General features: G+C 38.3%; 54 protein-coding genes and 1 tRNA gene (2 of these 55 running past the window's edge). 44 read left to right on the top strand and 11 right to left on the bottom strand.

What is annotated here, in order from left to right:
• A protein-coding gene (locus LKF16_RS11250) for a collagen-binding domain-containing protein (protein ID WP_291471415.1) crosses the window boundary here: on the top strand, window positions 1-161 show its 3' end. Its footprint begins 1,840 nt before the window's first position; only the last 161 of its 2,001 coding nucleotides appear in the window; its start codon lies beyond the left edge, outside the window; it ends in the stop codon at window positions 159-161.
• 346 nt (window positions 162-507) lie between these two features.
• Here the strand turns inward: LKF16_RS11250 and LKF16_RS11255 are convergent, their stop codons facing one another.
• A complete protein-coding gene (locus LKF16_RS11255; protein WP_291471414.1) occupies window positions 508-1,590 on the bottom strand; it encodes an acyltransferase in 1,083 nt (360 codons plus the stop codon).
• A gap of 110 nt (window positions 1,591-1,700) precedes the next feature.
• On the opposite strand from LKF16_RS11255, the gene LKF16_RS11260 reads away from it, so the two are divergent.
• The 5 genes from LKF16_RS11260 to LKF16_RS11280 all read left to right on the top strand — a co-directional run bounded on the left by LKF16_RS11260 (window position 1,701) and on the right by LKF16_RS11280 (window position 7,028).
• On the top strand, window positions 1,701-2,366 hold the full coding sequence (locus LKF16_RS11260; protein WP_291471412.1) for a CPBP family glutamic-type intramembrane protease: 666 nt from the start codon (window positions 1,701-1,703) through the stop codon (window positions 2,364-2,366).
• Window positions 2,367-2,502: 136 nt separating this feature from the next.
• Window positions 2,503-2,826, top strand: coding sequence for a hypothetical protein (locus tag LKF16_RS11265; protein WP_291471411.1), 324 nt, complete (start codon window positions 2,503-2,505; stop codon window positions 2,824-2,826).
• Window positions 2,827-3,248: 422 nt separating this feature from the next.
• Window positions 3,249-5,489: a hypothetical protein gene (locus LKF16_RS11270; RefSeq protein WP_291471410.1), complete on the top strand. Its 2,241-nt coding sequence runs from the start codon at window positions 3,249-3,251 to the stop codon at window positions 5,487-5,489.
• Window positions 5,490-5,690: 201 nt separating this feature from the next.
• Window positions 5,691-6,689 carry a GTP 3',8-cyclase MoaA gene (gene moaA, locus LKF16_RS11275; RefSeq protein WP_291471409.1) on the top strand — a complete coding sequence of 333 codons (999 nt, stop codon included), beginning with the start codon at window positions 5,691-5,693 and terminating at the stop codon, window positions 6,687-6,689.
• A 3-nt stretch (window positions 6,690-6,692) separates the two neighbouring features.
• Window positions 6,693-7,028 carry a metal-sulfur cluster assembly factor gene (locus LKF16_RS11280; RefSeq protein WP_291471408.1) on the top strand — a complete coding sequence of 112 codons (336 nt, stop codon included), beginning with the start codon at window positions 6,693-6,695 and terminating at the stop codon, window positions 7,026-7,028.
• Here the strand turns inward: LKF16_RS11280 and moaC are convergent.
• Window positions 7,025-7,513, bottom strand: coding sequence for a cyclic pyranopterin monophosphate synthase MoaC (moaC, locus tag LKF16_RS11285; protein WP_291471407.1), 489 nt, complete (start codon window positions 7,511-7,513; stop codon window positions 7,025-7,027). The two genes, LKF16_RS11280 and moaC, sit on opposite strands and share 4 nt — an antisense overlap.
• Before the next feature lie 70 nt (window positions 7,514-7,583).
• On the opposite strand from moaC, the gene LKF16_RS11290 reads away from it, so the two are divergent.
• Window positions 7,584-8,807, top strand: coding sequence for a SufD family Fe-S cluster assembly protein (locus tag LKF16_RS11290; RefSeq protein ID WP_291471404.1), 1,224 nt, complete (start codon window positions 7,584-7,586; stop codon window positions 8,805-8,807).
• 12 nt (window positions 8,808-8,819) lie between these two features.
• Here LKF16_RS11290 and helD read toward each other — a convergent pair whose 3' ends face one another.
• Window positions 8,820-11,105, bottom strand: coding sequence for an RNA polymerase recycling motor HelD (gene helD, locus LKF16_RS11295; protein ID WP_291471402.1), 2,286 nt, complete (start codon window positions 11,103-11,105; stop codon window positions 8,820-8,822).
• 483 nt (window positions 11,106-11,588) lie between these two features.
• Between helD and trpS the strand changes: the two genes are divergently transcribed.
• The 4 genes from trpS (at window position 11,589) to LKF16_RS11315 (ending at window position 15,975) form a co-directional block, all read left to right on the top strand.
• Window positions 11,589-12,602 carry a tryptophan--tRNA ligase gene (trpS, locus tag LKF16_RS11300; RefSeq protein ID WP_291471400.1) on the top strand — a complete coding sequence of 338 codons (1,014 nt, stop codon included), beginning with the start codon at window positions 11,589-11,591 and terminating at the stop codon, window positions 12,600-12,602.
• Between the two features lie 657 nt (window positions 12,603-13,259).
• Complete coding sequence (locus LKF16_RS11305) at window positions 13,260-13,694, top strand: MarR family winged helix-turn-helix transcriptional regulator (RefSeq protein WP_291471398.1); 435 nt, start codon at window positions 13,260-13,262, stop codon at window positions 13,692-13,694.
• A 101-nt stretch (window positions 13,695-13,795) separates the two neighbouring features.
• Window positions 13,796-15,253 carry an MDR family MFS transporter gene (locus tag LKF16_RS11310; RefSeq protein WP_291471726.1) on the top strand — a complete coding sequence of 486 codons (1,458 nt, stop codon included), beginning with the start codon at window positions 13,796-13,798 and terminating at the stop codon, window positions 15,251-15,253.
• Window positions 15,253-15,975 carry a DUF4811 domain-containing protein gene (locus LKF16_RS11315; protein WP_291471397.1) on the top strand — a complete coding sequence of 241 codons (723 nt, stop codon included), beginning with the start codon at window positions 15,253-15,255 and terminating at the stop codon, window positions 15,973-15,975. The genes LKF16_RS11310 and LKF16_RS11315 overlap by 1 nt, the downstream gene beginning before the upstream one ends.
• 99 nt (window positions 15,976-16,074) lie before the next feature.
• Here LKF16_RS11315 and LKF16_RS11320 read toward each other — a convergent pair whose 3' ends face one another.
• The gene (locus LKF16_RS11320) at window positions 16,075-16,896 is read right to left on the bottom strand and encodes a 2-keto-4-pentenoate hydratase (protein ID WP_291471395.1); all 822 of its coding nucleotides are present in this window, start codon (window positions 16,894-16,896) and stop codon (window positions 16,075-16,077) included.
• An 896-nt stretch (window positions 16,897-17,792) separates the two neighbouring features.
• On the opposite strand from LKF16_RS11320, the gene LKF16_RS11325 reads away from it, so the two are divergent.
• The 3 genes from LKF16_RS11325 to LKF16_RS11335 all read left to right on the top strand — a co-directional run bounded on the left by LKF16_RS11325 (window position 17,793) and on the right by LKF16_RS11335 (window position 20,204).
• A complete protein-coding gene (locus tag LKF16_RS11325) occupies window positions 17,793-18,440 on the top strand; it encodes an ABC transporter ATP-binding protein (protein ID WP_291471393.1) in 648 nt (215 codons plus the stop codon).
• Window positions 18,433-19,206, top strand: coding sequence for an ABC transporter permease (locus LKF16_RS11330; RefSeq protein WP_291471392.1), 774 nt, complete (start codon window positions 18,433-18,435; stop codon window positions 19,204-19,206). The genes LKF16_RS11325 and LKF16_RS11330 overlap by 8 nt, the downstream gene beginning before the upstream one ends.
• A 71-nt stretch (window positions 19,207-19,277) precedes the next feature.
• Window positions 19,278-20,204 carry a Ppx/GppA phosphatase family protein gene (locus tag LKF16_RS11335; protein ID WP_291471390.1) on the top strand — a complete coding sequence of 309 codons (927 nt, stop codon included), beginning with the start codon at window positions 19,278-19,280 and terminating at the stop codon, window positions 20,202-20,204.
• On the opposite strand, the gene LKF16_RS11340 is transcribed toward LKF16_RS11335, so the two are convergent.
• Window positions 20,201-20,710, bottom strand: a complete 510-nt coding sequence (locus tag LKF16_RS11340; RefSeq protein WP_291471389.1) for a YbhB/YbcL family Raf kinase inhibitor-like protein — start codon at window positions 20,708-20,710, stop codon at window positions 20,201-20,203. The two genes, LKF16_RS11335 and LKF16_RS11340, sit on opposite strands and share 4 nt — an antisense overlap.
• Before the next feature lie 46 nt (window positions 20,711-20,756).
• Here LKF16_RS11340 and LKF16_RS11345 point away from each other — a divergent pair, with 46 nt between their 5' ends.
• The 11 genes from LKF16_RS11345 (at window position 20,757) to LKF16_RS11395 (ending at window position 31,839) form a co-directional block, all read left to right on the top strand.
• Window positions 20,757-21,713 (top strand): hypothetical protein, encoded by a 957-nt coding sequence (locus LKF16_RS11345; RefSeq protein ID WP_291471387.1) that lies wholly within the window; start codon window positions 20,757-20,759, stop codon window positions 21,711-21,713.
• 24 nt (window positions 21,714-21,737) lie between these two features.
• Window positions 21,738-22,439, top strand: coding sequence for an NAD-dependent protein deacylase (locus LKF16_RS11350; protein ID WP_291471724.1), 702 nt, complete (start codon window positions 21,738-21,740; stop codon window positions 22,437-22,439).
• Between the two features lie 56 nt (window positions 22,440-22,495).
• Window positions 22,496-24,517, top strand: a complete 2,022-nt coding sequence (metG, locus tag LKF16_RS11355; RefSeq protein WP_291471385.1) for a methionine--tRNA ligase — start codon at window positions 22,496-22,498, stop codon at window positions 24,515-24,517.
• On the top strand, window positions 24,517-25,281 hold the full coding sequence (locus LKF16_RS11360; protein WP_291471383.1) for a TatD family hydrolase: 765 nt from the start codon (window positions 24,517-24,519) through the stop codon (window positions 25,279-25,281). Before metG ends, LKF16_RS11360 begins: the two co-directional genes overlap by 1 nt.
• 1 nt (window position 25,282) lies before the next feature.
• The gene (gene rnmV / locus LKF16_RS11365) at window positions 25,283-25,858 is read left to right on the top strand and encodes a ribonuclease M5 (protein WP_291471380.1); all 576 of its coding nucleotides are present in this window, start codon (window positions 25,283-25,285) and stop codon (window positions 25,856-25,858) included.
• Window positions 25,845-26,735, top strand: coding sequence for a 16S rRNA (adenine(1518)-N(6)/adenine(1519)-N(6))-dimethyltransferase RsmA (rsmA, locus tag LKF16_RS11370; protein ID WP_291471379.1), 891 nt, complete (start codon window positions 25,845-25,847; stop codon window positions 26,733-26,735). The genes rnmV and rsmA overlap by 14 nt, the downstream gene beginning before the upstream one ends.
• Before the next feature lie 81 nt (window positions 26,736-26,816).
• A complete protein-coding gene (locus LKF16_RS11375) occupies window positions 26,817-27,089 on the top strand; it encodes a Veg family protein (protein WP_291471377.1) in 273 nt (90 codons plus the stop codon).
• A gap of 255 nt (window positions 27,090-27,344) precedes the next feature.
• On the top strand, window positions 27,345-28,187 hold the full coding sequence (gene purR, locus LKF16_RS11380) for a pur operon repressor (protein ID WP_291471375.1): 843 nt from the start codon (window positions 27,345-27,347) through the stop codon (window positions 28,185-28,187).
• 72 nt (window positions 28,188-28,259) lie between these two features.
• A complete protein-coding gene (gene glmU, locus LKF16_RS11385; protein ID WP_291471373.1) occupies window positions 28,260-29,648 on the top strand; it encodes a bifunctional UDP-N-acetylglucosamine diphosphorylase/glucosamine-1-phosphate N-acetyltransferase GlmU in 1,389 nt (462 codons plus the stop codon).
• A 14-nt stretch (window positions 29,649-29,662) separates the two neighbouring features.
• The gene (locus LKF16_RS11390) at window positions 29,663-30,643 is read left to right on the top strand and encodes a ribose-phosphate diphosphokinase (RefSeq protein WP_291471371.1); all 981 of its coding nucleotides are present in this window, start codon (window positions 29,663-29,665) and stop codon (window positions 30,641-30,643) included.
• A gap of 164 nt (window positions 30,644-30,807) precedes the next feature.
• Complete coding sequence (locus LKF16_RS11395) at window positions 30,808-31,839, top strand: hypothetical protein (protein WP_291471370.1); 1,032 nt, start codon at window positions 30,808-30,810, stop codon at window positions 31,837-31,839.
• Between the two features lie 109 nt (window positions 31,840-31,948).
• Here the strand turns inward: LKF16_RS11395 and mscL are convergent, their stop codons facing one another.
• Window positions 31,949-32,356: a large conductance mechanosensitive channel protein MscL gene (gene mscL / locus LKF16_RS11400; RefSeq protein WP_291471369.1), complete on the bottom strand. Its 408-nt coding sequence runs from the start codon at window positions 32,354-32,356 to the stop codon at window positions 31,949-31,951.
• Window positions 32,357-32,522: 166 nt separating this feature from the next.
• Here mscL and LKF16_RS11405 point away from each other — a divergent pair, with 166 nt between their 5' ends.
• Together LKF16_RS11405 and LKF16_RS11410 are read left to right on the top strand one after the other, a co-directional pair.
• Window positions 32,523-33,056: an SLAP domain-containing protein gene (locus tag LKF16_RS11405; RefSeq protein ID WP_291471367.1), complete on the top strand. Its 534-nt coding sequence runs from the start codon at window positions 32,523-32,525 to the stop codon at window positions 33,054-33,056.
• A 68-nt stretch (window positions 33,057-33,124) separates the two neighbouring features.
• Entirely contained in the window at window positions 33,125-33,880 is a 756-nt protein-coding gene (locus tag LKF16_RS11410; protein WP_291471365.1) for a class I SAM-dependent methyltransferase, read from the top strand.
• 53 nt (window positions 33,881-33,933) lie between these two features.
• Here LKF16_RS11410 and LKF16_RS11415 read toward each other — a convergent pair whose 3' ends face one another.
• From LKF16_RS11415 to LKF16_RS11425, 3 genes are all read right to left on the bottom strand, one after another.
• Window positions 33,934-35,622, bottom strand: a complete 1,689-nt coding sequence (locus LKF16_RS11415; RefSeq protein ID WP_291471364.1) for a glycerol-3-phosphate dehydrogenase/oxidase — start codon at window positions 35,620-35,622, stop codon at window positions 33,934-33,936.
• A 111-nt stretch (window positions 35,623-35,733) separates the two neighbouring features.
• Complete coding sequence (locus LKF16_RS11420) at window positions 35,734-37,074, bottom strand: HD domain-containing protein (RefSeq protein WP_291471362.1); 1,341 nt, start codon at window positions 37,072-37,074, stop codon at window positions 35,734-35,736.
• A complete protein-coding gene (locus tag LKF16_RS11425) occupies window positions 37,064-37,885 on the bottom strand; it encodes a lipoate--protein ligase family protein (protein ID WP_291471360.1) in 822 nt (273 codons plus the stop codon). Before LKF16_RS11425 ends, LKF16_RS11420 begins: the two co-directional genes overlap by 11 nt.
• Before the next feature lie 56 nt (window positions 37,886-37,941).
• Between LKF16_RS11425 and LKF16_RS11430 the strand changes: the two genes are divergently transcribed.
• From LKF16_RS11430 to LKF16_RS11455, 6 genes are all read left to right on the top strand, one after another.
• Complete coding sequence (locus LKF16_RS11430; protein ID WP_291471358.1) at window positions 37,942-38,382, top strand: DUF1934 domain-containing protein; 441 nt, start codon at window positions 37,942-37,944, stop codon at window positions 38,380-38,382.
• A 46-nt stretch (window positions 38,383-38,428) separates the two neighbouring features.
• Entirely contained in the window at window positions 38,429-39,097 is a 669-nt protein-coding gene (gene rpoE, locus LKF16_RS11435; RefSeq protein WP_291471356.1) for a DNA-directed RNA polymerase subunit delta, read from the top strand.
• A gap of 165 nt (window positions 39,098-39,262) precedes the next feature.
• Window positions 39,263-40,876, top strand: a complete 1,614-nt coding sequence (locus tag LKF16_RS11440; RefSeq protein ID WP_291471354.1) for a CTP synthase — start codon at window positions 39,263-39,265, stop codon at window positions 40,874-40,876.
• Window positions 40,877-40,926: 50 nt separating this feature from the next.
• Window positions 40,927-42,201: a UDP-N-acetylglucosamine 1-carboxyvinyltransferase gene (locus LKF16_RS11445; RefSeq protein ID WP_291471352.1), complete on the top strand. Its 1,275-nt coding sequence runs from the start codon at window positions 40,927-40,929 to the stop codon at window positions 42,199-42,201.
• A 302-nt stretch (window positions 42,202-42,503) separates the two neighbouring features.
• Window positions 42,504-44,003 carry a ribosomal protection-like ABC-F family protein gene (gene abc-f / locus LKF16_RS11450; protein WP_291471350.1) on the top strand — a complete coding sequence of 500 codons (1,500 nt, stop codon included), beginning with the start codon at window positions 42,504-42,506 and terminating at the stop codon, window positions 44,001-44,003.
• Window positions 44,004-44,103: 100 nt separating this feature from the next.
• Window positions 44,104-44,352 carry a type B 50S ribosomal protein L31 gene (locus LKF16_RS11455; RefSeq protein WP_291471349.1) on the top strand — a complete coding sequence of 83 codons (249 nt, stop codon included), beginning with the start codon at window positions 44,104-44,106 and terminating at the stop codon, window positions 44,350-44,352.
• Window positions 44,353-44,375: 23 nt separating this feature from the next.
• Here LKF16_RS11455 and LKF16_RS11460 read toward each other — a convergent pair whose 3' ends face one another.
• Complete coding sequence (locus tag LKF16_RS11460) at window positions 44,376-45,602, bottom strand: multidrug efflux MFS transporter (protein ID WP_291471347.1); 1,227 nt, start codon at window positions 45,600-45,602, stop codon at window positions 44,376-44,378.
• 92 nt (window positions 45,603-45,694) lie between these two features.
• On the opposite strand from LKF16_RS11460, the gene LKF16_RS11465 reads away from it, so the two are divergent.
• From LKF16_RS11465 to alr, 4 genes are all read left to right on the top strand, one after another.
• Window positions 45,695-47,056, top strand: a complete 1,362-nt coding sequence (locus LKF16_RS11465; protein ID WP_291471345.1) for a UDP-N-acetylmuramoyl-tripeptide--D-alanyl-D-alanine ligase — start codon at window positions 45,695-45,697, stop codon at window positions 47,054-47,056.
• Between the two features lie 77 nt (window positions 47,057-47,133).
• A complete protein-coding gene (locus LKF16_RS11470) occupies window positions 47,134-48,681 on the top strand; it encodes a DEAD/DEAH box helicase (RefSeq protein WP_291471343.1) in 1,548 nt (515 codons plus the stop codon).
• 115 nt (window positions 48,682-48,796) lie between these two features.
• The gene (gene acpS / locus LKF16_RS11475; RefSeq protein ID WP_291471341.1) at window positions 48,797-49,153 is read left to right on the top strand and encodes a holo-ACP synthase; all 357 of its coding nucleotides are present in this window, start codon (window positions 48,797-48,799) and stop codon (window positions 49,151-49,153) included.
• Window positions 49,154-49,155: 2 nt separating this feature from the next.
• Complete coding sequence (gene alr, locus LKF16_RS11480) at window positions 49,156-50,268, top strand: alanine racemase (protein ID WP_291471339.1); 1,113 nt, start codon at window positions 49,156-49,158, stop codon at window positions 50,266-50,268.
• Window positions 50,269-50,707: 439 nt separating this feature from the next.
• Here the strand turns inward: alr and LKF16_RS11485 are convergent.
• A tRNA-Sec gene (locus LKF16_RS11485) sits at window positions 50,708-50,804 on the bottom strand.
• A gap of 272 nt (window positions 50,805-51,076) precedes the next feature.
• On the opposite strand from LKF16_RS11485, the gene prdC reads away from it, so the two are divergent.
• The 7 genes from prdC to LKF16_RS11520 form a co-directional block, all read left to right on the top strand.
• On the top strand, window positions 51,077-52,378 hold the full coding sequence (prdC, locus tag LKF16_RS11490; protein WP_291471338.1) for a proline reductase-associated electron transfer protein PrdC: 1,302 nt from the start codon (window positions 51,077-51,079) through the stop codon (window positions 52,376-52,378).
• A 45-nt stretch (window positions 52,379-52,423) separates the two neighbouring features.
• A complete protein-coding gene (gene prdA, locus LKF16_RS11495) occupies window positions 52,424-54,382 on the top strand; it encodes a D-proline reductase (dithiol) proprotein PrdA (RefSeq protein WP_291471335.1) in 1,959 nt (652 codons plus the stop codon).
• Window positions 54,383-54,401: 19 nt separating this feature from the next.
• Window positions 54,402-54,707, top strand: a complete 306-nt coding sequence (locus tag LKF16_RS11500; protein ID WP_291471334.1) for a CBO2463/CBO2479 domain-containing protein — start codon at window positions 54,402-54,404, stop codon at window positions 54,705-54,707.
• Window positions 54,704-55,429 carry a D-proline reductase (dithiol) protein PrdB gene (prdB, locus tag LKF16_RS11505; RefSeq protein ID WP_291471333.1) on the top strand — a complete coding sequence of 242 codons (726 nt, stop codon included), beginning with the start codon at window positions 54,704-54,706 and terminating at the stop codon, window positions 55,427-55,429. The genes LKF16_RS11500 and prdB overlap by 4 nt, the downstream gene beginning before the upstream one ends.
• Window positions 55,430-55,495: 66 nt before the next feature.
• Complete coding sequence (prdD, locus tag LKF16_RS11510; RefSeq protein WP_291471332.1) at window positions 55,496-56,236, top strand: proline reductase cluster protein PrdD; 741 nt, start codon at window positions 55,496-55,498, stop codon at window positions 56,234-56,236.
• Window positions 56,237-56,248: 12 nt separating this feature from the next.
• Window positions 56,249-56,728: a glycine/sarcosine/betaine reductase component B subunit gene (locus LKF16_RS11515; protein ID WP_291471330.1), complete on the top strand. Its 480-nt coding sequence runs from the start codon at window positions 56,249-56,251 to the stop codon at window positions 56,726-56,728.
• A 75-nt stretch (window positions 56,729-56,803) separates the two neighbouring features.
• Window positions 56,804-57,671: the 5' portion of a proline racemase family protein gene (locus LKF16_RS11520; RefSeq protein WP_291471329.1), read on the top strand. The gene runs 146 nt beyond the window's last position; the window shows 868 of its 1,014 coding nt (coding positions 1-868); it begins with the start codon at window positions 56,804-56,806; the stop codon falls past the right edge of the window.

The raw sequence follows: 57,671 nt of genomic DNA on the forward strand, positions 1-57,671 counted from the left end.
AATCAGCAACTACTGATAACGGATTTGTTCCAAACGTACCTTACGAAAACAAGAAGGGAACTTTGCCACAAACCGGTTCAGAAAGTTCATTGATTTTAACTGCTGTGGGAATTGCGTTAGCAGCAGGATTAGCATTTGTAATTAGACGTAAGAGAGCTTAATTGTATTCTAAAAGCGCCATGACTCGGTCATGACGCTTTTTTAGTGGGATTATTTTGATTAAAGAATTTTACTAGTTGCTTCTATTTTTATAGTGGAAACGCGTAAGAAAGGTCCTGAGGTCGGACACACAAGTCAATCCAACACTGCGAGCGCGTGACGCGCGCCACTCCGTATTGGCTTGCCTTGTGCTCTGACCTCACCCGGACTTTCTTACGCTCTTTTTTTTAGTGGAAACGCGCAAAAAAACAATGAGGCAGGACACATAAGATAATCCAACACTCCTTCGGTCTTACGGACCGACTCCGTATTGGCTTATCTTATGCTCTTGCCTCAAATCTTGTTTTTTTACGCTCTTTTTTTCGCTCTTGTTTTTCCTGTCAGCACGTAATTTACTCCTGGTATATAACTTAGTATCCAGATTACTAGTGTTGATAGGGCTGCTACTGCTAGGTATCTTGTGAATGTTGCTGCTAGGCCTGTGTATGGTAGGTTGGCCATGAACCATGGTTCTAAGAATAGGATGAAGATGTTGTGCACTAGATAGATTCCAAATACTAATGGCGACAAGAATGAGAAGGTTGATTTTACCTTTCCCGATTTAATTCTTTCTCCCCATTTTTGCAATAGGACGTAGGCGCAGACTGACATGATCAAGATGAAGAATGATGTCACGTATGATTCGTTCCAAGGGTCTGCTGTCTTTGGAAATTTAACTTGATAAGCATTTCCTAAGTACATTGCGACTAGCATTAAGATTGCTAAAAGCCAGCCGTTGATTTTTTTGACATCCAATTTCGTGATCAAATATCCAAGGATGAAGTAGCCGACGTATCCACCAACTAGATAAAATTGAGCTCCTGGATAGAAGTCCAAAGCGTGTGAAATATCTTTTGGTAAAAAGACGGATAATGTTGGCATCAATGAATTGGTGATCATCCAAATTGCGATTGCATACCAAAGTACTTTAGTCTTGGCTCCCTCAACTAATCCGCGTAGGACTGGCGATAGGACGTACAATCCAATCAACGGGTACATGAACCAAAGCGTTGGCGATACTGGTTGGTATAAGAATACTGCATACATTTTTAAAGCGTTTGGCAATGAAAATGTATGAGCGTAAATTGCGATGAAAAAAGTCGAAAGCAGCGACCAGGCGATAAATGGTATCACCACGTGCGGAATTCGTTTTTTCCAAGTGTAAGATAATGAACTAGTTTTTTTACTATTTAATAAAAGTGCACCCGAGATCATGAAAAATAATGGGACACTGACGTGTGCTAAAAAGTTGATCAATTTAACAATGTGCCATTGAGTACTGCCGATGTGTAAAGTGGTATCAATAGCAGTAACATGAATTAAAATCACTAAAAAAATTGCTAGGACACGAATAAAATCCAAATAAAATATTCTTCCCTTGTTTGATTCCATATTAATCCTCCATATATACCTAACAATAATAGATGAAATGACAATGAAAATGAAGTATCTGTCTATGATATAATATTCAAAGTTAAAATTATTGAATGGAAGAAAGATATATGCGAGTAGGAGAAGCACCTGGTGTAGATCTAGTAAGGTATTTGATCTGGATTACTTTTTCATTGATCACACTTGGTATTAAGAATTACAGTGCTAACGCTAAGGGACTAAATGACGTCATGGTCATTATCTTTTTCATCGTTGGTGCCATAACATTGGGATTAATGACCAGGACTTACTTACGTGAGAGAAATTCGTTCGCCGAGCCACGTAAAAAGTTTTTTGATACGTTAGTTCATAATATTGGATTTATTACATTGATGTTCGTTTTGATCGTGGTTCTGCGAATGATGATCAGCTATCTGCAAGTTAACGGAAAACTACCTAAATTTACCAATGATGATGTAGTTGGATCAGATCAACGAGTTTTCATTTTTAACTTGTTGGCAAATGTGTTTATTATTTCGGTTCAACAACAGCTGGTCCAAACAGGATTCTTCTTTAATTACTTTTTCAGAAGAAGCTCACCCGCCAGTGCAGTTGGCGGAATCATTATCAGTGGTTTGATCGCTGGTGCAATCACGTTGCCAGGTTCAATGCTTCAGTTCTTTATGAACAGTTTCTTTGGATTCTGTTTTGCATTGACTTACTTATATACGCAAGACGAAAAGATGCCGATTTTCTTAGGGATGCTAAGTGCACTGATCGGTACCATAATGATATAGAAATTATTTAAACAGCTAATAAATTTAGCTGTTTTTTTTATCGGTTAAAACATGTTTTTACATATTCAATTCGAATAGTTATTGGCTTGTGATTATGCTAACTTAAAAGAAATGGGAAAAATGGGGATAACCAATAATGAAAAAGAGCCTTGCCGTGATGGCAGCAATGGTGATGAGTACCAGTTTTTTTGGAGCAGTACACGAGGCCAAAGCATATACCGCTGATGAAAAAATTATGCTGTCTTTAACTGATAAAGAAGACCTGACTTATGTCGATATTTACCGTTTAAATAATCAGAAGAAAATGATCAATACTAATAAACATTATTCGATCTTGAATGATGCCAAGACTCGCGTTCGTGTTAGCGTGGCACGTCGCATTAAGTTATCAGGCAAGACTTGGTGGAAAGTCGGCAAAAATTCATATTTGAAAAATGAACGAATAAAAATTGTGAGATAAAATCATTTTTGGGGGACTGTGACACAATTTCCTAATGAACAAAATATTTGGCTAAAACGCGTACGGCAACTCAACCTTTTATATCTAACTTCAAGAAAAAAGCGATATTCCTCATGAGAATACCGCTTTTTTTGTTTTCGATTAGAAATTAATCGAGTTTTATTTCATTTTTTAAACATTGGGAATATTTTGATTTGATAAATATAAATTAGTATTGAACTCAAATATTTAAAAAAAATTTTTGCACAAGATTGAAGGTAATTTCATATATGAAATTAAATCGTTATTGGTGAATGAAAAATTGTTCTTGAAAAAAATATATTTCTAATAAAAATTATTTTTTGACATAGGCCGATATTAGCTAAATTCCCGTTAATTTTACTGTTACTATCGAAGCGAGCGATATTTAGAAGGAGGTTTTTATGAAGGTCAAATTAATAATTTTGTTCACGGCTATTGCATTAAGTTTGAGTTTTACTATAACGACGACAGTTCATGCCGTGACTCCAACCGGTAACGAATTAATGCCCAATCTCGACTTGAATGTTTGTAATCAACTTTATTATTCCGTTACTAGAAAGTTACCTATTACGAGTAATTTGGGTACTACGACGATTGATTATACATTTAAAGATATTGCATCATCAGGTATAGACAGTGAAGGATATCAATCTCATACGGTTGACGTTCCTAGGGTGGAAGGATATACGCCCAATCGTCCCAATCTTCAAGTTGATTTGATAGACAATAAAACAAGCGAGGTATTAGGTAAATACAATGAACAACACCACACAAATTATGAAGCATGGGATGATGAAGAGAATCCTTTACCATCAGATCTGAAAGAACTAATCTTTAACTGCAAATTACATTGTGAAAACCTGGGGGTTGAGGTGGTCCAAGATGGCTCTCAGAATTTGTATTACACCCCCAATAAAGTTGATGCAAAACATCCAATTGTCAATTCTCAACCAAGCGGTAATGATAAGATTTCCACGGGACTATTAATCTACAGCAATATCCCTGCAGATACTGATGGGGTTGCAACTACAGTTACGGGAAAACCAGGGGAAACTGTCACGGTTAAGGTGGACAATCCAAGGACTGACCTATTGGATAAAGGATTGACATTAGATACTCCGACTGTCACAGCGACGTTACCAAATAGCTCTGACGTTGAAATGATTTATGCTAATCAGTTGGCTCATTATAGTTATAAAGGGCCAGACTTTGACGGAATTCAAATTAAAAATAATTTGGGATTAAAATTGATTGTCAATGGTATTAAAGGAACGGTTTCAGGTGATGTTAATATCCCCACACCTTATGTTAAGGGGTATTATCCTGATAAAAGCTATGTTCGCGCTTTAATCGTTCCGTCACAAACAGGCGATAAAAGGACCTTATACTTGGAAGATGAAAAAGTTATTTATACCAAGAACAATATACAATCATCTAATCAAATGTCTTTACAACATTACGATCCAACTAAGCCGTTCGGGCAGATGATCCTAATCCCCGCAGAACAACCTGATAGCTTTGAAGATCAGGATACAAATAATCCTGTAAATTCTCCGAGTTTTGGAGAAATCAATGATAGTGATCAGCGTAAATTTTGGCCGTTTGAACCCGGAGATCCGTACAAGTATGGCGATTTGGTTTCAACGGACCTAAGTATTAATTTCAAAGGCAAGGAATATAAGGTGCCAGTGAATAATTTGAAGGCGGGACAGTTTTATTATGCATTAACACCCAATCCAGTTGGCTATGAACCAGTTAACCGCTTCATGGTATTTCGAGCTAATGGTAAAGGTAATATCGAGGGAATAGACAGTAATCCGCCGGCTGTAATAGGACTAGTCAAGGAGTATCCCATTCAAGGGAAATACGTTCCATTAAAAGTGACGGTTGATTCAGCCACCATACCAAGTAACCTTGGAACAATCGAAGTTGGCCCACTGACAGGAGAGTTTGATTCAACGGTTTCAGTAAAAATTCCGAAGAAAAACGGCTATTCTTCTAATCTTGATCATGTGAATTTTCTGATAACCAATGAGGGGAATAAATATGTTGCCCAGACCGAAGATAAGGTTATTTACAGTGAAAATTCTTCGAATGCTGGTGGTTCGGGTACGGATACTTCCACCAATGCGACTGATGAAGGTAATAACCCTGATAAATCAGAAGATAATAACACAGGTAAACCAACGGTTAATAACGAATGTAAAATCAACGTTTATTTTGAATATGATGATGTCGCCACCTTTGACAAACAAACACCGTTGTATACATTGGATAACGGTAAAGTAACCAAAGAGAGCAATCGGGCTTTAGCTGCAAATTCCGATTGGTATTCCGATCAATTCTTCATTCTCGACAATACTATTTATTATCGGGTCTCGACTAATGAGTGGGTCAAAAGCTCAGAAGTCTATCGGTTCATTTATCAAAAAGGTATTTTAACAACTACACCGACAGAAAACTCTTTATTGAAAAAAAGTGATTACACAACTAGTCCCAATCGTTCTTTGAGTAAATACTCTTCTTGGAAGTATGATCGAATTGCCTATATAGCACGTGATGAGAAGATGTTTTACCGTGTTTCCTCAAATGAATTTGTGAGTGAAAAGAATGTTATGAAGTTAAAATTAGATCAAAGCTGACTCTTAATTAAATAGAAAGAGAACGCAACTATCCATAAATAACTGAAAGACAACAATATTCTAAACACGAATATTGTTGTCTTTGTCGTTATGCAAAGAAACTATGGTTGTTTTTCATTTCTTCAGGTGTTTCCCTAATTAAAATCGCTGACATGATATGACATAATTATTTTAACTTAATCAATAGTTGGGGGTCTTCCTATGGAAAAGCTATATGACCAATATCATCGTGAACATGATTATCTGCGACTTTCGATCACCGATCGTTGTAACTTACGTTGCGTTTATTGCATGCCTAAAGAAGGTTTGCCATTTTTCCCAACAGACGAAGTATTGTCTCAAGACGAGATCGTTCAACTAGTCGAGAATTTTGCTGAAATGGGTATTAGTAAGGTCAGAATCACTGGGGGAGAGCCACTGCTTCGGACTGACGTAGTTGATATCGTTAGAAGAATCAAAAATGTCGATGGCGTCGAGGATGTCTCGATCACGACCAACGGCTTGTTTTTAACGAAAAAAGCCGCTGCACTCAAAGAGGCAGGGCTTGATCGCTTAAACATTAGTTTGGATACGTTCAATCCAGAACGTTATAAAGAGATCACTCGTGGTGGCAATATCCAACAAGTGCTTGATGGTATTAGTGCTGCAGCAAAGTTAAACTTCAAAAAAATCAAACTCAATACAGTTTTGATCAAGGGTCAAAATGATGACGAGATACTGGAATTTTTGAATTACACCAAAGATAATAACGTCAACGTTCGTTTTATCGAGTTTATGCCAATTGGCAATTCCTTGAAAACTTGGAAACGTGAGTTTGTTGGCCTGCAAAACGTCTTTGATATTTGTGAAGCCAACGATTTGAAATACACGCCAATTGAGCTCAAAGGAAATGGACCTTCAGACAATTATCAAATTGAAGGCTATGAAGGTAGTTTTGGCTTGATTCATCCGATTACTGCCAAATTCTGTGAGAATTGCAATCGGCTCAGGATTACGGCAGATGGCTATATCAAGGCTTGTTTGTATTGGAATGAAGAGATCAATATCCGTGAAGCAATACCTGACAAAGTTAAGTTCCGTAGCTTGATTCAACGTGCTTTAGACAATAAGCCTTTGAATCACGAAATGGCGATGTCAGAAACTGACCGGATCGTTGATGAAGCACCAACTTGGAGACACATGAGTCAAATCGGAGGTTAAACCATGGAAGAGGTTTTAGGACAAGGTGATGTTTTTTCACCAATTGAAAATGATGTTATGAATTCGCTTGAGTCAGTGATCGACCCAGAACTCGGAATCGACATTGTTAATTTAGGTTTGATCTATGACGTTGTGGTCAAAGAAAAAGACTGCACGATCACGATGACCTTGACGACAATGGGATGTCCTATCAGCAATCTTTTGGAGCAACAAATTCTTGATGCCGCAAAGGAAGTGGAGGGTATCTCAAAGTGTCAGATCAATCTGGTCTGGCAGCCTGCTTGGAATGTTTCGATGATCAGTCGTTTTGGAAAAATTAGTCTCGGAATTCATGGCTAGTTATCTTTTTGTTCATCAAAGATAAAATGACCACTTTTACCGCCCATTTTTTCAACTAAATGCACGTTATTAATGATCATACCGCGGTCGATAGCTTTACACATATCATAAATGGTCAAGAGTGCTGTTTGAACAGCTAGCAATCCTTCGATTTCCACACCAGTGACATGTTTAGTTTTGACCTGGGCTGAACAAGTGATGATAGAATCATTATCATCTTCAAAGTGAATATCAACACCAGTTAAAGGTATTAAATGACACATCGGTATCAGAGAGCTAGTTTGTTTAGCTGCCATGATGCCAGCAACTTGGGCGACAGCTAAAACGTCGCCTTTTTTAATCTTGCCGTCGTGGATTCTTTGCAAGGTTTCAGGATGCATTTTGATCTGTCCCGTGGCAATGGCGGTACGAGAGGTAACTTGTTTATTGGTCACATCGACCATTTTTGAACGATTTTGGTCATTAAAATGAGTTAAATTATCCATATCTAAACGCTTTCTAAGATGTAATATAATAATTATAGCAAAACTATCACATGAGAATTCAGGGGATAATATGACAAACGAAATAACAACCAAATTAGAAACTTTTGGAAATAAACACGGTGAACCGCATTGGTTCGTGCAACGCCGTCTGGATGCATTAGCTAAAATAGCAAAAGCACCAGTAACATCGATACCTAATTATCCTTTTGAAAAAAATAAAATCGCGGTCGATCAAGCTCCTGAAAAAATTAAATTGACCAAAGAATTATTGGCAATGGCAAGTGTTGATGAGTCGGAGATCGGTCTGACTCAGATTGGCCAATCGAGTTTGGAAAATACTTTGGATGAAGACGATGAGGATGAGGGTGTTATTTTGACCGATATTTTTACTGCCTTCCGTCAACATCCTCAGTTGATTCAAAAATACTTTGCCAGTAAAGTTGTCGATGAAAGTACCAGTCAAGATACTGCCGCTAACACCGCTTTTTTAAACAACGGGATCTTCTTGTATCTTCCTAAAAATTATCAGTTGAACGATTCAGTGATTTTAAATATCATTCAAGATAACGTGAACCAGCAACCGTTGTACTCGCACGTCTTTATTTATGCTGATGAAGGCAGCAGCGTGAATACTACTTTAGATATTAGATCTATTGGGGATGTCAAAAACCATGGCAATGTTGTCGTTGAAGTATTGGCACGTCCCAACAGTATAGTTGATATCAGCGTGCTTTCAGAAATCAGTACTGAAGAGCATGTTGTCTTAAACACTGGTGCACAAATTTCTCGTGATGCCCAGGTCAACTGGAACATTGCTGAAGTTAATCAAGGACCTACGGATGCAAATTTCCATACGACGCTAGGTCATAAAACTGCTAAAACTCAGCTCCAAGTGCTAACTTGGCAACACGAGGATTATCCAGTGGCAATTAATTCTCAAATTAATGCTAAGGTCGAGCAGCCGACAGATATTGTCGAACAGTTTGGTTTTTGCGAGAATTCTGAAAAATTCTTTATGTCATCATTGATCAATTATGGCAAGGATAAACCGACTGGAGAGCAAAGTTTGACGCACAATCACGATGCCTTCATGAAACACACTAAGATAATTTCGAAAAGATCACATTCGACTTCTCTACAATTAAACCCAGATATGATCTATTCATTGGTTGTTAGCAGTCTGATTGGTTTTAATAGAACAGATTTGTTACGTCAGTATTCCAAGAGTTTGATCAGACGCCACGGTGCGATCTCAAAATCAAAATTGGTAATAAAAAAATCATCACTCGAATAAGTGATGATTTTTTTAGTTTAGTTGCAATGTTGCATCTTCACTGTCAGCGGATTCTTTCAGTAGTGGAGATAATTCTTTTTCCGCACAAAGCGTTAGATGATGCATTGCTCTAGTACAAATAGTATAAAGCGTGTCGCGACTACGGTCGTCTGGATAATTTTGAGCCGATACATTATGAGCAATCACCGCATCAAACTCTAATCCTTTTGCCAGATAAATCGGTAGGATGATGATACCCTTTGGTACAGATCTGAAGTTAGCATCTACTAAGGTTACTAGAGCTTCGTCCCCGTAATGCGTATAAACTTGTTCAGCTTGAGCTTCATTTCTAGTCAAGATAGCCACAGTTTCGTATTGTTTATTCAATTCACGGGCACAAGATTTCAAACCTTGATAATATCCCATTTCATCGTCATAGACGTGGATCTCAGGTTTGTCGCCTTTTCTTGAAAAAGCTTTGATCTTCTCAGTATCAGGTAAAAGTTGGCTAGCAAAGTTAGTGATCTCTGCTGTTGAACGATAACTCTGGTTGAGATTGATTGTCGTCATATGCTTCTTATTAAATAACTCGCTGATCGAGGTGATCAAATCTTTGCTACGATATGAACTAGTCAGGACATCTTGTGAACGGTCACCTAGAAGAGTCATCTTAGCAGCAGGAAAGGCATGCTCGATATATTTCAGCTGAGCCATTGTGTAATCTTGAACCTCATCGATGAAGATGTGTTGGATACCAGAATTGATACCAGAATCAGTCACATAATCACGTAAGTAGAGGACAGCCACGGCATCGCTCAAACTTAATTTATGAGCTTCCACGTTGTGATCGATAGCTTCGATCATCGTATCCCAAATTTTAGTGGAAACGATTTTTTGATCAAGGTGACTTAACAAGTACAAGTACTCTTGATAAGGATTGAAGAAGTAATTGTTGACCAAAGCATTGTAAATTGGTGCATAGCGGTCTTTCAAAAATTCTTCGGCAATAATGGAACGCTGATTGGTTGATTCTTCAATTTTGTGATCAGTGATGATCTGTTGGAAATCCTCATCAGATAAATTATCGATCTCAGCTTGGACCCAATCATCGTCACGGTCACGATGAATACGTTTTTGAAGACGTTTGATCAGAGTGTTTTTAGTCTTCAAAAAACGATCAGGGATGCTGTAGGCAGTATTTTGAGATTCATAAATTTTTGAAATCTCGTCTTTAGTGAAGAAGGGACGTCCTTCAAAGATAATATCTTCAAAATGGAGTAGATGTTCTTTGTTTTGATTTTCTAGAACTTCCAAGTCATTCAAAAATTCAGCGCTTTCTTTGTATAGTCGAATATCGACCATATCTTGAGGTAAGTTGCGTTCATCTTTTTCATAGCGTTCAAACAAAGTTTCAACTTGAATACCAGTTAGTCGCAGTGAGATGAACTCATTTAGAGTTACCTGACGCATGTTTCTTTCACCTAAACTTGGCAAAACCTCTGAAATATAATTGCTGAATAGACGGTTGGGTGAGAACAAGATGATCTGATCAGCATTCAAGCTGGCACGACTGTGATACAAAAGAAAGGCCACTCTTTGTAAAATGGCAGAAGTCTTACCACTACCGGCTACACCTTGAACTAACAGAACATCAGAATGCGTATCACGGATGATCGTATTTTGTTCGTGTTGGATAGTTGCCACGATACTTTTCAAATATTCATCGCTATATTCTGATAAAACTGATTGTAGAATTTCATCGCCAACAGTTTCGTTAGTATCGAACATATTTTTTATCTTATTATTAATGATCTGGAATTGACGTTTCCGTTTTAAATCCACCTCGGCAGTTCCAGTAGGAGTTGGGTAGTTAACTTTGCCAAGCGTACCATTGTAATAAATACCAGAAATTGGTGCACGCCAATCATAGATGAGAAAATCGCCGTCGTCATCTTGCAGCGTCGAAGTTCCGATATACAAAGTATCTTTTTCGCCATCTTCGACAATGTCGATCCGACCAAAATAAGGAGAACCTTGCAGGTTTTGGAGCTTTTGTTTATTGGAAGATAAGATGTTTTCGTTCTCAACAGCCAAATAAACTAATTGTTTCTGTTGCTGAACAGAGGCGTTGGTTTCCATTTGGTCATCGACTTCAAACGTGTTGACCTTGGTGTTTTCGCCGTAGTTACGTTCAATCTTGCTAGTTTCTGAATGGGCTTTATCTAAATCATTTGTCACTTTTTCAATCTTGTCATCGATAATGTCAGCGACTTTATCGACTCTTTGTTGTTCTAATTCTTTACTGTCATTTATGGCCATATAGTTACCTCGCGTTGACAATCTTCTATAAATTACTTATTATTAAACCTAATTAAAGTATATTAAATCATAGTCATTTTTAAGTACTAATTCAAGTAAGTTGTATCAGAGAATAGTTTCTAGTCTGGAAAAACTATCGACCTTGAACTGGGAAATGGGAATGGGCAGTTACCTTATAACTGAGAGTGGTAGAAGATATTCTACAAAACAGGTGGTACCACGCAAGAGCGTCCTATTAATTTAGGCGCTCTTTTTTTAGTTGGAGTAGCGCAAAAGGCGCATACTCCAACTTAACGCGACGCTCCGCAGGTCGTCGCGATTCCGATTGAAAGAAAAGCGGCAGTTCACTTGAATAAAATATATCAGTTCACTTCAATCAAACATAGCGAGTGACCTATCTACATAAAATGTGGAAATCATTCCGCCTCACTCACCACAGTAACCACCGATTTAATATACTAAAAATCAAATGGAGGAATTACCATGGCAACGAATACAATTTTAACTGGTGACAGACCAACCGGAAAATTACATATTGGGCATTATTTAGGTTCATTAAAGAACCGTGTTGAACTTCAAAATGAAGGCAAATATAAGATGTTTATTATGATTGCCGACATGCAAGCTCTGACTGATAATGCTAGAAATCCCGAAAAAATCCGTAATAGTTTGATCCAAGTGGCTTTAGACTACCTATCTGTAGGAATCGATCCTGCAAAAACTAATATCTTAGTTCAATCACAAATCCCTGCATTGAATGAATTAACAATGTATTATTTGGATCTGGTCAGTGTAGCACGTTTGGAAAGAAATCCAACCGTTAAATCAGAAATTAAACAAAAAGATTTTGGCCAAAGTATTCCAGCTGGATTTTTAACATATCCAGTTAGCCAAGCTGCTGATATTACGGCATTTAAGGCTGATACAGTTCCAGTTGGTGACGACCAAGAACCAATGATCGAACAAACACGTGAAATTGTTAGAACATTCAATCGTGTTTATGACACAGATACTTTAGTTGAGCCAGAAGGTGTATTTCCTCCTAAGGGACAAGGACGTCTACCTGGTATTGATGGCAACGCCAAGATGAGTAAGTCACTTGGAAACTGTATCTATCTATCAGAATCAGCTGATGAAGTCACTAAAAAAGTTATGTCAATGTACACAGACCCAGATCACATTCACGTTGAAGATCCCGGTAAAATTGAAGGAAACACAGTCTTCACATACTTAGACGCTTTTGCAACAGACAAAGCTAAAGTTGCTGAATTAAAGGAACAATATCAAGCAGGTGGTTTGGGAGACGTTAAGGTAAAACGTTACTTAAATGACGTCTTGCAAGAGATCCTTGAACCAATCCGTAAGAGACGTGCAGAATACGAAAAGGATATTCCAGCAGTTTACAAGATGTTAGAAGAAGGAAGCGCACGAGCAAACGAAGTAGCAAATCAAACATTGTCAGAGGTACGCCACGCAATTGGAGTTGATTACTTTTAAGTGCTCTTAGCGCTTCGCGCTTAGAGCACTTTATCGGCCAGCCAAAAGGCTGGGAGATTCCTTTGAAAAGAAAACTGCAGTAACTCACATAAACTAAAGATGAACATGAACTAATCATCCTTAGAATCCAGATACTTGAGCTAAATCAAAGTGAGACTCGAACTCCAATCAGACGGCTGGGAGATTCCCCTGAAAAGAAAACTGCAGTAACTCACATATACTAAAGATAAACCTGAACTAATCATCCTTAGAAACCAGATACTGAATTTACTTAGAGTGAGACTTCAACTTAATATGTATTCGATTGTAGAAGAAATGCTTAGCATTTCTTCTTTTTTTATTGTATTAAAACAACAAATGGAAACTCCTTTGTTACGTGCAAGCCTTAAGTTACGATAAGCGTTTCACGCTAACCGTAACTAAATCTTGACCTACAAACCAATAATTGCCTGTATATGGTCGTTGTTTTTAAGCGCATTCGTGACGACCTGCGGAGCGTCGCGTTAAGTTGGAGTACGCACATTTTGTGCTACTCCAACTAAAAAAAACGCTTTCCCTTGATAAAATCAACAAAACTCTTGATTTTATCAAGAGTAGGCGTTACTATACTTTCTGGCTCTAAAAATGAAATTATATTTTTTATTCGGAGATAATATTTTGGATTATACGATTTTAACTGGTTTTGCTACCAGATACATGATGACTAAGAAACGTACATTAACCTCAATTCTGAAAAAAAGAGGCATGCGTACTCTCGATGGTATCCTGATGGTCTTTGTCGACAAGCACCCTGACTTGAGTCAGGAGAAAATCGGCGAGATCACTCTTTTTGATGGTGCAAGTATTGCGCGTTCTTTGAAGCGTCTTGAGGAAGCTGGGTTTGCTGAACGTAAAGTTCATCCAACTAATCATCGTAAGAAACTTGTTAATCTGACTGAAGATGGGACAGCTTTTTTGAAAGAAATCAAAAAGGCCGACCATAAGGTCAGCGACAAATTGTTTGAGGACGTTTCTGAAGATGATCAAGAGGCTCTTGAAAGAATCTTAACGCATGTATTCAACAACTTTGATAAGATCGAAATCCCGAAATAAAGATGAGTTAAAGCTTTTTAAAAAATTGAGAAGAGGTAATTGCTATCGTGAATAGTGATAAACATTTAGATATAAATGGGAAACCCTTCAACCGTAATCTCATGGTTCTTGTACTCCTTGTCGGTACTTTCTGTACTGTCTTAAACGGAACTATTTTGACTACAGCCTTTCCTACTTTGATGAGCACATTCAACGTTTCAACGTCTGCTGTTCAATGGCTTACAACTGGATTTTTAATGGTTAACGGTATCATGATTCCAGTTACAGCCTGGTTGAGTACTAACTATAGTACAAAGTCGCTATATTTGTTCGCTATGTCAACATTCTTGTTAGGTACTGTACTTGCTTTTATCGCACCTAACTTTGCGACTATTTTGATTGGTCGTTTGGTCCAAGCCGTCGGTGTTGGTATTACGATGCCACTGATGCAGATCATCATGCTTTCGATCTTCCCGGCTAACCAACGTGGTACAGCCATGGGTCTTGGTGGTTTAGTTATCGGACTTGCTCCTGCTATTGGACCTACACTTTCAGGTTGGATCATTGACAACTGGTCATGGAGAGATTTATTCGGAATGATCATTCCTATTGTTATTTTGGTTTTGATTGCCGCTATTTTCTTCATGCATCCAGTTATTAAAACTAGAAAAACTAAACTAGATATTCCTTCATTATTACTTTCAACATTAGGCTTTGGTGCCTTGCTTTACGGATTTTCTTCAGTTGGTGATGACGGTTGGGGTTCCCCAGTCGTATTGATCTCGATCATCGGTGGTCTCTTATTGATCCTATGGTTTGGATATCGTCAATTGCACATGGAAACTCCATTCTTGGAACTACGAGTTTTCAAAGTTAAAAAATTCAGTATCGCTGCTGCACTTTCATCAACAGTTAACATGGCGATGATCGGTGTCGAAATGATCTTGCCATTGTACTTGCAGATCGTTAAAGGCATGTCAGCATTCCATTCCGGATTGACACTACTTCCTGGTGCTCTTTTGATTGGTGTTATGTCACCAATTACTGGACGTGCATTCGATAGATTCGGTCCGAAAGATCTTGCTAGAATGGGTATGTTCTTATTAACAGCCGGAACTATTCCTTTCCTATTCTTGACTAAGAACACACCAACATTAGACATCGTAATTCTTTATGCTGTCCGTATGTTTGGTATTTCAATGGTCTTGATGCCTGTTACTACCGATGGTATGAACGCCTTGCCATTTGACTTGATGAGTCATGGTACAGCCGTTAATAATACTGTTCGTCAGGTATTTAGTTCAATGGGTACTGCTATCTTGGTCAGTGTCCTTACAAACGTTACAAACAACGTTAAACCTGGTAAAGGCTTATTACACTCAGCACCACTTGAATATAAAGACAGTTTCTTCAATGCAACATTGTCCGGATATCACGCAGCCTTTGCTGTTGCCATCTTATTTTGTTTGATTGCAATGATCATTACCTTCATGGTTAAAGACGGTGCAAAATCAAAATCAGTCGTAACAACAAATCCTGTTGAAAAAGCAGCTAATCAAGAAAAGGCGGGTGACAAATAATGATTCAAATTTCTATTCTTGTCTTTGCAGCATTAGCTTATTACTTCGCAGTTTTTCTAAAAAATAAACGAGTTGGCTATTCACTAACAACAATCTTTATTGTTTTGTTTGTTGCTTCAATTGGATTGCTAGTTGGAAACGAATATAGTCATTTTGGAATGGAAAAAGTTACTAATGAGAAAACTTTCCAGATTCAGACAGTTAAAAAGGGTTCAAACTTACTACTATATAAGCCATTAGGTACTAGTGGTAAGGAAAAGGTTTATATTTATCGTACACCTGCTACAGAAAATGCTAAGAAACCTGATACAACTAAGGCAGATGTCAACGTTACTAATAAAGTACAACGTGGAGACAGCGACATTGCTAAGGTCGATCAAAAGACAACACGTTGGGAATACAAGAACGATTTCTATGCTTTCTTGTTTAACCTATCAAACAATAACAATGAGTTTATTAAACAAACAAATACCTTTAAAGTTGGCAACGATTGGTTAGTCTTGACTACAAATCAAGCTAGTCAATTAGCCAAAAAGATGAAAGATAAAAATGTTCAAGCCCAAATGAAACAAGAGGGTGAAGCATTCGTCAAAAAAGCCGTAGCTCAAGAAATGCAAGCTAACCCATCCTTGACAAATGTTCAACAACAACAAATTATCAAAAAAGCTCAGGCTCAATACAAAGCCCAAGCAACTAAAGAAATAATCGCCAGTTTGAAATAACTGGTAATATAATTCTCCCCAGAATTATAAAAGCGCATCTGGAAAAATCCAGATGCGCTTTTTTGGCATTCGTTCATATGTGTATTAATAATGCAGATACTATTTAACGTTCAAATTAACAGTTCCTAGGCCATTGTCAAAAGTTGCATGCCATTCGCCTTTTGTAAGTGATGGTGGCAAGACGAACGTACCAGAAGATACACGTTGATCTTTCAACAAGCGTTTACCCTGTGAATCCAACTTGTTGACCAACCATTGCAATGATTTAAGTGGATTGCCCAACACTTCAGACGATTTGCCTGATTTCAAGTTTTCGCCGTCATGATAGAGGGTAGCTGAAACATTTTCCAAGGCATCGACAGTACCAAATTTATTAGTGTCGAATTCATCGCCATAAACGACCAATCCACTGACAGCACCATCTGACATTACCATGTATTTTGAAAGACTTGGGAACCAGTCTTTAAATCTTGAATCAGGCACCTCTAAGGCAGGGGCAACAGTAGTCTTGTTCATCAAGTCTTCTAGGGTATCGTCAGGCGTCAAATCTTCCTTTGCTCGGAAGCACATTTCCACTTCGACTAAAGGCTCCATAAGGTCTTTTAAATTTACGTTTGCAGGTGCCTTCAAAAAACGATCACGCATCTCGGCTCCATATAGTGGTTCGTCTGAGTCGAACATGTCTTGAGTTTCTTTGCTAGTCAATGAAACTTTGTAGCCGCCAACTTCGCCTTTTTTCAAGCGTGTAAAAGCTTCTTGTACGTTGTAAGCTGCGTTTTCGTCTGGTGCATAGTCTGTCCATTCGTCTTCGTTAAGTGGTAAGCGGGTATTAAATGCGGTTGTCAAAGCATTTGCGAAAGCTTGTTGGTTTCCTGTTAATGTTGTTTGGTTTTCCTTAAGTGTAGTTGTATTTTGTGTCATGAGTGAATCCTCCATAGAATTTTATATTTGTATTTTTAATCTGAATCTGACCTTTGCTAATGTTACTAATATTAGGTTCCATAGGACTCACTTCCTTTGTTGAGATTTGATTCATTAATTTATGTTGGGCAGGGGACTTGATGTTGACTGTGAGGGGGAATGCTGTTAAAGCATGGAATCGCAACATCCTTCGGAGTGTTCCGTTAAATTGCTCTACGTGTCTTCGACGACTAGAGCAACTAAAGGAGCGTTGCGTTAAGTTGCTCTATGTGTCTTCGACGACTATAGCAATTAAATGCAATGTTTTCGGTGGACTGCTGCTTTTTTCAATCGGAATCCCGATGATACGTATGCTATGTTTCCGGTGAGCTGCAGCTTTTTTTCAATCGGAATCGCAACGTCCTTCGGAGCGTTCCGTTAAATTACTCTAAGCTTCTTCGAAGCTAAGAGTAACTAAAAAAAAATACGCCCTAAATGACATTGTATATGTCATAAAGGACGTCTAAACGTGTTACCACCTTTGTTCGCAATATTATTGCTAATATTGCCTCACACAAACTGTCTCCAATTTGTTGGCACTGTAATGGGTGCTCCCAGCATCTTCTACTTGGATTGCTCCTTTTGAATTGCAACTGACAGGTGATTAAGTTGATCCAGCAACTATTGTCTCGCATCTACCGACAACTTTCTGAAGTCCATGGATTAACTTGTTTCCTGTTGAACGTTTTTGTTAAATTAATGATTGCTTGTAATTTAGTCCCATTTTTGGGGAATGTCAACCCTTAAATTAAATTAATATTAAAAATATTTAATTTGATTAGTTCTTAATTTCTGGCTATAAGTAGAAAAGAAAACTATAATTTTGATAAATGATTTTTTTATGATGGGGTGAAGAATTGGACAATATAATTCAGGTCAAGAGCCTTAATTATCAATCTGGGGATCAGAGTATCCTCAAAAATATCAATTTGGAAATTGCACGGGATTCGTATACCACGTTTATTGGTCCGTCCGGTAGTGGGAAGAGTACCCTTATGCGGATCATTGCTGATATGATCACTGCTACGTCTGGACAAGTGATCTTTAATGGCAAAGATTTACACGAGTACGAACCAACTGCTTATCGCCAAAAGGTTTCTTATGCTTTTCAACAACCAACTCTGTTTGGAAAGACAGTTAAAGATAATCTGGAATTTCCTTACTTGGTCCGTAATCAAGAATTCGACCGTGCTAAAGTTGCCGACTATTTAGAAATGGTCAACCTGAACGAATCGTATATCGACAAGAGCGTCAATGATGTTTCTGGTGGAGAAAAGCAGCGGATTGCTTTGCTTCGTAATTTGATTTTTCCACCTGAAGTGTTGATTACTGACGAAGTCACAACGGGTCTAGATGTCGAAAACAAGTCTATTGTTAGACATTTGATCGACAAATTTAATCATGAGTATAACGTTACCGTTTTGCGTGTAACGCATGATGATACCGAAATTGCGGCTGCTAGTCATACCGTGACGATTGAAAATGGGGAGGTCAAAGATGTCTAATTTAACTGTTTCAAATACCACTTTGGCAATGGGATTTTTCTTAGTGTTGATTGCTTTAGGTGTCGGATACCGAGAAAAATTACATTTTAATAAAGATATTATTATTGGTGTTATTCGTGCCATCGTTCAGTTAACGATCGTTGGTTATATTTTGAAATTTGTTATCAGAGTTAACGACGTCTGGCTCACATTAGCGTGCTTTTTGATCATCGTGTTAAATGCTGGTTGGAACGCGGGTAAACGTGGTCAGGGAATTCCCAAAGCTATTCAAATTTCGATGTTTGCGATCATCGTCGATACGGTCATCACGGTCGGTTTTCTTGTCGTAACGGGGTCAATTAAATTTATCCCGGCTCAGATCGTGCCATTTACAGGGATGGTTGCCAGCAACATTATGGTCGCTATCGGTCTGTGTTTTAGAAATATGAAGCAAACCTTTAATGATCGCCATCAACAAGTTTTGGAAAAATTAGCTTTAGGGGCTGATATCAAATTAGCTTCCATTGATATTTTGCGCGATTCAATCAAATCTGGTGTTCAACCGACAATTGATTCAATTAAAACTTTAGGATTAGTTAGTTTGCCTGGTATGATGTCAGGTTTGATTTTTGCCGGAGTTGACCCAGTTAAAGCCATCAAGTACCAGATCTTAGTGGCATTTATGCTTCTAGGAAGTACTAGTTTAGGCTCGATAATTTCTTGTTATTTGGGTTACAAACAATTCTACAATGAGCAAAAACAGCTTAATGAGGAACTATTTTCATAACTTTGCATAAAATAGCCTACTATGTGGGCTGTTTTTTTTATATAATTGTTCTTAATAGGATGTGATGTAATGTGAAGTTAGCAGTCATAGAAATTGGATCTAACTCCATTAGAACATCAATTTATCGATCTTCGAAGAAGAATCGTTTCAAGACATTAGACCGCTGGCGAGAACCAGTAAGACTAGGCAAATCAATTGCCCAGAGTCGACTTTTAACTAATGATCAAATTGAGGAAACAATTGATGTTTTAAAGGAATTCCAGAATAGGATTCAAAGATTTGATGTGGATCGAATTAGTTTGATTGCTACCGCAGCTGTTCGACTAGCGAAGAATCAATCGCAATTGATCTTTGCAGTCATGAAAGAAACAGGCCTGCAACTTGAGGTCATCAACGAAAAAGAGGAAGCGTATTACGATTATGTCGCAGTTCGCAACACGATGCGGATCAAGGATTCCTTGATCGTCGACGTTGGTGGTGGTAGTAGTGAAATCAGTTTAGCCAAAAAGGGACGTCTAAAACAAGGATTGAGTATTCCTATCGGGGCAATCTCAATTTCGGACTTGTATTTGACAAGTGACCCAATCAAAGATTCAGAAGTACAAAAGGCTAGAGCAGCCATTAATGAACACTTAGCCACTTTAAGTTGGATGAAAACTCCAGCGACATTTGTTGGCCTAGGCGGTACGATGCGAGCATTGGCCAGCATTTTAAACCGCGAGGGCAAGAAAAAGAAAACCTTGCATAATTCAGTGATCTCGCGCGAGCAAGTTGATCAATTATTCAACCGTTTGCTTCATGCAACTAATGAAGAACGTAGCCAGATCAAAGAGTTGAGCGATGGTCGATATGAGGTTATTCTTGGTGGGATCTTGATCCTATCTGAGATCATCAAAAAAACCCCCTCTAAAGAAATTCGCTTTTCGAATTTCGGTGTTAGAGAAGGTTATGTATTTAATTACTTTTATAAAGCTAATAAATCTAGAGAGGCTAATTAAGCCCGACTAGGAATTACAAACCGGCAATGCGCAATCATGTGTCCGTTCATCTTGTGCAACAACTCGTTCATCCAAAAGCCTGATTGGATATCTAATTTTTCATCCAAAGCATAGGCCTTTAGAATGTAGTCATGAGTTTGATCTGAAGGATATGGTCCGTTGTAGCCATTCATTAATTCAGGCAAGTTGCCACTTAATAAAGGACTAGCCGAACTGTTCTTTCCCTGGATAATTTCGTCTGGTGCACTCTGGCTGAAGTTTTCTGGTAGACTAGGCATTGAAACCGGAATATTGGCAACTGTCCAATGGATCCATTCGAAACCACAAACTGGAATTGAACCAGGATCGGTAAACGTAAATGCTAAATATTTGGCGTCGCTAGGAATGTCTGCAAATTCAATGGGGAAACTGATAATTGGTTTCCCATTTTTAATTTGATCACCGCTGGCGTATTTGCCGTATTTATCGGCTAAAAGGCCGTTTTCGAGAGGTACTGATACTTTCATAAGTAAAGCTCCTTTCAGAGTTAAATGATTTTTGAGAGGTAATAGAATGGAAAAAATAAATATTGAAGATTTATCTGACAATATTGTAAAACAAATTGCGCAAATAGAGCAAACAAGTCACAAGTCAGTTGAAGTATTCAGCGACTTTGAAGACCAAACGATTTTGAACCTAGATCAAGCTAGTCACACGACTGACGACCAGACCATCAAGGTAGTCATTACTAATGAAAAATATGCCAACTTCGTATTGCTGCATGAGTTGTATCATATTGAACTAGAAATTTCTGATGAGCCTTCGATCAATGTCTCGGTTACTAGCCAAAAACCCGATGTTGACGGACGGATTTTATCAACTGCCAACTCAATTTTTGAAACTTTGGAACATTCGTTGATAATCGGAAAACAAATTGAAGATGGTAGTTTTAATGATGAGACTAAAGCTGAATATCTAAAGGGAATTGAGACTACATTAAACCCTAGCGTTGAAATTGACCGTGCCAATATGATCTTTTTCCGTGCTTTGATTTTATTGGATGCAGTGATTTTTGCCGATAAGAAAAATGATGCAACTTGGAAGAACGAATTTCCAGAAGCCTTTAAGTTTGTCGACAAGGCTTTGGCTGTCATCGAAAAAAATGACTTAACTGTTCCGTTTCAATTTAGACGCGCCTTAGTCAACATTTTGGAAGACTACGATAACTTGATCGAGTCCTTCGGATATGAAGGCATGAACTACCACGAATTTTTAGCAATCACGCCGGTAGTTTCTAAGCACCAATTGCGCTTGTCGTTGAACCAAGTTTATCAAATCAAACATTCAACCTTTAAGATGCGTGACAGTCATGATGATGCCTTCGCATTATTGGCAATCAACGATGGTCAAAGCGTTGCTGCCTTGGGATTTGACGTTAACAAAGTTAATCCTGAATTTTACAAGAAATTTTATCAACAAACAGTTCAAGAAACATTTGAAGCCAACGATATCAATTATTTAATTAGATAGGGGATGGATTTCATGAACGATAAAATTGAAGAATTAAAGGACTTAATTAATAAAGCTCACTATGTAGCCTTTCTCACTGGTGCCGGGGTTTCAACTCCGTCAGGAATTCCTGATTATCGCTCAAAGAATGGTTTATACAAAAAGGAAGAATACGACTTTCCACCTGAGTACATGCTTAGTCATGATAATTTGATTAAACATCCAGATATTTTTCATCAATTCGTTGTGGAAAACATGTATTTCCCTGATGCTGAACCGAACGTCATTCACAAAAAGATGGCTGAGATCAGTAATAAAAAAGGTATTATTGTGACTCAAAACGTGGATAAGCTTCATACAAAAGCAGGAGCTAAACATGTGGTTGAATTTCATGGCAATTTGTACGACCATATTCATTGCTTAACTTGTGGCAAGGAATTCGACTACAAATACTATTTAAAGGACTATCGTCATCATGAAGATGATGGGATCATTCGTCCCGGAACTACCGTACTTTATGGCGAAAGTATCAATCCGGATAACCTTGAAAATGCTGTTTCAGCAGTTTCGAATGCAGATTTGATCATCGTTGCTGGGACTAGCTTTAAGGTTTATCCATTTGCAGGACTTTTAGCATACAGAAGTCCGGATGCTAAACTTGTTGCCATTAATAAGGAAAACTTAGGCTTAGACGAATCAGTTTTAGCAATTACTGATGACGCTGCCAACGTTTTCGCACAGCTTTAATGATTACGTTAAAAAATGCTATACTTAATATCAATTTAATAGTGGAGGCTCACTAGATGACTAATGAGAACAAACAAACTTTTTATATCACCACCCCAATTTACTATCCATCAGGTAAATTAACGATTGGTAATTCATACACGACCATCGCTGCAGATACATTGGCACGTTACAAACGTGCTGAGGGCTATGATGTATTCTTCTTGACTGGTACTGACGAACACGGTCTTAAGATAGAAGAAAAAGCTGAATCAAAACATATGCAACCTAAAGAATATGTTGATATGATGGCGGCTAAAATTAAAGATCTCTGGAAATTACTCGAGATCTCAAATGATAAATTTATCAGAACAACTGACGACTACCATGTCAAGGCTGTTCAAAACATTGTCGAACGCTTGATCAAGCAAGGTGATGTTTATTTAGGCGAATATACTGGCTGGTACTCAGTTGATGATGAAGAATACTTCACAGAATCTCAATTAGCTGAAGTTTACCGTGACAAAGATGGCAAGGTCATCGGTGGTAAAGCTCCATCAGGTCACGAAGTTCAATTAGTTAAAGAGCCTTCATACTTTTTCAAGATGAGCAAATACGCTGACAGATTGTTGAAGTATTATGAAGATAATCCAACATTCATCGAACCAGAAATTCGTAAGAATGAAATGATCAACAACTTCATCAAACCTGGACTTGAAGATTTAGCTATTTCAAGAACTAGTTTTAACTGGGGTGTTCCGATTCCTAGTGATCCTAAACACGTTGTCTATGTTTGGATCGATGCATTGCTCAACTATATTACTGCTCTAGGTTATGGAACTGACGATGATTCATTATTCAAACGTTATTGGCCTGCAAACGTTCAGTTTGTTGGTAAGGAAATTGTTCGTTTCCATACTATTTACTGGCCAATCGTCTTAATGGCATTAGGAATTGATCTTCCTAAACAAGTCTTTGGACATGGCTGGTTATTGATGAAAGACGGTAAGATGTCCAAGTCTAAAGGTAATGTTGTCTATCCAGAAATGTTAGTTGCTCGTTATGGCCTTGATTCATTACGTTACTACTTGATGCGCGCAATGCCATTTGGTAACGATGGTGTTTTCACTCCTGAGGACTACGTTGATAAGATCAACTATGACCTTGCTAACGATTTAGGTAACTTATTGAACAGAACCATTTCAATGGTTAACAAGTACGAAGACGGTAAAGTTACAACAGTTGCCAATGTTTCTGACTTTGACAAGAGCTTAGTTGAAGCTTCAGAACAAGCTATCAAAGAATATCGCGAACATATGGATAAATTTGAATTCCCTGATGCACTTGCCAGCGTTTGGGCATTTATCGGTCGTGCTAACAAATACATCGACGAAACAAAGCCTTGGTTATTAGCTAAAGATCCTGATGGCAAGGCAGAATTACAATCAGTTCTTGGACACTTAGTGGAATCATTACGCTTGATTGCATTAATGATCAGACCAGTCATGACTCAATCGCCTAAGAAGATTTTTGCACAATTAGGTTTGGATTATGACAAGGATACTGAGCTTAAGTTTGGCGAAACTTCAGTTGGTACGACAGTAACTTCTGATCCAGAGCCAATCTTCCCACGTCTTGATGCTGAAGAAGAAGTAAAATATATCAAGGACAAGATGGCAGAGGAACAAGCTAAAAACGGTGCCGGCAAGTTGAGTAAGTCTGCTCAAGCTAAGGCTAAGCAACAAAAAGACAATGATGATGGTTATCCAAAAGAAATCGAATTCGACGATTTTGCCAAAGTTAAAATGGTTGTAACTGAAGTCTTGGATGTTAAACCAGTTGAGAATTCTGACAAGTTGCTCCAATTCAAATTGGATGATGGTACTGGTATTGATCGTCAGATCTTATCAGGTATGCACAAATTCTATCCAAACTACAAGGAATTGATTGGTAAAAAGATTTTGGCTGTTGTTAACTTGAAGCCACGTAAGATGGTCGGCGAATGGAGTAACGGAATGTTGCTTTCAACTGAAAAAGGCGACGAAGTAAAACTTGCAATCGTTGATAATTCACACAAAAATGGAGCTATCTTAGGATAATGAAAATTTTTGATTCACATACACATTTAAATGACGAAGCATTTGCAGGCAAGACGCAGGAGTACATTGATCGTGCAGCTGAACTTGACGTTGATGAGATGGCAATTATAGGTTCAAACGAAGAATTCAATATCGAAGCTATCCGTTTAGCTCAAAACTATCAACCACTGCATGCAGTGATTGGCTGGCATCCTGAATTCGCCAAAGAATACAACGAAGAACAATTGATCAATCAGATCAAATTGCCTGAAGTTGTCGCAATTGGTGAAATCGGCTTGGATTATCATTGGGAGGAAGACCCCGAACCTGCCATTCAAAAAGAAATCTTGATCAAACAATTAGATGTTGCCCAACAATACAACATGCCGGTATCGATTCATTGTCGCGATGCCTTTGACGATATGTACCAGATTCTAAAGAATCACGACATGTCTAAAAGCGGCATCATCATGCACAGCTTCAATGGGGATGTTAAGTGGTTGAACAAATTCTTAGATTTAGGGTTGCAGATTTCATACAGCGGCGTAGTGTCATTCAAGAATGCGCCAGAAGTCCAGGAATCTGCTAAGAATACGCCACTTGACCGGTTGCTGGTTGAAACAGATGCACCTTATCTAACACCGGTGCCTTATCGTGGACACCAAAATGAACCTGGCTATACTAGATATGTTGTTGATGCAATTGCTAAAATCAAGGGCGTTACTCCTGACGAAATTGCTAAACACACTTTCAATAATGCCAAAAGAGTGTATAACTTAAGTTAATATGAAAAAAATAAAAGAAATAATCGTAGTTGAAGGAAAATCAGATACTAGTCGCTTAAGAGATTGTTTAGGCGATGTCGACACGATTGAAACTAATGGCTCGGCGTTGAGTGATGAGACGAAGATTCGGATCAAACAGGCTCAGGATAAACGCGGGGTCATTATTTTTACCGACCCTGATTTCAATGGCAACCGACTTAGAACAATCATTTCCAAAGTAGTTCCAGATGCTAAACAAGCTTTTTTACCCAGGGAAGAAGCTGTCCCTAAGAAAAGCGACGGAAGTTTAGGAATTGAACATGCCAAAGATGCTGACATCAAAAAAGCCCTCGATGCGGTATACACCGTGACCGAGGACAATTTTGAAAAATATACTAACAATGACATGATAGCCTTGAAGTTAATTGGTGACGGCGACTCCAAGCAACGGCGTGAATACGTTGGTCGCCAATTAAAAGTTGGCTATACTAATGCTAAACAATTTTTGAATCGTCTAAATATGTTGCAAGTTGATCCTGAACAATTGCGTGATGCAGTGAATAAATATGATAAGGGAAGTACAAATGACACAAAATAGATTAAGTATCTCTGACCCGATTCGGACCAATGATATTTTACGAAAATACAAACTTCGTGCCAAAAAGAGTCTTGGCCAAAACTTTTTGACTAATGAGAAAGTTTTGAACGATATTGTCGATGCTAGTCAGCTTAAACCTGATGAAATCGCCATTGAAATTGGACCTGGTATTGGAGCTTTAACGGAAAAATTAGCCCAAGTCGCCGAAAAGGTCTTTGCATTTGAAGTTGATCAAAACTTAATTCCTGTATTGGCAGATACATTAAGCGACTACGATAACATTGAAGTATTTAATCAAGATATTTTGGATGTCGATCTTGACCAATTTGTTAAGGATCACGGTATTGAGGGCAAAACTATCAAGGTTGTTGCTAACTTGCCTTATTACATCACTACACCAATTATGCTTAATTTGATCAATAGCGATTATCCATTCCAAGCATTAGTTTTGATGATGCAAAAAGAAGTCGCTGAGCGGATCACAGCAGAACCAGGTCATCGTCAATATGGTTCACTAACTATTGGAGTGCAAACTTTGATGAAGACTAGAATTGACCGAATCGTTGGCAAGAACTCCTTTATCCCAAGGCCTAAGGTCGACTCAGCCGTAGTAGTATTGGAACGTTTGGAACATCCAAATGAGGGCATCAATGATCCCAAATATTTTAATAAAGTAATTCGCTCATCATTTGCACAAAAAAGAAAGAGTCTAATGAATAATTTGCTAAATTGGCAGGGTAGAACTGATGATAATCGTGCAGCAATCAAACAGATCTTTGCTGATTGCGATGTTGCTGAGAACGCTCGGGCTGAGCAATTATCGATTCCGCAATTTAAAGAAATGGCAAATGAATTGCAGGAAACATTTTCTAAATAAAAAACGTTTACATTTTTGTAACATTGTTGAAATATTTTCGCAATCGTGATATAATTTTGGCCCTAAGGAGTGATTATTATTATGCCAACGTCATTGGAAACAATTAAGTCAAATTTGGACCAACATCTAGGTGAAAACTTGACAGTAGTTGCACAAGCAGGACGCAAGAAAGTTATTCGCCGTCGTGGAACTTTGTCAGAAACATTTCATTCAGTTTTCGTGGTAAACCTAGACCAAAATGAAAACTCTTTTGAAAGAGTTTCATACAGCTATGCAGATCTTCTAACTAAATCAATCGACATTACTTTTGATAGCGATGTTAACGAGAACGAGGAAGAAGCAGACGCAGAATAATCGGCTTCTTAGCTGGATTTTATAGGAAGAGTTCTAACTCATAATTTGAGTTAGGACTCTTTTTTTGATTTAGCAAAAACGAACAATTGATAAATAATCACCATAATTTTGTCGTATTTCTGCTAAACACGAATTATTTTGTCCAATTTATGCGAATTTTTCTTGAATTTCCTTATGAAAAAGCGGAAAATGAATGAATTGTTGGGAAAATTACTTTATAATTTTTAGTATGAATTGTTTTTAGGAGAATAGGTAATGAAAACACGAAGAAGTGAACGTTTGATTGATATGACTCGCTATTTGTTGGAGAGACCCCACACATTGATCTCTTTAGCATTTTTTGCCGATCGCTATGAATCAGCTAAGTCTTCAATATCCGAAGATTTAGGTATTTTACGTCGCACATTTATGATCAGAGGAACTGGTGTACTTGAGACTCTACCAGGTGCTGGTGGCGGTGTTATTTTTACGCCCGGCATTTCTCAAAAGGAAGCCACAGAATTTATCAGTACAGTTAAACAACGTTTGATGGAACCTGACCGAATTTTGCCAGGTGGCTATGTCTATCTAACTGACCTATTGGCTGATCCGAACTTGCTTAGAACAGTTGGTAGAATGATTGCAACGCAATATTCTCAAAGTTCAATTGACGTCGTTATGACGGTAGCAACTAAGGGTATACCAATTGCACAAAGCGTTGCCAGCTTTTTAAATATCCCGTTTGTGATCGTTAGAAGAGATTCTAAGATTACTGAGGGTTCAACCATTAGTGTTAATTACGCTTCTGGTTCATCAGATCGAATTGAAAAAATGGAATTGTCCAAACGTAGTCTTGCGGAAGGTTCGCGAGTCCTCGTGGTCGATGATTTCATGAAGGGTGGAGGGACCATCAGTGGAATGCGTAGTTTGATCAACGAATTCAACGCTATTTTTGTTGGTGTAACAGTCTTTGCAGAGAATGCTTTGATTGATCCATCTGTCCGTGATTCTGACGTTACATCAATTTTTAAGGTCGATAATATTGATCAAGAAAACAAAATTATTAACATCGTAAATGGTGATTATTTAGCAAAGACCGATTTCAGTTATTTCGAGTGAAAGTGCATTGAGGCATAGCCTCTAAAAATGCTATTATAGATATATATTTGTGTGACTGAAAGGAAGTTTCCAATGTCTAATCGCTATGTAGTAATTCTTGCAGCTGGTATGGGTACTAGAATGAAGTCTAAGTTATACAAAGTGCTTCAGCCAGTAGCAGGTAAAGCCATGGTCGACCACGTTGTGACTCAAGTCGAAAAGATTCATCCTGACTTGATTGAAACCGTGATCGGCAATGGTGCTGATAAGGTTCGTGATTTGTTGGGAGATCGTACTAAGTACGCCCTTCAAGAAGAACAATTAGGTACAGCACATGCTGTATTACAAGCTGAGAAAGATCTCGGTGGCAAAGAAGGTATGACCATGATCGTTAGTGGCGACACGCCTTTGTTTACTGCAGATACTTTCCAAAAGTTATTTGATTACCATGAAGAACAAAATGCGGCAGTTACTATCTTAACTGCCCATGCTGACGATCCATTTAGTTACGGCAGAATTATCCGTGACCAAAGAGGCAATGTTTCTAAGGTTGTTGAAGAAAAAGATGCAACTGATGAAGAAAAGGCTATTCAAGAAATAAACACTGGCGTTTATTGTTTTGATAACCAAATGCTCTTTGAAAATTTGCATTCAGTTAATAACGATAATGCCCAAGGCGAATATTACTTGCCAGACGTAGTTTCAATTTTGAAATCACAAGGTGAGAAAATCGTCGCTTATCAAATGGATGATTTGAGCGAATCACTCGGAGTTAACGACCGTGTAGCGTTATCTCAAGCTGAGAAATTGATGCAAAAGCGCATCAACGAAGCACATATGCGCGATGGTGTAACTCTCGTAGATCCAGATAATACTTATATTGACGTTGATGTTCAAATCGGTAACGATACGACCATTGAACCAAATGTAAAGATTTTTGGAGATACTAAGATTGGTTCAGATTGTCTGATTGGTCTTGGCTCAAGGATCAAAGATTCAACTATCGAAGACGGCGTAACCGTAATTAGTTCGACCCTTGAAAAAGCTGTGATGCATGAGGGCAGCAATATTGGGCCTAATTCGCATCTTCGTCCAAAGGCAGATATTGGCAAGGAAGTCCACATTGGTAACTTCTGTGAGGTCAAGAATGCTACTATCGGAGACCGTACAAAGATCGGTCACTTGTCATATGTTGGCGATGCCACACTTGGAACTGACATCAATGTCGGCTGTGGTGTAGTCTTTGTTAACTATGACGGTGTTAAGAAGTTCCACAGCAATATCGGCAATCACTCATTCATTGGTTCTAACTCAAATATTATTGCTCCAGTGGATATGGCAGATCATTCATTTATCGCTGCTGGTTCAACTGTAAATAAAGATATTCCTAAGCACGCAATGGCAATTGCTCGTCCAAGACAAACCAATAAAGAAGATTATTGGGACAAACTACCACTATCAAAAAGTGAAGAATGGAAATAAAAGGTGAGAGATTAATGGCATATAAAGATACTGAACGTCCGCTCAAGATTTTTGCATTAAATTCAAACAAACCATTGGCAGAGAAAATTGCCAAAGAAGTAGGGATTCCTTTAGGTAAATCCTCTGTTACACGTTTTAGTGATGGTGAAATTCAAATCAATATTGAAGAAAGTATTCGTGGTGCTGATGTATTCTTGATCCAATCAACTTCAGCTCCAGTTAATGACAACTTGATGGAATTATTGATCATGGTTGATGCACTTAAACGTGCTTCAGCTCACTTCATCAGTGTTGTGATTCCTTATTATGGCTATGCTAGACAAGACCGTAAGTCACGTTCACGTGAACCAATCACAGCTAAGTTGGTTGCTAACATGCTCCAACGTGCTGGTGTTGACCGTGTCTTAGCACTTGACTTGCATGCTGCTCAAATTCAAGGATTCTTCGATATTCCAGTTGATCACTTGATGGGTGCACCATTGCTTGCAGATTATTTCCTATCAAATCATCTTGAAGAAGATGCCGTAGTGGTATCACCTGACCATGGTGGTGTTACTCGTGCTAGAAAATTAGCTGAATTCTTGAAGGCACCAATTGCTATTATTGATAAACGTCGTCCACGTGCCAATGTGGCTGAAGTTATGAATATCATTGGTAACGTTAAAGGTAAACGTGCCATCATTATTGATGATATGATCGATACTGCTGGTACTATCACTTTAGCTTCTCAAGCATTGATCGATGCTGGAGCAACTGAAGTTTACGCAAGTTGTACACATCCGATCCTTTCAGGGCCTGCTATTGAAAGAATTGAAGCTTCACCAATCAAGAAATTGATCGTGACGGATTCAATCAACTTGCCTAAGGAAAAAGTTATTGACCGTATGGTTCAAGTTTCAGTTGGACCACTTATCGGTGATGCCATTGAACGCATTCATAATAATGAACCAGTTAGTCCATTATTTAACAATCGTTTCCAACGCAATAAAGGTTAATATTTCGCAATTTAAAAAGAACTATCTCATGATTAAATGAGATAGTTCTTTTTATTTGTTCTATTTTTCACAAAAAAATCGATCATGTTATTAATATTGTGATACTATGAACTTGAACCTAGGAATCGGATCGATCCAAATTCACTTAAAGGCCAGGCGATCGGATGGAACAATATAAAGTAGTTGTTTGGGGTTTAGGTAACGTTGGACGTGCTGCAGTCAGAATGATTCAATCAAAAAAATCATTACAGCTAGTCGGCGCTGTCGATAATGACCCTGAAAAAATTGGTAAGGATTCAGGAGCTATTTTTGATTTTCCAAATACCGGAGTCATCGTAGAAGGCGATATCGATGAAGTACTAAAGAGGGACGTAGACGTAGTCTTAGACTATACACCGCTAGTCCGTGATGAAAAGGGTGGCTTTACACCAAGTGCTGAAGATATTGTCAAAGTCTTAAATGCCGGTAAGAATGTCGTAACTACCTTACCGATTTATTATTCGCAGGTCACAACACCAGATCTATATAAAATGATCGATGATGCTGCGAAAAAGAATCATGTTTCCTACTTGCCGACAGGCTTGCTACCAGGAGCTTATGCATCCTATATTCCAACAGTTTTGGCAGGATTAATGGGACAAGTAGATAGCATCACTGTTCAGTCTGGTGAAGATGATCAGCATAATTATTCAAGTTGGGTAAAGGTTTTTGGTTATGGAATGGATCCCGACAAATTCCCACAAGATAAATTGAAATTAGGAATTGCCTCATATTATGTATCAGGTGTTTATGAAATGGGAGCTAGATTAGGTATGAAGTTCGATGATATGAAAATCGAACACGAGTGCTTCACCGCTCCAGAAGATTTGCATCCAATATTTGGTACAGTTAAAAAGGGAACTATCAGTGGCCACAGATTTACAATGAGTGGCATGATCAACGGTCAGAAGAAAGCTAGTTTAGTATACGTCCACAAGATTTGTGATGATGTAGCACCTGAGCCAGAAATCAAAAATAATATCCACATTGAAGGAATTCCAAAATCACTCGATATTGATATCGAAGGATTAATGCCACTAGATGAGAGCTATGTAACCAGTGCAGCTCCTAGCGTGAACGTGATCCCGCAAGTTGTAGAAGGTGAAAGTGGATTCTTACAAGCACTTGATTTGAAGGTTGTAACACCGATTCAATAACATTAGAATAAGCAACTTTTACACATTTTGAAGAGAGCTGGATGAAAGTCCAAGCTCTTTTTTTACAAAAAAACACTGATCAACTTAAATGTCGATCAGTGCAGATTTATTAATAACGGTCACGATGGTTATTTTGTTGTGATTGATATCTTAGTAGATCACGGATTTGTTGGAGATATTCCAATTGTGGATCAGTTTCTTGAACGTTATCGAATTTACTAGTACTTCCATCACGACGCATGCGGTTCATGATTCGAACGACCGTAAAGACCACAAACATGATGATCGAGAAATTGATAATGGCATTGATAAAATCACCAATCAAGAAGTTTGCACCAAAGACGGTAAATTTCATATCAGTCAGATCAATACGACCAATAATCAAACCAATCAAAGGATTAAGAATATAGGTGGTCAGTGCGGTGACCAAACTGTTGAAAGCAGCACCAATAATAACACCGACAGCCAGGTCAACCACGCTACCACGTGAAATGAATTGTTGGAATTCCTTAAACATTAAATTTATTCTCCTTTGCTCAATAATCAGTTATGAAATACTTTACTATCAATTTAAAAAAAATTAAAGTGTTTTCAGATTTATTTGTCTAACTATCGCTAATGGTACCTAAACAATGTTATATTTATATTAGTAAGCAAAATATTTATAAGAGGGGTTGCAAAAAATGAAAATTACTAAGTTTGTTATTGCAGGTGTCGTTGCCTTAACGCTCGGCGCTACTGCTACTACTCAAGTTTTCGCCACAGCTGATGATAATAACGTAAGTGTCAATAATCAATACGATTCTGATGGACAATATAACGGTGACTATCAAGTCATCAATGGTGAAGTCCTAACATCAGGACAAACAAAATTGTACAATTCAAATGGCAAACAAGCTACTCGTAGCTTGGCTGCAGGAACATATTGGATTGCTGACAGAATGTTAATGAGCGGTGGACAACCTACTCTTTATCGTGTATCTACTGATGAATGGGTTAAACCAAGCGACGTTACCTTCATCAATCCAATTGGAAACACACTAGTTACAGCTAGAGCAAATGCTGGACTATACGATTCAAATGGTAATGTAGTTGGTACTTTGCCAGCAGGCGTAGCTTATCACTCTGACCAAAGAAAGACAGTTAATGGCGTGATCATGTATCGTGTGTCAACTGATCAATGGGTCAAAGCAACAGAAGTAAACATCGGAAGATAATAAAACTACAAAAACTGACCTCGATAGAGATCAGTTTTTTATTTACTATTTAAGCGAGGTGAATCCAGATGGATGATTACACGAAATTTAACTCAAAAATAATTGATCAATGGGTCAACGAAGGTTGGGAATGGGGAATGCCAATCAGTCACGAAGAATATTTGCAGGCCCAAAAAGGTGAATTTAAGATGGTGCTCACGCCTTTGAAACAAATCCCCAAGGATTGGTTCCCTGATCCTATTAAGGGTAAAAAGATATTGGGATTAGCATCAGGTGGTGGTCAACAAATGCCGATCCTCACTGCGTTAGGTGGGGAGTGCACAGTATTTGACTATTCTCAAAAACAGTTGGATGCCGAAAAAATGGTCGCTGAGCGTGAAAATTATCAAATAGAAATTATCAAAGGAGATATGACTAAAAAATTGCCTTTTACTGACAATACATTTGATATGATCATTCAGCCAGTGGCTAATTCCTATATTGAAAATGTGCAACATGTTTGGAATGAAAGCTACCGGATCCTGAAGCCTGGTGGAAGATTATTAGTTGGATTAGACAATGGTATCAATTACATTTTTGATAAGACAGAGACTAAGCTTTATCATCCACTGCCATACAATCCTTTAAAAAATCCTGAGGTGAATGACGATTTTCCAATCGAAGAAGAGGGTATCCAATTTTCCCACACCTTGGATGAACAAATTCGTGGTCAGATCAAGGCAGGTTTTCAAATCGTTGATTTATATGAGGATACTAATAGCGAGGGTAAACTCAAAGACTATAATATTCCAACTTTTTGGGCAACATATGCAATCAAGAAATAATCGAGACACAAAAAAAGCTTAATTCATTTGAATTAGGCTTTTTGTTTATCATATTAAGCTTTGTAAGCTGCATATTTTGCTTTGATGTCGTGAAGATCTGTCAAGTTGAGTTTTGTATCAACTTCAGCTGTCATAGCTTTCTTAGTATCTTCGCTCCAGTTGTAGTAGTCTGCCATGTAATCAATTACAGCATCTTTGACTTCGTTCATATGATCGATGTCAAATAGCATTTGGCTGCTACGACGTAGCAAGTAATCAATTGGATGTTCAACCATTTCGGCCTTTAATCCGTAATTCAACATTGCGTAATCAACACGTGGCAAGCCATCTTTTTCACCATCTGGCAATAAGTCATAAATGTCAGTAACGTTTGAGCCATAACGTTGAACTAATTTTTCAGCATCTTCTCTTTCAAGATCGTAGTTTACGATACCTTCGTGAACCATCTTGTCAAAGTATGTTGACCAGCCTTCGTCACCGCCAACATCGCCACCTGAAAGAATCAAGTTTTCTGTTTGTTGACCTTCGAAAGTATAATCAGTTTCAGCTGCCAATTGTTCAGCAACACGGTCAACAATCTTGTTAGCCATCTTACGATAACCAGTTAATTTACCACCGGCAATTGAGAGCAAGCCTGAATCTGATTGGAAAATTTCATCTTTACGTGAAATTTCGGAAGGTGATTTACCTTCTTCTTGGATAAGAGGACGAACACCTGACCAGCCAGATTCAACGTCGTCTGGAGTAAGTTTTTGTGGAAGTTCAAACATTTGATTTGCGGCAGCTAGAATATAAGTTACATCAGCAACAGTAATGTTTGGTTCCTTTGGATCTTCTTCCCAAGTAGTATCAGTTGTACCTATATATGTCTTGCCTTCACGAGGAATGGCAAACATCATACGACCGTCATGGAATGGTGTATCAAAGAATAGTGAGTTTGAAATAGGGAACTTAGCATTATCGATAACTAAGTGAACACCCTTTGTTAAGTGAAGATGCTTACCCTTGTTTGAACCATCCATATCACGAATCTCATCAACCCATGGTCCACATGAATTAATAACTTTCTTAGCATGGATCTCACCAGTTTCGCCAGTTTGAACGTCTTCAAACTTAACTCCGCAAACTTGATGATTTTCATCATACAATAATCCAGTTACCTTAGTATAGTTAGCAATGTAAGCACCAAGTTCGCTAGCTTTTTTAGCAACTTCTAGTGTCAAACGAGCATCGTCAGTTCTATATTCAACATAAAGTCCTGAACCTAATAGACCCTCTGAGTTAACATATGGTTCTCTAGCTTCTGTTTCGTCAGGTGTAAGCATTGTCTTACGTTCTGCTTTTTTAACATTAGCCAAACGATCATAAACATCAAGACCAACTGATGTCATGAATGGGCCATATGTACCGCCAGCGTAGAATGGAAGCATCATTTTTAATGGAGTTGTGATTTGTGGTGCATTGTTATAAACAATTGCACGTTCTGATCCGACTTCGTGAACTTCTTTTAGTGCAAATTGTGCTAAGTAACGTAGTCCACCATGGACTAATTTAGTTGAACGACTTGATGTACCTGAAGCAAAGTCACGCATTTCAACCAAACCAGTTTGGATTCCACGAGATTGTGCGTCAAGAGTGATACCACTACCTGTAATACCGCCACCAATAACAAGCAAATCTAATTCTTGATCTTGCATTGCTTGTAAATTTTTAGCTCTAGTTTCATTTGAAAATTCTTTCATGAAAGTTCCTCCTCGGGAAAATGTTCTACGTATATCATAGTAAAATATCACAAAGTTTGAAAGCGTTTTTATCTGAAATGGCTAAATTTTTTAATAATAGAACAAAAAATTCTAAATAATCATATCGTTGTAAATATGTTTCTGAAATTTAGTGTATTCTTCACTGAAAATATCATCGGAATGTTGTTCCAGCATTGCTTTAGGGAAATAAAATCTTTCATCGCCCAAAATTTTACCGGTCAGAGCGTTCACTAAACGACTTACTGTGGACAATTCGATTAATGATCCATCATTTTGCATGATCTCGATTTGAGTTCTGCTTTTGTGCTTTCTTGGATTGTAGACATCATATGGTAAATCGTAACTAGTATTAGTCGAGGTGTAATATTTTTTATCAAAACCGGCGGCTTCAACGATATTTGCTAGCTTAGGCAATAAGTCTTGAGTTCCTTCAGTATATTGAGCTGATTTGAAAGGTTTTCTGGTCAAGAATCGATAAGCAAGATCTTTCAAGATCTCATCGGGATAGTCGAGCCAGAGGGTAAAGTAAGTGTTTAAGATACCATCGTCTAGATGAAGATAGTCGGTGATCGTGACCCGATTTTCAAAAAACGGCACTAATAGGGATGGCATTTCAAATCCGTTCATTTGGTTATGCTCATATAAGTCTTTGGCTCGTTGCAGCAACTTAGTCAAGACAACTTCCATACCTCGTGATACTGGATGGAAATAAACTTGTTGATACATTTGAAAACGTGAGAGAACGTAATCTTCAACGGCATGCATTCCGTTTGCATCAAAGGCGATGCCTTCATGATAAGGACGCATGACACGTAAGATTCTGGTTAGATCAAACATCCCATATTTTGTACCAGTAAAGTAGGCGTCACGTAACAAATAATCCATTCGATCAGCATCGATTTGACTGGAGATCATTTGCACGACTTGTTTGTTGGGATAAGTCTTGGCAATAACGCTAGCAACTTTTTCAGGGAAGTCGCTGGATACTTGTCTTAATACTTGATTGATCTCAGTTTCGGGAGAAGTGATGATTTCTTGAGTCCATTGTTCATGATCGGTATCAAAGATGTGCTCGAAGGCATGAGAATAAGGACCGTGTCCGACATCGTGCAATAAAGCTGCGCACAAGGCAACGATTCGTTCGTTGTCATCCCAGAGTCCATCATCAGGATTCTTAGTTGGATAGTTGCGTTGAAAGTTGTCGCAGATCAAACGTGTGATTTCGTATACTCCCATACAGTGAGTGAATCGAGAATGCTCGGCACCTTGGAAAGTGAATGATGAAGTTCCAAGTTGTTTAACTCGACGTAGTCGTTGAAATTCTTTAGTATTGATCAAATCCAAGATAACTTTGTGTTGGACATGGATGTAGTTGTGGATAGGGTCTCGAAAAACTTTTTCACGAGGTAATTTTTCAACATTAAATGTCATTTTTTTCTCCCAATTGTTTATTCTTGTAGATCAAATCTTCCATTGTTTTGTCATAAGCTTCGCGATATGGCTGAGATGTTTGAACAATGTTAAAACTAGTTTTATCAATGCTATAATCATCAGTGATTAATGCGTTTAATATTTTTTCTTTTGCAAGCGAGATAGTTAGCTCTTGATGTGTTAGAATATCTAAGTTTTCCATACAATGGATATCGATATTCGGATAAGAGATCTTTTCATGAACCGGGTAATTACTGATCTCGTAGAAGTCTTTCATCAATTGTGAACGTTGCTTTTGATCGCCCGTGATGCTGATGTAAGCCATAACCGCCACTGCATCGCCAGAACGTCTTTGAGATATTCCGGCTAGTTTCTTGCCGTCGATGCTAAGATCAAAGGTCCCTGGACAATAGGAACGAACTACTTCGCCAGTCTCAATTTTATCTGAAAAAGCTGCCATCATGATTTGATGCATTTTTTCATAAGCTTGGTCGATCGATAGTTCATCCTTGTTAGGCAAAAATAATGTGAAGTTCAAAATTTCTGGATCGGTCACAACGCCTAAACCGCCAGAATTTCGAAGATAATAGATGTATTCTTTTTCTTCGAGCATTTTCAATCCACCAGATAGATTTTTCAAACGCTGATCCTGCAATCCCAGGATCACAGTTGGCGTAGTGGTCCAAAAATGAGCTACTGGAGTTTTTTCTTCAGAAACAAACTGAAGAATGGCCCCTGTGTCTGCAAATGGTTCGAGCATTTGCTCTGCTTTAGATAAATTTTGGTCGTATAATAAAATTTGCTTATTCACTAGATCACTTCTTTAAGTAGTATATTTATTAATTTTATCATGTGAGGTGTTATATTTTGGAAAATAATCGTATTGATGTAAAAGTTGACCTTGATATGTCAGTTTTTCAAGCAGGAGAGATGACTCATACGAAGATCTCAGAACCTGGAAGATTCACAAGAATGGGCAATGCCGATTATCTGCAATTTAATGAAAGTATGGAAAATAATGATCATGCTTCAATTTTAGTCAAGATCACTAACGATGGCGAGATTCATGTCAAACGTGAGGCAAAGAGTACTAACTTATCTTCAATGCTTTATTTTACGCATCACGATCACAATAGTGCTAGTGTACATACAGGGTATGGCATTATGCAAATGCATACATATACTAAGGATTCACTCGTTGAGATAGAAGATGAACCCTTGCATGGAAAAATAAACATTGATTATGACTTGATTTATGATGATAATATAGTAGGCAATTACAAGTTTAGATTGATTTTTAGCGCTTAAATAGATATTATTAGTTGTAAGACGCTGTGAAAGGACGTGTACACGTTTGAAACTTGAAAAGTTCAAGAATCAAAATAAAGAAGAATTATCAATGATCGAAGTTGCTTATGAGATTCTCAATGAGAATAACAAAGAAGCAATGAACTTCTCTGATATCGTTAATGAGATTCAAACATACTTAGGAAAAACCGACGATCAAATCAAAGATCACTTGCCACAATTCTATACAGACTTGAATAATGACGGTAGTTTCCTTTCACTTGGTGAAAACGTATGGGGATTGCGTAAATGGTATCCATTTGACTCTGTTGACGAAGAGGTTAACCATCCCGAAGACAACGGTACTGAAAATACTCACAAGGCCGCTCAAAAGGTTAATGCTTTCTTGAGTGACGATGAGGAAGAAGAAGACGATGTTGTCGATTATGATGACGACAGCGATTTAAGTCTATCAGATGACGATGATGACGACGACGATGGTTCAGGCGAAAGCAACGGACCAGACTTATCTAAGTTCACTAATTCAGATCTTTCAGTTGATGATGATGACGATGATGATCAAGACGATGGCCTTGATGATGGTATCGAAGGTCAATTGACTGAATTCGACGCCGATGATGACGAAGATGATTCAGACATCGACTTGTCAGACGATGATGACGAAGATGATGACGATGACTTAGATGACGATGATGATTCAGACTCAGATAAATAATTGACATTTTAGGATTTTAGGTTTGACGATTGACCCCAATAACAGTATTATATTGTTTGGGCTCTATTAGATAGACTAATTACAAGTTCCCTGTTCGAAATGAATAGGGAACTTTTTTATTTTTTTAGTTAAGAAATCCCTAGATATAATATGTGGAGGAATACTATGACGAAGTATATTTTTATAACAGGTGGAGTTGTTTCATCTTTAGGAAAAGGAATTGTGGCAGCATCTCTTGGTAGATTGTTGAGAAACCGTGGGCTAAAAGTCACAATGCAGAAATTTGACCCATACATTAATGTGGATCCCGGAACTATGAGTCCATATCAACACGGTGAAGTTTATGTTACTAATGATGGTACAGAAACTGACTTGGACTTAGGTCACTACGAAAGATTTATTGATAACGATTTGAACAAGTATTCAAACGTTACTACAGGTAAGATTTATTCAGAAGTTATCCGTCGTGAACGTCATGGAGACTACAACGGAGCAACTGTTCAAGTAATTCCACATATTACAGATATGATCAAACAAAAAATAACACGTGCTGCAACTACTACAGACTCAGACGTAATTATTACTGAAGTTGGTGGTACTGTTGGTGATATCGAATCAACACCATACCTTGAAGCTTTGCGTCAAATGAAAGCTGATGTTGGTGCTGAAAACGTTGTTTACATTCACACAACCTTAGTTCCCTACCTAAAGGCTGCTGGTGAAATGAAGACAAAACCTACACAACACAGTGTTAAGGAATTACGTGGTATTGGTATTCAACCTAATATTTTGGTTGTTCGTACTGAAAAACCTATGCCTCAAAGTATGAAAGACAAGATTGCCTCATTCTGTGACGTTGATTCAGAAGCTGTTATCGAATCACGTGACGCAAGTTCAATTTATGATGTTCCTTTGAACCTTCAAGCTCAAGATTTCGATGATATTGTTTGTCGTTACTTGCACTTAGAAACTAAGGAATCTGATATGACTGACTGGAACAAACTAGTTGATCGTATCCACAATTTGAAACACAAGACAAAGATTACCCTCGTTGGTAAGTACACTAAATTACAAGATGCTTATATTTCTGTAACAGAAGCATTAAATGCTGCTGGTTATGTATATAATACAGATATCGAATTACAAAAAATTTCTGCTGATGAAGTAACTGAAGATAATGTTGCTGAATTGCTCAAAGATTCAGATGGTATTTTAGTTCCTGGCGGATTTGGTACTCGTGGTCTAGAAGGTATGATCACTACTATTAAGTATGCCCGTGAAAACGATGTTCCATATTTGGGAATTTGTTTAGGTATGCAAATGGCAAGTATCGAATTTGCTAGAAATGTTGTTGGAATCAAGGATGCAACTACTGGCGAAGCGGATCCTGATGCTGATAACAAGATCATTGACTTGATGGCTGACCAAAAAGACATCGAAAATGTCGGTGGTACTTTACGTTTGGGTGCATATCCATGTAAACTAAGAGAAGGTACTAAAACAGCAGCAGCTTATGATAACCAATCTGTGATCCAAGAAAGACATAGACACAGATATGAATTCAACAATGCTTATCGTAAGCAGTTCGAAGAACATGGACTAGTGTTCTCTGGAGTTTCACCTGACAACCACTTGGTTGAAATTATTGAAGTTCCTGAGAATAAATTCCACGTCGCTGCACAATATCATCCTGAATTCTTATCAAGACCAACTAAGCCAGAAGGCTTATTCAAAGCATTTATCGGTGCTGCATCAGGTCTCCAAGAAGACAACTTATAGGATCAGATATTTTTAATTTGATGTAGTTAATAATAGTTAGGGAAAAACTTATGCAAAAACTTGTAATTAATGGTGGAAAAAAATTATCGGGAGAAGTAACGATTGGTGGTGCTAAAAATAGCACAGTGGCGTTAATTCCGGCGGCAATTTTATCTAGTACTCCAGTCGTTTTAGATTCAGTTCCACAGATCAGAGATGTGGACAACTTGCGTTCGATCTTATTAGACATGAACGTTACTTCAGAAGTGAAGAATGATGTGTTAAAGATCGATCCAACTGAGATTCATTTTGCTGAATTACCAAGCGGTAAAGTCAGCAGTCTTCGTGCTTCGTACTACTTTATGGGAGCTATGCTAGGAAGATTTGGCAAAGCTGTTGTTGGATTCCCAGGTGGGGATGATATTGGACCACGTCCAATCGATCAACATATAAAAGGATTTGAAGCACTAGGAGCTCATGTTGAAAATAAAAATGGGCAAATTATTATTACCGCACCTAAAGAAGGTTTAACGGGAGCTAAGATCTTTTTAGACATGGTTTCTGTAGGTGCAACGATCAATGTTATTCTGGCAGCCGTTAGAGCTAAAGGAACGACAGTGATCGAAAATGCTGCGAAGGAACCTGAGATCATCGATTTAGCTACCTTTTTAAATAACATGGGAGCAACTATTCGTGGTGTCGGGACCGAAACAATCCGTATTGAAGGTGTTGACGAATTACGTTCAAATAATTCGCACACGATCATTCCGGATCGAATTGAAGCAGGAACTTATTTGAGCTTGGCTGCAGCTAGTGGTGGAGATATTTTGATCAACAATATCATTAGCGAGCATCTGGACGCCTTTTTAGCAAAACTTGATGAGATGGGCGTTAACTTGGAAATTGGCGAAGATAGTATCTACGTTAAGCCAAGTCCAGAAATCAAGGCAGTCAACATTAAAACTATGCCTTACCCTGGGTTTGCAACTGATTTGCAACAACCAATAACGCCGTTATTGATGCAATCAAAGGGTGAAGCTATGATCATTGATACGATTTATCCAAAACGAATCAAGCATATTTCCCAACTTCAGAAAATGGGCGGAGATATTTCAAGCGAAAACGATTTGATATTTGTTCATGGGGGATCAAAATTAACTGGAGCAACTGTTTCGGCTGATGAGATCCGTGCTGGAGCTTGTTTGATGATTGCTGGATTGATTGCAGATGGTACGACCGTCATTGAAAACGCCGAAAATATTCTGCGTGGCTATGATCGCGTCGTTTGGAAATTACACCAATTGCAAGCTGATGTAGAATTAGTTGGCAAGGATGATTTAAATTAGTATTGACATCTTTGTAATATCTTGTTAATTTATTTATAAATTAAAACACGAAAGGGAGTGCAGCCATTGAGAAATTAAGTTGAAAATCAATTTATATACTACAAGTGTGTAATTTGGCTTCGACTTAATTTCTACAATAGCGTGCTTTCTTAAACTAGAACTGTTTAGGACGCTATTTAGCGTCCTTTTTTGTTGGCGTAACGTAAAAGCTCGTCAGCTCATAGGTCAGCTTTGGGATACCGAATCCTTTGGCTGTTACGTTAATAAGTCGGACCTCTTCGCACCGAAAGAGGGAATTAATAATGGGTACAATTCAAATTGAAAAATTATCATTTAAATATGATCAAATGACAGAGAATCTTTTTGATTCAGTTAATTTAAGCATTGATGGCAGCTGGAAATTAGGCTTGATTGGCCGAAATGGACGAGGGAAAACGACTTTATTGAATTTATTGATGAATAAATTTCAATATCAGGGAAATATCGTCACAGACCTGAATTTTTACTATTATCCACAGCCAGTGTCTGATCCGACTCAGACTGCTCGGAATATTGCCATCGAATTATCTGGTATCGAAGAATACGATATTTGGAAAGTAGAGCAAGAGTTAGAGAAGCTCAAAATTGACCTAGACGTGCTTGATCGTCAATTCAATACACTTAGTCCCGGTGAACGGACTAAATTGCTCTTAGCGGTCATGTTCATCGATGACGAAGGGTTTCAACTGATTGACGAGCCGACAAATCATTTAGATATCGAAGGTCGCCAAGTTGTTGCTAATTATCTCCGTGGTAAAAAAGGCTTTATCGTGATTAGTCATGATCGTGGATTTTTAAATGAAGTCATCGATCACGTGATCTCGATCAATCGCAACGATATCGATGTCTACCAAGGAAACTTTGATACTTGGGAGCACGAGAAAAATTTGCAAGACCAATCAGAGCTAGCTGAAAAGGCTCAGTTGAAAAAAGATATTCATAAATTAAAAGCCTCAGCAGCTAAGAAGGAAAATTGGGCTCAGCAAACCGAGAAAAGTAAGAGTAAAAATATTAAAATGGACCAGCATTCTAATCTAGACAAGGGCTTTATTGGTCACAAGTCAGCTAAGATGATGAAAAAGGCTGGTTCGATCCAACGTCGTGCCAATGCAGCGGTTGAAAAGAAACAGTCTTTACTTAAAAATATTGAGATCACTGACCCAATCAGTTTAAATTACGAAGAAATTTCTCATTTTGATCAAGTTATTACAGCCGATAAGTTGCAGCTCTTTAATGATCACGTCCAAACTCCAGAAGTCAGTTTTCAGGTCAAGACCGGACAAGTGACAGCGTTGCTTGGTAAAAATGGAATCGGCAAATCGACGATTTTTAGACGAATCATGCAAATACCGCAGCCATTTGAACAACGTGGAGAGATCCAAATTAAGAATGGTTTAAAAGTTTCTTATTTGCCACAGGAGTCGAAGTTACGTGGTACCATTAAACAGGTCGCAGAAACTGATGAGTTAGATGTAGAATCGATTTTTTCCAATCTACGTAAACTTGGTTTTGAACGTGAACTCTTTAATGATCCGATTGAAAATATGAGTCAGGGTCAGAAAAGAAAAGTTGCCTTGAGTATTAGTCTGTCCCAACCAGCTAATCTTTACTTATGGGATGAGCCGTTTAATTACCTTGATGTCATCACTCGTGACCAAATAATTGCTGCGATCCAAAAGCAACATCCAACGATGTTGATCATTGACCATGATCTGGGATTGATTGATGATATTGCTACTCAAAAAGTAATCTTGAAAGATTAGAATTATATTGAATATCAACTCTGTTCATGGTAATATTTAATACCGTTAGTAAATTAATCTCTATTTCCGCAAAGGATTTAGGGCAAAGGAGACATTTATAATGAAGCAAGGAATTCATCCAGATTACCACCAAGTTGTATTCATGGATTCTTCTACAGGTAAGAAGTTTCTAGCTGGATCAACTGTTAACTCAGAAGAAACAACTGATTATGAAGGTAAAGAATACCCATTGATTCGTGTTGAAATTTCATCAGATTCACATCCTTTCTACACTGGTAAACAAAAGTTTGCTCAAGCAGATGGACGTATCGATCGTTTCAACAAGAAATATGGTTTGCAAAACAAATAAAGCCATCCTATTTAGGACGGCTTTTATTTTTTTGCTTTTTTTGAATGTAAATGGTTGAATACCCAAAAGAAATTGATCAGTGCCAGACCACTGGTAGTTAAGAATACCGTGGAGTAACTAAAGGCACTGGAGACATATGAACCTAGCAGTGGACCGCAGACGTTTCCGACAGCCTGGAAAGATTGATTGTAACCAAAGATCCTTCCAGTATATTGGGCGTCTGTATTTTTTGCTAAAAGAGTTTGTACCTGCGGAACTAAACAGGCATCGGAAACTCCGACCAAAAATCTTAAAATTGCTAATTGCCAAATATTATTGACGAAAGCTTGCGGAATATAAACTAGTACGGCGAAGATCAATCCACCAATCAATATTTTACCGGTACCGATCCTATCGCCTAAAGCACCAAATCTAGGTGCGGCGATGATGTTAGCAATACCTGGTAGGGCTGCGACGAATCCGGCAATCAAAGTAACTTTGTCGGATCCGTGCATCAACTGCCGAACGTACAAACTGATAATTGGGTTGATCGAATTATTTGAAATTTGAATAATCATGGTCGTAACTAACATTGCGAGAACAAGATTGGGATTTTTCAAAGTCTTGAAAATATCTTTAGTGGTTGCTTCTTGTCCTTTTGGAACTGGCTTGAAGTCTTCTTTAATGAAGATAACAGTTAAAACAAATGCTGTGAACAATAATCCACCAGTAATCATAAATGGGATTCGATATCCAAAGTACTGGGCAATGACGCCACCGACTAAAGGTCCGAGCAGCGTCCCAGAAATTACGCCGGTATTTAACGTTCCCAAGGCTTTTCCACTTTCAGATCTCGGAGCAGTTGACGCTATCAGTGTACTGGCGTTGCTAACGAATCCGGAAAATACACCTTGAAGCGCTCTTAAAGCAACTAACTGCCAAGGAGCTGTTACTAAGGATTGTAAGAAGATAACAATCGACATACCCAAAGCCGCTCTAATCAGCATCAGTTTTCTTCCACGTCGATCGGCGATTTTACCCCAGATTGGAGAGGCAATGGCCATCACTAGAAAAGTTGCCGAGAAGGCAATACCGTTCCAGATGACCAGTTGACTTTTTGTGAAATTCCCTAAAGTATTAATGTATAATGGCATAAAGGGTGTTATCATACTAAAGCCAATACCTGTAACGAAGGTACTAAACCAGAGGACTTTTAAGTTCCTTTTCCAATAGCTATTCTCTTTTGGAGTATTTTGTGTATTTGAACTCATAGTAAATACATCAAATCCTTTCTAAGTAAATTAGTATACTCTTTTCAATTTTTTAGGAGAAAATATTTTTTTAGAACTGGGGATCATTATTCATGAAAATGAAGTTACAAGAAGTTTATTCTGCTTTAAAGATCAAAGCGGACAATGTACCTGATGTCCAAATCACTGGGGTATGTTTTGACAGTCGAAAAGCCAAAACTGGTGATTTATTTTTCCCATTGCAAGGCGAACGCGATGGTCATGAATTCATCGAAAGCGCCATTAATAATGGCGCTTCTGCTAGTGTGTGGCAAAAGGACCACCCAATTACTAATAAAGACATTCCTTATGTGATTGTCGATGATGTGATGGATGCTTTCAATACCTTGGCTAAGTATTATCTAAATAAGGTAAACCCTAAGGTCGTTGCTGTCACTGGAAGCAATGGAAAAACTACTACTAAAGATATGATTGCGAGCGTTTTAGGAACTGACAATAATGTCGCTAAGACGCCACAAAATTTCAACAATGAAATTGGTGTACCATTCACAATTTTGAATATGCCAATCAATACTGAAGTGTTAGTTGTTGAAATGGGCATGGATCGTCCTGGTCAGATCGAACACCTGAGTGAACTAGCTCATCCAGATGTTTCGGTGATCACGATGATCGGCGAAGCTCATATCGAATTCTTTGGCACACGTGATAAAATTGCGGACGCTAAAATGGAAATCACTCATCATCTACAAGAAGATGGTTTATTTGTATTTGATGGGGATGAACCGCTTTTAACAGAACGTGCTAAAGACGTTCAAAGAAATCAAGCAACTTTTGGTCAAAATGATAGCAACACAATCTATTCGACGGAAATAAATAGCGATAAGGAAAAAACTACATTTAAGACTAACTTGTGGCCTGACATCGAATTTTCTATTCCGATCATGGGCGACTATAACGTCAACAATGCATTAGCTGCATTATTAGTTGGTCGTAGATATCATATTAAGGTCGAAGCTATGCAAAAGGCACTCGCTGATTTTTATGCTACAGCTAATCGGACTGAATGGCTCAAAGCCCAAGATGGCGCGGATATTCTGAGCGATGTGTATAATTCCAACCCAACAGCTGCAATCGAAGTGCTTGATAACTTGAAAAAATTGTCAACAGGGCGTAAGATTGTTGTTCTTGGTGATATGCTCGAATTAGGCGATGCTTCAAAGAAACTACATGAATCTTTAGCAGACCATATCGATCCAAATGACTTTGCAAAAGTCTATTTAGTTGGAAATGAAATGAAAGCATTGTACGATTTACTAGTAAATAAGTACGACCCAGCTGATCTCAGCTGGTATGGTAAGGACCAGTTAGCGGAACTAACTGAAAATATTAAAGAAGAAATGAACTCAGATGACACAATATTGCTAAAAGCTAGTCATGGCATTCATCTTGAAAACGTATTAAAACAATTAATTTAAGTGTGTCGGTTGAGTAACATTGGATAACGTGGTAGTGTAGAAAGATTATTGCAACCATGTTCAAACGGAGGATTTTTGTGAAATTTAGCGAATTAAATTTAGATTCAAAACTATTAAGTGCTGTGAACGAAGCGGGATTTGAAGAAGCAACTCCCATTCAAGCACAAACTATTCCACTTGTAATGACAGGTGATGACGTGATTGGACAAGCCCAAACAGGTACAGGTAAGACAGCTGCCTTTGGACTTCCTATATTAGATGCTGTGGATACTAGCTCAAGCGATATCCAAGCATTGATCATTTCTCCAACACGTGAATTGGCAATCCAAACTCAAGAAGAGTTATATAAATTAGGACGCGAAAAGAGAGTTCGTGTTCAATCAGTTTATGGTGGTTCTGATATTAGAAGACAAATTCATTCCTTGAAAAACCACCCAAGCATCGTTGTTGGTACTCCAGGTCGTATCCTTGACCACATCAACCGTCACACACTTAAATTACATAACGTTAAGACAGTTGTTCTTGATGAAGCTGATGAAATGCTAGATATGGGATTTGTTGAAGATATCGAAAGTATCCTATCTAACGTTCCTAATGACCATCAAACATTGCTATTCTCAGCAACAATGCCTAAACCAATCATGAAGATTGCTGACAAATTCATGACAGAACCTAAGATCGTTAAGATCAAGTCAAAGGAATTGACTGCTGATAAGATCGATCAATATTTTGTTAAAGCTCGTGACTACGAGAAATTTGATTTGATGACACGTATTTTTGACGTTCAAGGACCAGAACTTGCGTTGATCTTCGGACGTACTAAGAGACGTGTTGATGAATTAACACGTGGACTACAAGCTCGTGGATACAATGCAGAAGGTATTCATGGTGATTTATCTCAAGATAAGAGAACTAGCGTTTTACGTAAGTTTAAGGCTGGTAAATTGGACTACTTAGTTGCAACTGATGTTGCTGCCCGTGGTTTGGATATTTCAGGTGTATCACATGTTTATAACTACGATATTCCGCAAGATCCTGACAGTTACGTTCACCGTATTGGACGTACAGGACGTGCCGGTAAGTCAGGTATCTCTGTAACTTTCGTTACACCAAACGAAATGAGCTACTTAAGAACAATTGAAAACTTAACTAAGAAGCGTATGAAACCACTTGCACCACCAACTGACAAAGAAGTTCTTAAAGGACAAATGGAATCAGTTAAGGATGATATCAAGGACACGCTCGCACATGATACTCACTTGGATCGTTTCAAAGATGCAGCCGAAGATCTGTTGAACGAGTATACTCCTGAACAATTAGTTATGGTTTACTTGTCATCAGCAATCAAGGATGCCGAAAGTGTTCCTGTCAAGATTGCTCCGGAACGTCCATTGCCAGGACGCAAGCAAAGTCATAATCGTTCCGGTCACGGTAAGAGACAACGATTCAATCGTAATCGTCGTGGCGGTGATCGTAATGAACATCGTGGCGGCAGACGTGGCGATGATCGTCGCAACAATCACGGCGGTGGTCGTGGTGGTAATAACAACAATAGCCACAGACGTAACGAAAATAAGAAACCATCACAATCCAAAAAATCATTCAAAATCAGAACAAATCTATAGTCAAACTTGGTTCATTGAACATTAATTAAATGTTTTATAATAACAATTATTAAGGGGGATAAGGCATTCAGTTGCTTTGCCCCTTTTTTGATTGAAAATAAGGTGAGAGAAGAATATGATTAAAGGCTTAGGAGTAGACATTGCAGAAATTGATCGGGTAAGAAAAATTTACGGACGACATCCTAAATTTATGGATAAAATACTTAATCCAGATGAGATCGTAGTTTTTAACAGTCTGAATACCGAGAAACAAAAGATGACTTATTTAACAGGTAGATTTTCAGCAAAAGAGTCATTTACTAAGGCAATGGGTACAGGACTAGGAAAAATTGGATTCCACGACTTGAGTATTTTGAATTATCCTTCCGGTCAGCCATACATCAAAACAGATATTTTTGAAGGAAATATTCAAATTTCAATATCTGATACTGATGAATTAGTTATCACCGAAGTTATCTTAGAGGAGGAATGATTATGATACCATCACTTCATAGACCTGCGACAGTTGAAGTAAACTTGGGAAATTTAAGAACCAACTTGGAAAATGAATTACGTGCAGTTCCTTCTGGGACCGACGTATTTGCAGTTGTAAAGGCCAATGCGTACGGTCATGGATTGGTTAAAGTTGCAAAGTTTGAAATCGAAAATGGTGCAGCCGGATTATGCGTAGCGACACTTGACGAAGGTATTGAAATCAGAGATGCAGGTATCGTTGCACCAATCTTAGTTTTGGGGATCACGCCAGTTAAGTATGCTGAGATCGCCAATAAGGCTGACATTTCGTTAACAGTTGGATCACTAGACTGGTTAGAACAAGCTGTTCAAGAAAACATTTATCAACTTAAAATTCATTTAGGTGTCGATAGTGGAATGGGACGGATTGGTTTCCAAACTAGAGATGCAGTTGTTGAAGCTTGCCAATTCATCAAGAATCATCCTGAATCATTTATTCCAGAAGGATTATTCACGCATTTTTCAACCGCTGATAGTCCCGATGAAGCTTATTTTAAAAAGCAGGTAGAGCGTTTCAAGGAATTGCACCGTGATCTACCAATCGACTTCAAATATATTCACTGTGCAAACTCAGCCACCGCTCTGTGGCATAAAGATCTAGCTATCAACATGGTTCGTTACGGTATTGCTTTATATGGATTGAACCCATCTCAGACTGATATCACGACTTTGCCATTTGATCTAAAACCTGCTTTAAGTCTCCATTCAGAGTTGGTATTCGTTAAACAAGTTGCTGCCGGAGAAAGCATTGGCTATGGAGCTACTTACACGACTAAAGAAAAAGAATGGATCGGAACAGTTCCGATTGGCTATGCAGATGGTTGGCTAAGGAGAATGTCGGGTTCGGACGTTTTGATCGATGGAGAAAGATGTCCGATCGTTGGTCGAGTATGTATGGATCAATTTATGGTTAAATTACCCCATAAAATGCCCGTAGGAGCCAAAGTTACTCTAATAGGTAAAAGTGGTAGCGATGAAATTACTTGCACTGACGTCGCACAATATGCCGATACAATCAATTATGAGATATTGTGTGGACTAGCAGAGAGATTGCCACGTGTCTATATTGAATAATTAGCATCTGAATAATGATACAAAATTAACAAATTATCCATTTTTTTAAGGTTGATCTGCAAGGGAATATTGCTAGATATAATGATTGCAGATATGAAGTAATGTGAATAGCATCACATGGCAATCTCACAAAATACACAAAAAGGCTAAATTTGAGTTTTACTCAACGATTTAGCCTTTTTTAGTAAATAAAATCGTAAAAAAGCTTATGCTTGAATCGCATAGATTGTGAAAATAATCGTAATATTATTACTCACAAGTTAAAAAAATCACAATAAACATGGCATATATTCAATCGATTTTATTTTCTGAAATGAATAATTATTATTGTAATAATAAAAAACGTGAATAGGAAAGTCAAAAAAGAGTCACATCAATTTGATGTGACTCTTTTTGAATTTTTAGTCTGAATTTGATCGTCAAATCCAGTTTATATGCGTGGCGGGAATGTGTGGGAATCGAACCCACCTAAGAAGCTACTAACCCCTCATACTAGTTTTGAAGACTAGAAGGAACACCAGAACCTATCCACTCCCAATTACAAATGCTATCAATTTACGTAAGCGATGTCAACAAAGTAATTAAGGAATTTATATTAGCCGATTATTAGATTCCAATATTGCCAAAAAGGAAAATTTGTTTTCAGAAATACATATAATGGCGAGAGCACAATAATGAAATAATTAACAGAAATCTAATTTTATTAAATGTGAAATATTTGCTTATTTTACAATTAATTTGTGATGATATGAACGTGCGAATGAAAACGGTTGTATTTCGCTATTCTAGTCGAAGGGGGTGAAAAATAATGGAAAAAGTCACTATTTTACTAAAACAACATGTTGGTGGACCTGATAAACCTATCGTTAAGGTTGGTCAACGTGTTAAAAGAGGTGAATTGATTGCTGAACCAGATGGTTTAGGAGCAAATATTCACGCTAGTCTTACAGGTACTGTTACTGATATTAATGATAAGGCAATTATCATTGATGCTGACGAGGAACAGAGCAAGGAAGATTATGTACACATCCCTGACTCAGATGATTATCTGACTGACATTAAAAATGCCGGAATTGTCGGTGCTGGTGGTGCGGGATTCCCGACATCTGTAAAACTATCTAATAAAATTCCTGGCGGTTATTTTATTGCAAATGCTGCTGAGTGTGAGCCACTTTTGTGCCACAACACTCAGGTCGAGGAACGCTATGCAGATCAAATTGTCCGCGGAATGAAATATATGCTTGAGATCACTGATGCCAAGGTTGGTTATATTGCTGTCAAGAAGATTCATCACGCAGCTGTATTAGCTTTAGGTAAGGCATGTAAGAACGAACCTAAGATTAAGGTCAAGTTCTTAACAAATATGTACCCAGCAGGGGATGAACGTGTTATCGTTCGTCAACTACTTGGTGTAGTGCTCAAACCTGGCGAATTACCAATCGAAGCAAATGCAATCATTGACAACACAGAAACAATTAAGCGTGTTGCAGAAGCAATTGAAGATAGAAAGCCTTTTATTGACAAGGATATTACGTTGGATGGACGTATCAAGGAACGTTCAACTGTTTTTGAAAATGTACCTATTGGTTTACCAGCCAAGAAGTTCATTGATGCTGCAGGTGGTTATATCAACCCGCATGGCGATATTACAGTTGGCGGACCATTTACAGGCCATACAGGCAGTGAAGAAACACCAGTAACTAAGACTACTGGGGCATTCTTAGTCGCTATGCCTTATCCTCAAGTTCATAAAAAGATTGGTTTGCTGGAATGCGAATGTGGTGGTCAAGAACCACGTCTTCGTGAGATTGCTGAAAAGATGGGAAGCGACGTTGTTGCCTTCCGTCGTTGCAAACGCATGGTTTTAGTAAATGGGAGATATCGGTGTAGTCTACCAGGAATTTGTCCTGGACAGGCTGAAGCGGTTCTTGCGATGAAGAAGAAGGGTGCCGAAGCAATTTTGACTGGAACTTGTCAAGATTGAACAAACACCGTCACAGGTGTAGCTCCTCGTGTAGGAGTTTCGGTTTATCATTCAACAGATCATGTACTTAGAGCAGCAGGTCATAGACTATATCGGAAACTTCCAGCAGATTTTCAATCATTATAGGATTAAAAATCATTAATTGAGATAAATTTAAGGGAGGAAGACGATATGTCTATTTCAAAAGAAACAGCAATGGATCATATTGATGATCCAGCTGTCCTATGCTGTAGAGCAGAGGGCGGAATTACACTTGAAGCACCAAATTTGGAAGATCCTGAATTATTTCCAGATTATGTAGATTCTGGCCTTTTGGAATTGCCAGACGATGTCCTAACAATCGGACAAGTTCTTGGCGCAACACTAAAAGAAACTACAGATGCATTAATTCCACTAACACCAGCAAATGTTGATAATATTCAAACAGTTGCTGATGATTCAGCTGATGACGCTTCATCAGACGATAATAGTGACGATGCACCTGCAGAAACTGCTCCAGCTACTGCAAGTACAGAACAAGCAACGCAAGCAGCACCATCAGTTTCACCAGTTGTTTCAACTGGAACAACCAACGGAGTAATCAAAATTGATATTGCTAAAGGTGAAGGAATTCATCTAGAAGTTCCAACAACAGCTACAGCTGTTGCTGGTGGCCAAGCTCCAGCAGCTGCAAAAGACGTTACAGAAACTGCATCAGCAGCTTCAAACGACAATGCAGCTACAACTGACGACTCAGCTTCTTCAGATGATGAAGTTGAAACAAAGATCGTCCGTGAATTGGAACGTGATCACTTCAAGATCGACGAAGTTAAATTCGGCGACAAGACTGAGATCAATGGCACAACTTTGACAATCAGAACTCCAAAGGACCTCTGTGCAGAGGCTGTCGAAACTGAAAAAATCGTTAAAGATATGACTTTGGAAATTATTACACCCGATGATTATGACAAATACAGCGAAACAATCATGGATGTACAACCTATAGCTACAAAAACTGAAGGCGAAATCGGTTCTGGAGTAACACGTGTACTCGATGGAACAGTATTTATGCTAACAGGTACTGATGAAAACGGAGTTCAAATCGGTGAATTCGGTTCTTCAGAAGGTGAGCTAAACAAAAATATCATGTGGAATCGTCCAGGTTCACCTGACAAGGGTGATATCTTGATCAAAGCTCAAGTAACTATTGAAGCTGGACGTAACATGGAACGTGTCGGGCCTTTAGCTTCTCATAAGGCTGCTGATATCATTACACAAGAAATTCGTGAAGCTTTGAAGAAAGCTGACGAAGGACTTATCGTCAACAAAGAAGAATTAGTTCAAAAACGTCATCCAAATCAAAAACGTGTCGTTATTGTTAAGGAAATCATGGGACAAGGTGCTATGCATGATAACTTGATCATGCCTATCGAACCTGTTGGTACATTAGGTGCTAAACCTAACGTTGACCTTGGTAACTTACCAATCATGCTTTCACCACTTGAAGTATTAGATGGTGGTATCCATGCTTTGACATGTATCGGACCTGCATCAAAGGAAACGTCAAGACACTACTGGCGTGAACCTATGGTTACAGAAGCCATGAATGATGAAGATATTGACTTAGTAGGTGTTCTCTTTGTTGGTTCACCACAAGCAAACACAGAGAAATTCTATGTATCTAAGAGATTAGGTATGACTGTTGAAGCAATGGACGTTGACGGCGCAATTGTTACAACAGAAGGATTTGGTAACAACCATATCGATTTCGCATCACATCTTGAAGAAATCGGTAAGAGAGACGTTCCTGTAGTTGGTATGACTTATAGTGCCGTTCAAGGTGCCTTAGTTGTTGGTAACAAGTACATGGATGCCATGGTTGATAACAACAAATCAGCTCAAGGTATCGAAAATGAAATTTTCGAAAATAACACATTATGTCCTGAAGATGCAATCAGAGCATTGGCTATGTTGGAAACTAAGATGGCTGGTGGCAAGATTGAAAAACCAGAACGTAAGTGGAATCCAAATGTTAAAGAAAATAATATCAAGGTCATCGAAAAACATGACAATATTAAGATCGATTTGGAACCTAACGAGCAATCATTGCCTAAGAGCAAGAAGAGACTAGAAATTTACGAAAAAGAATAATGAATGAAGGGTAGTAGGAATGGACAATTACGATAAATTGAATTACCCATCTACAGAATCAGTCTATGAAGGAGTTATCTCCGAAGTAACTGACGCAGGTGTGACAATTGAATTAAAAGGCAGACTTGGAACCTTAGAAATTCCTAAACGTATGTTGATCAGTGAACATGATCCTCAAGTAGGGCACGAAGTAGGTTTTCTAATGTCTTATCCAGAAGTATTATCCGAAACCCCAAACGAAAAATATGTGAAAGCTTTTGATGATTACAAAAAGCATCGCGATGAGATCAAACAGCGTACAGAGGAGAGGAAGGAAAAAGAATGACCCTTAAAAAATACGACGGCCTTCAATCAGAAATTTATGTTCCGATTACACCAAAGCCAGTTTGGGCTCCTGTAACAAAGGAACTTAAAGATATGAATATCGGTATTGCAACTGCAGCTGGTGTTCACTTGAAGAGCGACAAAAGATTTAATTTAGCCGGTGATACAAGTTATCGTGAGATTCCTTGGGATACACCTGCAGAAGACTTGATGGTTTCTCATGGTGGATATGATAACAGTGATGTTAACAAAGATATCAATTGCATGTTCCCAATCGACCGTCTACGTGAATTGGCTAAAGCAGGATTTATTAGAGGACTAGCACCTATTGAATATGGATTCATGGGTGGTGGTGGAGACATCAAAGCCTTCACTGATAAAACTGGTCCAGAAATTGCTCAAAAACTCAAAGCAGAAGATGTCGATGGCATCATCATGACAGCCGGTTGAGGAACTTGTCATAGATCTGCCGTGATCGTGCAGAGAGCAATCGAATCCGTAGGGATTCCAACAATTTTAATAGCAGCTTTACCTCCTGTAGTTCGTCAAAATGGTTCACCTAGAGCTGTAGCACCTCGTGTTCCAATGGGAGCTAATGCCGGAGAACCTAATAATGTCGAAATGCAAACAGGAATAGTTAAAGATACTTTGAAACAACTGATTGAAATTCCATCAGCTGGTAAGATCGTACCTTTACCATATGAATATATAGCTAAGGTTTAATCCTTAGATATTTTGAAGGAGGGCAAATTTTCGCCCTCCTTTATTTTTTGTAAGGGAGCTATTCCTATGAAAAAAAATAAATTAACGATCCAAGCTTATTCAATGCAAAATGTCGAAATTGATGATGACTATCACATCACGCCTCATCAATTACAAATTCCAGATCATCCCTTATTTGATTTAGATGACCGCCTCAAAAGCGTGAACGTCAAATTAGTGGATCCACGAAACTGTCACTTCAAGATCAATACCATCATGGATGTGATACCGATCTCGACCAAAGTCCTTGGGAAAATGGGTTATGGCTTAACTAATACTCTGACGGGAGTAAATGTTATTTTGACTGGTGCCGATGAAACTGGCATTCAGTTGCACGAGTTTGGTTCATCAGATGGTTATCTGGATGAAAAAATCAAGTTTGGCATGGATGGAACGCCAGATCTTGATGACACAGTTATTTTGATCGATGCTGTTTTGAAAAAAGATTTTGAATTTAATCGTGAGACTTGCGAAATGATTTTTCAAATGGCAGATGATTATTTACAGCCGATCCGTGAGGAATTAAAGATGTTAAGTGGCCATGAAGCAACTGAGAGTTTTGATTATGTCGATGAGAAACATCCTGGCAAGCCTAAAGTGGCAATCGTCAAAGAAGTTGCCGGGCAAGGTGCAATGTATGACAACATCTTATTTCCAAAAGAACCTTCTGGGATCACCAAAGGCATATCGATCATTGATATGAATAATATGCCGGTCTTATTAACAGCCAATGAATATCGCGATGGTGCAATTCATGCGCTGGTTTAGGAGGAAGTAACAATGGGAATTGGACCTTCGACAAAAGAAACGACTTTGCATCATTTTCGCGATCCATTAGTTAGGACCATTGCACCAGACCCTGATATTGATTTTCAAGGGGTTATTGTAGTCGGGACACCCCAAGACAATTATTTAAAAAATCTTGTCGGAGCCCGTGCTGCCATGATGCTTGATTCAATGAGGGCAAATGGCGCGATCGTCACAGCTGATGGTTGGGGAAACTCAGATGTGGACTTCATGAATACGATGACTGAAATTGATGATAAAGGCATTAGTGTTGTCGGCATGAAGTTTATCGGTCAACAAGCTGGATTTGTGGTCGAAAACGAATTGACCAAGTTCGTCGTCGACATCAACAAATCAAAAGCCGGAATTGAAACCACGGTAGTTGGCGAAAACAACCTGACTGATAAAGATGCTCAAAAAGCCTTAGGATTGTTAAAACTTAAAATGCGACATGATGGACAACAAGTCCAGTAACGATAGGGTTATTGAAAATTTTGATGGATATCATTGCAGCTGCAATCCGCAATGCAATGAATGGGAGGAAAAGTCATGGAATTTACCAAAATGATGACGGCCATTGATTCTCACACAGCTGGTGAAGCTGCCAGAATCATTACTAGTGGCGGCCCGATTTTAAAAGGAAATAGTATCGCAGAAAAGAAACAATATTTGATCGACCATTACGACAGCGTCCGTACTTCCGTAATGTTAGAACCAAGAGGACATAATGAAATGTTTGGTGCCTTTTTGGTCGACGCAATGAATCCTGAAGCTGATTATGGGATCATCTTCATGGATACTGGCGGTTATTTGAACATGTGCGGCCACAATACGATTGCTGCAGTTACGGCAATCGTTGAGACTGGAATGGTGGATGTAGAACCAGGGGCAAAAGAGAAAAAAGTCGTACTCGACACTCCTGCAGGTTTAATCCATGCCGTAGCACATTTGGATGGCGAACATGTAACTAGCGTTTCATTCCAAAATGTTCCAGCTTTCTTATACAAAAAAGACGTTGTCGTTGATGTTCCAGATCTAGGAAAGATCAAGCTCGATATTTCATTTGGCGGTAGCTTCTTCGCAATTTTGCCAGTAGCTGAAATCAATGAAAAAATCGAACCAGACAACTCACAAGCTTTAGCTGATGCTGGTATGAAGATTCTTCATGCAGTTAACGATCAAGTTAAAGTTCAACATCCTGAGCTCAAACATATCCACACAGTTGATCTAGTTGAAATGTATGGCGATCCAAAAGATGCTGAATCGACTAAACAAAACGTGGTTATTTTCGGTGATGGACAAGTCGACCGCTCACCTTGTGGAACAGGTACAAGTGCAAAACTTGCTACCTTGCATGCCAAAGGCGAATTGGGAATCGATGAACAATTCGTCTATGAAAGTATTTTAAAGACTAAGT

The sequence above is a fragment of the Companilactobacillus sp. genome (assembly GCF_022484265.1).
GTDB lineage: Bacteria > Bacillota > Bacilli > Lactobacillales > Lactobacillaceae > Companilactobacillus.

What these genes read in the sequence shown, in the direction of transcription:
- LKF16_RS11255 (WP_291471414.1), bottom strand. Translation starts at nt 1,590, where the DNA reads ATGGAATCAAACAAGGGAAGAATATTTTATTTGGATTTTATTCGTGTC.
- LKF16_RS11260 (WP_291471412.1), top strand. Translation starts at nt 1,701, where the DNA reads ATGCGAGTAGGAGAAGCACCTGGTGTAGATCTAGTAAGGTATTTGATC.
- LKF16_RS11265 (WP_291471411.1), top strand. Translation starts at nt 2,503, where the DNA reads ATGAAAAAGAGCCTTGCCGTGATGGCAGCAATGGTGATGAGTACCAGT.
- LKF16_RS11270 (WP_291471410.1), top strand. Translation starts at nt 3,249, where the DNA reads ATGAAGGTCAAATTAATAATTTTGTTCACGGCTATTGCATTAAGTTTG.
- moaA (WP_291471409.1), top strand. Translation starts at nt 5,691, where the DNA reads ATGGAAAAGCTATATGACCAATATCATCGTGAACATGATTATCTGCGA.
- LKF16_RS11280 (WP_291471408.1), top strand. Translation starts at nt 6,693, where the DNA reads ATGGAAGAGGTTTTAGGACAAGGTGATGTTTTTTCACCAATTGAAAAT.
- moaC (WP_291471407.1), bottom strand. Translation starts at nt 7,513, where the DNA reads ATGGATAATTTAACTCATTTTAATGACCAAAATCGTTCAAAAATGGTC.
- LKF16_RS11290 (WP_291471404.1), top strand. Translation starts at nt 7,584, where the DNA reads ATGACAAACGAAATAACAACCAAATTAGAAACTTTTGGAAATAAACAC.
- helD (WP_291471402.1), bottom strand. Translation starts at nt 11,105, where the DNA reads ATGGCCATAAATGACAGTAAAGAATTAGAACAACAAAGAGTCGATAAA.
- trpS (WP_291471400.1), top strand. Translation starts at nt 11,589, where the DNA reads ATGGCAACGAATACAATTTTAACTGGTGACAGACCAACCGGAAAATTA.
- LKF16_RS11310 (WP_291471726.1), top strand. Translation starts at nt 13,796, where the DNA reads ATGGTTCTTGTACTCCTTGTCGGTACTTTCTGTACTGTCTTAAACGGA.
- LKF16_RS11315 (WP_291471397.1), top strand. Translation starts at nt 15,253, where the DNA reads ATGATTCAAATTTCTATTCTTGTCTTTGCAGCATTAGCTTATTACTTC.
- LKF16_RS11320 (WP_291471395.1), bottom strand. Translation starts at nt 16,896, where the DNA reads ATGACACAAAATACAACTACACTTAAGGAAAACCAAACAACATTAACA.
- LKF16_RS11330 (WP_291471392.1), top strand. Translation starts at nt 18,433, where the DNA reads ATGTCTAATTTAACTGTTTCAAATACCACTTTGGCAATGGGATTTTTC.
- LKF16_RS11340 (WP_291471389.1), bottom strand. Translation starts at nt 20,710, where the DNA reads ATGAAAGTATCAGTACCTCTCGAAAACGGCCTTTTAGCCGATAAATAC.
- LKF16_RS11345 (WP_291471387.1), top strand. Translation starts at nt 20,757, where the DNA reads ATGGAAAAAATAAATATTGAAGATTTATCTGACAATATTGTAAAACAA.
- metG (WP_291471385.1), top strand. Translation starts at nt 22,496, where the DNA reads ATGACTAATGAGAACAAACAAACTTTTTATATCACCACCCCAATTTAC.
- LKF16_RS11360 (WP_291471383.1), top strand. Translation starts at nt 24,517, where the DNA reads ATGAAAATTTTTGATTCACATACACATTTAAATGACGAAGCATTTGCA.
- rnmV (WP_291471380.1), top strand. Translation starts at nt 25,283, where the DNA reads ATGAAAAAAATAAAAGAAATAATCGTAGTTGAAGGAAAATCAGATACT.
- rsmA (WP_291471379.1), top strand. Translation starts at nt 25,845, where the DNA reads ATGACACAAAATAGATTAAGTATCTCTGACCCGATTCGGACCAATGAT.
- LKF16_RS11375 (WP_291471377.1), top strand. Translation starts at nt 26,817, where the DNA reads ATGCCAACGTCATTGGAAACAATTAAGTCAAATTTGGACCAACATCTA.
- purR (WP_291471375.1), top strand. Translation starts at nt 27,345, where the DNA reads ATGAAAACACGAAGAAGTGAACGTTTGATTGATATGACTCGCTATTTG.
- glmU (WP_291471373.1), top strand. Translation starts at nt 28,260, where the DNA reads ATGTCTAATCGCTATGTAGTAATTCTTGCAGCTGGTATGGGTACTAGA.
- LKF16_RS11390 (WP_291471371.1), top strand. Translation starts at nt 29,663, where the DNA reads ATGGCATATAAAGATACTGAACGTCCGCTCAAGATTTTTGCATTAAAT.
- LKF16_RS11395 (WP_291471370.1), top strand. Translation starts at nt 30,808, where the DNA reads ATGGAACAATATAAAGTAGTTGTTTGGGGTTTAGGTAACGTTGGACGT.
- mscL (WP_291471369.1), bottom strand. Translation starts at nt 32,356, where the DNA reads ATGTTTAAGGAATTCCAACAATTCATTTCACGTGGTAGCGTGGTTGAC.
- LKF16_RS11405 (WP_291471367.1), top strand. Translation starts at nt 32,523, where the DNA reads ATGAAAATTACTAAGTTTGTTATTGCAGGTGTCGTTGCCTTAACGCTC.
- LKF16_RS11410 (WP_291471365.1), top strand. Translation starts at nt 33,125, where the DNA reads ATGGATGATTACACGAAATTTAACTCAAAAATAATTGATCAATGGGTC.
- LKF16_RS11415 (WP_291471364.1), bottom strand. Translation starts at nt 35,622, where the DNA reads ATGAAAGAATTTTCAAATGAAACTAGAGCTAAAAATTTACAAGCAATG.
- LKF16_RS11420 (WP_291471362.1), bottom strand. Translation starts at nt 37,074, where the DNA reads ATGACATTTAATGTTGAAAAATTACCTCGTGAAAAAGTTTTTCGAGAC.
- LKF16_RS11440 (WP_291471354.1), top strand. Translation starts at nt 39,263, where the DNA reads ATGACGAAGTATATTTTTATAACAGGTGGAGTTGTTTCATCTTTAGGA.
- LKF16_RS11445 (WP_291471352.1), top strand. Translation starts at nt 40,927, where the DNA reads ATGCAAAAACTTGTAATTAATGGTGGAAAAAAATTATCGGGAGAAGTA.
- abc-f (WP_291471350.1), top strand. Translation starts at nt 42,504, where the DNA reads ATGGGTACAATTCAAATTGAAAAATTATCATTTAAATATGATCAAATG.
- LKF16_RS11455 (WP_291471349.1), top strand. Translation starts at nt 44,104, where the DNA reads ATGAAGCAAGGAATTCATCCAGATTACCACCAAGTTGTATTCATGGAT.
- LKF16_RS11460 (WP_291471347.1), bottom strand. Translation starts at nt 45,602, where the DNA reads ATGAGTTCAAATACACAAAATACTCCAAAAGAGAATAGCTATTGGAAA.
- LKF16_RS11465 (WP_291471345.1), top strand. Translation starts at nt 45,695, where the DNA reads ATGAAAATGAAGTTACAAGAAGTTTATTCTGCTTTAAAGATCAAAGCG.
- acpS (WP_291471341.1), top strand. Translation starts at nt 48,797, where the DNA reads ATGATTAAAGGCTTAGGAGTAGACATTGCAGAAATTGATCGGGTAAGA.
- alr (WP_291471339.1), top strand. Translation starts at nt 49,156, where the DNA reads ATGATACCATCACTTCATAGACCTGCGACAGTTGAAGTAAACTTGGGA.
- prdA (WP_291471335.1), top strand. Translation starts at nt 52,424, where the DNA reads ATGTCTATTTCAAAAGAAACAGCAATGGATCATATTGATGATCCAGCT.
- LKF16_RS11500 (WP_291471334.1), top strand. Translation starts at nt 54,402, where the DNA reads ATGGACAATTACGATAAATTGAATTACCCATCTACAGAATCAGTCTAT.
- prdD (WP_291471332.1), top strand. Translation starts at nt 55,496, where the DNA reads ATGAAAAAAAATAAATTAACGATCCAAGCTTATTCAATGCAAAATGTC.
- LKF16_RS11515 (WP_291471330.1), top strand. Translation starts at nt 56,249, where the DNA reads ATGGGAATTGGACCTTCGACAAAAGAAACGACTTTGCATCATTTTCGC.